Source organism: Paenibacillus sp. GM1FR (assembly GCF_002803315.1).
GTDB lineage: Bacteria > Bacillota > Bacilli > Paenibacillales > Paenibacillaceae > Paenibacillus > Paenibacillus amylolyticus.
The window spans coordinates 57672-115342 of the sequence record NZ_MKZL01000004.1 but is presented as its reverse complement, the minus strand read 5'-3'; the positions used below and the strand labels follow the sequence as shown (position 1 = coordinate 115342).

Below are 57671 nucleotides of genomic sequence, written 5' to 3'. Positions count from 1 at the left end.
GCGTCGTCCTCCCTGCGTCTCTTCCCCCCAGTAGGACTCCACATATCCACTCTTCTCCAGCCTCTTCAAACTGGAATAAAGCGTAGGTTCCTTCAATTCAAACTGCTCTCCGCTCTTACGATAGATCTCCTTAATAATGCTGTAGCCATAGTTATCTGCGGGTATAAGTACACTCAGAATGATGGGGTCAATATTGCCCCGAATCAGATCACTGTTAATCACTTGCACATCCATCTACGAGTTTCACCGACTTTCTTCCGTCCTGTGTATACTATAAGACATATTACTATGTCTGTAAAGGTAATATGCATCGTGTAGTATATCCTTAACAAGCAAAGCAACCTTTATCCCCTTATCTCCATCTGAAAGATATTGGGAGGTGATAGAATGAAATCGCTAACTAGTACAGATCAAGGAAACGAATTGATGCGGTCTATGTAGAAAAAGGCCAACTCTCCATCTGGAGAATCTGGCCTTTTTCTGTGTTTCTATCTTTTCTATACTCTTGTAAGCTCCTACTCACTCTCACCCCTATTGCTGCACTTTCTCGCGATCTTTCCCTTTATCGGATTCACCCGCGTTTTTGTTCGCGGCATCGCGATCCTGCTGCATCTCTTCCACCGTTTTCACCTTAAGACGTGCTGCACCTTCATATTCCTTTGTTGGAATAAGGTCGCCAGCAGCGAGTCTCGCTTCTGCGGCAGCGATAGCGTCACCATACTGTGGCAACCAGTGGGCCTGTGCAACCAGCATCTCGTCGACCATCTGCCAGATTTCTTTTGGATTACATACGGCACCCACGAGCGGGTCCATCATAAATGCCTGACGAAGTAATTTGTCGTCTCCGTTCACCGCGGCTTCAACCGCAAGACGTTGCACGGAAATGCTCACATTACATACCGCAGCCGGGCCAAGGGGCAGATCGCCTACATGTGGCATGGAGATGCCGTTACGATCCACATATCCCGGTGCCTCAATAATCGCATCATCCGGCAGGTTCGAGATTACTCCATGATTAACGGTATTGAAATGTCCTCGATAGACACGTCCCGTCTCCAGACCTTCAATAATGTACGAACCGTGCTCCTCGCCCCGTTTTTCCGGAATGAATTGCATCGGTTCATCCTTCATCCAGTTAGGAAAATCAGTCTCAAACCAGTTGCGCCCCTCGGTACATACCCGCAGATATCCACCCGTCTCTCCGTTGATCCAGTTGCCCAGGTCGATCCATTCGTTGATCTCTTCCGGACGTTTGCGGTACCACGGCACATATTCACTCAGATGACCATTCGATTCTGTACTGTAATATCCGAACCGGCGTAGCATATCGATCCGCACTTTCTCAGTACGGCTATACTCCGGATGTTTCTCGAAGGCTTCGAGCAGGTCACCTGTAAGGTCTTTACCTTCATGAGAAGCCTGAATATACCAGGTCTGATGGTTGATGCCGGCACAGACAATATCCACTTCACTCTTTTTCAATCCAAAAGCTTCCGCAATCTGATGATGACCATGCTGTACGCCATGACACAGTCCGATCGTCCGTACACCACCGTACTTGTTGCAAGCCCATGTCAGCATCGCCATCGGATTGGAATAGTTCAAGAGCAGCACGTCGGGTGCGCTCTGTTCACGAATATCCTTACAGATGTCCAGCATCTCGGCGATTCCCCGTTGTCCGTACATAATGCCGCCTGCACACAGCGTATCGCCGACACATTGGTCTACCCCATATTTCAGTGGAATATCCACATCGGTTGCAAATGCTTCCAGTCCCCCAACACGAATCGTACACAGTACATACTTTGCATCTTTCAACGCTTCTTTCCGATCCGTTGTTGGCTGGATCTGAATATTCAATCCATTCTCACGGATATCCCGCTGACACAGCTCAGTCACCATGTCCAGATTGTGTTGGTTAATATCGCAGAACGCAATTTCAATGTTGTTAAACTCTGGTACCGTCAGCAAATCCCTTAGCAATCCCCGTGTAAATCCGATACTTCCTGCCCCGATAAACGCCACTTTAAACGACATGTCTATGTCCTCCCCTAAATCCGAATCTTTCGCTTCGGTTAATGACCCTCTTCATGAAATCATTGTACCAACCGCAAATAGGGGAGCGTTATCAAAATCATGACCTGTTCTCAAATAGATTGTCAAAAATCCTAACTTTCATGACCTCACATTACAGTTGGCTGTAGCTGATCAGTGTGATGTTCTGAGACTTCACATATTGCCATAGATCTGCATTCATCAACAAGGCCAGATCATGCTCACGCTCATCCACCAGTGATGTAATACCGTGCAACGTTTCATCTGCATATCCCGGATGTCCGGCAATTTCCACGGTGTATTCTGTATCCTGGTACTGATCCAGCACTGCCCGGAACCACGTCTCCTCCAGGCACGGCTTGGCCAGATCGGCACATAATACATCGGTAGTCCTTATCCCGGCAGCAGCCAGACTTCCATTCAGGTCTGCGGATAACGTGTCATCTCTTCTCATGGGCACGTTGTACTCCCGAGCCAGCTCCATAACCAGATCAAGCATCACCATATCCTTGATACTAACAGCATGATGGGTATCGAGATGATTCAGCGTCAGCCCCGAGGCCAAAAGTGTCTCAATCTGTGCCTTCAGTTCGGCCCGGACCTCGGCAGGATCATAGGACGCGGGTATGAGGTTCGGCTTTCTGTAAAAGTTACCCGCTTCGTCTACAATGCTTCGGACATCCGATGCATCCAGCACAGGTGCCATGAAAGTCAGATTCAGATGAACACCCATAGTCGTTATGCCCGCTTCAAGTGCCATGGCACTGCTCTCCTCAAAATGTTCGGAATTAACCAGTGCCGAAGTATCTGTAATAAGCCCTTGCTTCATGCCATGAATGATTCCTTCGCTAACTCTCGTCGTAATACCGTAATCATCTGCGTTAACAATCAGTTTCATCCTGCTTCTCCTTCCTCTTTGCCTTATCTATGCTCGAATCGACAACAGTCTTTCTGCTGCGGCAACCGTTCCACCTGACAGCAAGGGTGTAATCACGGCAAAGTTATCTGAGTTCGTCACCACTATCGGTGTGGTCAGCTTAAATCCTTCGTTCTCGATGCTCTGCATGTCAAACTCAATCAGTACATCCCCCTGCCTGATCCGATCACCTTCCTGAACCTTTTGTGTAAAATGCTGCCCTTTTAATTTCACCGTATCCACTCCGATATGCATAAGAATTTCAACCCCCTCATCCGATGTGACAGCGATCGCATGCGCGCTTTTCATCGTCACGGCGACGATGCCGTCTACAGGGGATACCAGCACACCTTTGGATGGAATGATCGCAATCCCTTTTCCCATAGATTCGGAGGAAAATACAATATCATCTACTTCGCTAAGCGGAAGAATCGTTCCTTGCATGGGACTTGCAATAAAGCTCTCCACTGCTCCACTTGTGCCACTCCCGATGGAGCCTGCTCCGAATTTATCCATACCTGATCCCGATCCAGATTCCGATTGCTGCTTCAACTGTACATCCGGTTTATCTGTGTCGAGACCCTGCTTTTTACTCTCATAACCAAACAGCACCACGGCCAATGCTCCAGCCGCAACGGCAACCAATATTCCGATAATGTAATAGAGCATTGGGCTCTGTGCTGGCAGAGTAAAGATATTCAAGAAGAAATTGAACACAATTAATTTGACCCCCAGATACCCCATAACACCACCGCCGATCGCACCGGCTACTACCAGATAGATAAGGGTTTTCCGATAACGCAGAATGATTCCATACAGGATAGGCTCTGTAACACCCGACAGAATCGCAGACAGGAACGAGGAACCACTTAAGGCTTTGAGATCCTTGTCCTTGGTTTTCAGGAATACACCCAGACCAATGCCCATGGAAGCGGCTACCGAGGTTGCCGCGAGTGGGACGATCAGATCTCCACCTGCACTCAGATTGCTCATAATAATCGGCACGGTTGCCCAGTGTAATCCAAGCAGTACCAAAAAGGACCAGGAGCCTCCAAGAATAATTCCTGCTATGACCGAATTGCTGTTAATCAGGAAGTTAACCGCATCACCGACCCATTGACCCACATATTGCCCGAATGGACCAATCAACATGGCTGTTAGTGGTACCATAATGACGAGTGACAGGAATGGAACTGCGAACAGCTGCACATTTTTGTGCATGATTTTCTTCAAAAACTTCTCCAAAACGGCATAGATGCTAACGGCGATAAACATCGGAAAGACCGACGAAGCATAGTTCATTAACGATACGGGTATCCCGAGAAAATGAGTGGTGCTTCCTGCTGCTGTCAAAGCCGTAAAATTCGGTTCCATCAATGCGGCCCCGATCGCCGCTGCCACATAAGAATTCACATTTAGAACTTTGGCAATCGTGATGCCGAGAAGAATCGGCAGGAAATAAAAGATCGAGTTCCCCGCCGCAGCCAATATAGCGTATGTTCCACTATCCACAGCGATCCAGCCTGCTCTTTCAAGAACAATTAACAGAGCCTTAACTAGGCCTGCTCCAGCAAATACCGGGATTAATGGCGTTAAACTACCCGATATCAGGCCAAAGATGGCTGAACGGATGCTCTTTTTTTCTTTCTCTGAGCTTCCACCGGACCCTGCTCCGTCGAATTCCCCTTCGGCAACGATATGTTTGTACACCTCGGAAACATCATTACCTACAACAACCTGAAATTGCCCACCGCTTTCAACAACCTTCAGGATGCCTGCTGTGTTTTCCAATATTTCTGCATCAGCCTTTCGGTTATCGTTCAAGACAAATCTTAAACGGGTAGCGCAGTGAGTCAGCGATTGAATGTTATCCTTTCCTCCAACGCGGTCTACAATGTTTTGTGCTAATTTGAGATGATCCATGTTGTTCCCCCCATACATTTGTTTAATTTCTACAGTTCACGTCTTGACTCCATCATTTCGAATAACATATTACGATGACAAAATAAAAACCTGAACTGAAGCTCGTCTACTGACCTTAGTCAATACACAAGCCTCAGTTCAGGTTTCGCCTGCCGAACAGTCACAATCCCTTAATATATAGTTGTATCAGTATTTCTTCATTCTTCCGCCAGATCCTGCTCACGGTTCGTGACCCGGTGAATGTGGATCATGAAATAAACCATTTCCTCATTCGTTGTTTTCTTCTCGTAATTAATCTCCAGGTAGTTTCTAATCTTTCTGGCGCACGCATACGATTCGGGGTACTTGTCCTTTACATGATCATACAAAGAATCTCTCTCTTCCGGAATCAACTCATCATGTAGAATTCTGTAAGCAAAATACCGCAGATGTGTGAGGAAACGGCTATAATTAATCGAGCTTTCGTCCAGTTTAATTCCAAAATGATATTTCACAATATTCGCCAAATCATTAACAATCTTAGTCATTTGATAGGTTTGTTTCATATCCTGCCCACGCTGCTGTGCATTGACAAAATGTAGGGCAATGGAACCGGCCTCATCCTCCGGCAGTTTAACATCTGTTTTCTGTTCAATAATGTTCAGCGCATTCAGGGCAACTTCATACTCGGCTGCATAGAACTTTTTGATCTCCCACAGCAAAGCATTCTTGACAATAATGCCTTCTGGAAACCTTCTTATCGCGAAACTGATATGATCCGTCAGGGTGATGTAGATGTTATCACTGAATTTGAGGGCAAGCTGTTGTTCGGCGTATTCAATAATTTCATTTGATAACTCCAGATGTTCTGTTGGAATCTCACCAATCAGACCCATCAGTTTGTCAGATGTTGCTTTTTCAACCACAAACTTTTTCTCTACCTGCGAGAAATCAATCACATCACTGTTATGTTTGTTATACCCAATCCCTTTTCCCATCACGATCATTTCGTCCCCGTTATCATCCGTCAGTAAAATCACATTGTTATTAAAGATTTTCCTGATTTTCATCTGCATCACCCCCAACTCATCACACGCTCATCCCATTAATATTCCATTAAAACTTCAAAAAAATCTCCCATAAAAAAAACCTAAATTGAAGCAGCAACATGTACAACTCATGTCTACTACGAACAATTTAGGTATCGCCTGCCGAACAGTCACAATCCTGAATATATGAGATTAACCACTACATTATCGACGAATCTGTTACTTCTGAACAAAGGATATCATGAATACCCTTTCAGTTCAACATTTAGTTTCTACCATGCCTTGTCAGCCCCACGTGTTGCGCCTACTCCGATTCCTCCGGGTAGCTCCACTCTATTCGCTCCATGGAACCCCTGTATTGAACAGGTGTCTTACCCGTATACTTTTTGAAAAGCATATGAAAATACTGCCGACTCCCCACACCCACATAGTCTGAAATTTCGGAGATGGGAATATTGGTCTGTTGTAACAACATCTTGGCCTTCTCCATGCGAAGCATCGTCAGGTAGTCGGTCGGTGTCCGATGCGTGTGCTGACGAAAAATGCGATGTAAATAGCCTGGATGCAGATTGACTGCTGCCGCAATATCCTTCATCTGAATGTTACGATCCATATTGTGATGCATGAATTCAATGGTTCGTTTGACGTACAGTTCCGCCTGGTCTGGCGCACTCCGGCTCATTTCTCCGCGCAGACGTGCAACACGAACCAGCAACTGGATAAACAGCGTACGCACCAGCATACCCTGTTCAGGAGACGACAGATTCCGGGCTTCGCGGTGATGCAACCTTTCCTCTGGTGGAATGATCTTCATCGGCACAGTTGATCTTCCCTGCTCCAGTAGACCACGCTGATCGAGTTCCAGTACCAGACTTTTCATAATATGATACACTTCTTCCGGGTCAGGCAGTACCAGATATGGCGAAGCATTAGTGAGTAAAGCTTCGACCTCTTCCTCTTCCAGCGCAAGCTGGCGGATGGATAGCTGTCCGGGAGACGAGGTGGAGAATCCAAACTCCACATTGAGCATCCGGCAAGGGACACCATCTTCCACCAGCAAACGATGCGGGACACCTGCATCTAACATAATGAACTGCCCTTTTTTCAAAACGGTCTGCTCCGAACTCCCATCCGACATCTGCACATCCACCTGGCACATTCCTGAAATAATATACATGATCTCCGTCGAATCATGATGGTGATAGGACATACGATAGTTGTCCCATTGCTTGTAATAGTACGCGTAGAAACGCGGCCCGCAATCCTCTGTTCGCAATGCCTCCTGATACAGGCTTCCTGTCCAGTGCTTCGTAATGCTCATATCCATACCTCCATTCCTACAACGATCAATCCTAACTTTTCTCCATTGTAGCAATTCTGTAGGTTGAATATAAACTGTCTTCGTTAAAACCATCATTGCATTACTTAATTAGATAAATATATAATTAGTGTACCATCTAATCCTTTATGTAAACTGTCTATACTTAAGAAGGTTTTCACTCATGAGTACCACCTTTCAATTGGTGCGACATGGTCTCAAAGAACGACGAATCGGGGATGTCTCCCTCACTGCCCAAGGGGCTTTACAAGCCGAAACCACAGCACTTCATTTTGCCAGAGCTATCTTTCCCGTTACTAAAATCCTGACCAGCCCACTTCAACGGGCCCGAGAAACTGCAAGTATGATTGCCCGCCACACCCATTCCCATATAACCGAAGATCCTCGCCTGCGCGAACGTGCCAATTGGGGCGATTGCCCGAATCAGTCATTCGAAGAATTCATTACGATGTGGGATCGATGTACGTCTGACCCAGATTACATTCCACCCGTGGGAGACTCGGCCAAACAGGCAGGTGAACGTCTGGCTTCCCTCCTAACCGAATTGGCTAATGAAGAGCCAGAGAATAGTAACATTATTGTGGTTGCACATGGTGGACTCATTACTGATTTTCTGGTGCAAACCTTTACCGAGCGCGAGCTTAACGTCTGGCATTCCGATTTTATAGCTATGCAGAACCAATTGATCCCCGAGTGCTCCATCACCACATTGATCCATGATCAAGGTAAATACACCATTGAAGCGTTCGCTTCTACCGTGCATCTAGACTCTAACGATGTAAAAGAATGACGTAACATGGATGGCTGGGAACACACCAAGCTCTATCCTCAGATCTTCATGTAAAAAAAGCTCTGAAACCTCCATGTGACGAGACACATGGGGATTCCAGAGCTTCCAAGCTTCGATGCCAACGCTTAAAACTAACGACGCTGCGTCACGTTACAGCCTGATCATGAACACATGTTATGTTGCTATTGCTCATCCAGTCTGCTTACTTTCCGCCCTTACCTGGCGTGTAGAACTTAGGTAGCGTTACTTTGGACCAGTCCATATCCGATGCCATGTAAAAGGACGGATAGGACGGCTGATTGTATCCACTGTTCTGTCCGGCAATGCCCACACGATACATCGCATCATGCATCAGCGTGTACAACTTGCGGTCCGTTTTCTCGGTACTCAGATAGATACGAATCGCGGAACTGTCCGTGGTTCTCACCAGCATCTCTTCCCGCCAATCCCCGAAGATATCAGCCACGAGAGAAGGCGTACCTTTCGTATGATTATTAGTCAATGTGCCTGTTGCCGTCAGCAACGTGCCACGATTCCAGTCTTTGATGGTTGGTGTAACATCAATCGCACCATCTACGATCTGTGTCGTCATATCGGCAGACCAACGGATATTCATATTCGTTCCCGGCATCTGATCACTGATTTTCTCACCCTTAGCTGTCCACAAATCTACAGCCCATGTCTCCAGTCCACGGCGAGTCGGATCAACATCACCCACCATGCCGCGACCGGTATCTTTCCCCGTGTACCCACCATAGATTACTTCTCCGGTCTTCGCATCACGCAGGGAATAGCCGTATGGCGCCCACGGACCACCCTCGTGAACCATGAAAATTTCAAGTCCCGGACGATCCGGGTCGATATCTGCCACATGAAGTGCGTCCCCATGACCCAGACGGGCAATGGTTCCCGGTGCAGCACTTTCGGCAGGCATCAGGTCTGTTGAGCTGTATAGCACACTGCCGTCATGATCAATCGTGGCGGAGCCATAGATAATCTCCTGTTTGCCGTCTCCATCCACATCCGCCACACTGAAATAGTGTGCACCTTGAGTGGTGATGGAACCATACTGCGGATCTGTGCCATCCACACCATGCGGTCCGTCATTGAATGGGTTCTTCATTGGCGTCCAGCCGCTGTCCACTTTCCATTCCTTTTTCAGCTTCTTGCCGTCCCAATTGTAGGCAACCATCGTTGAACGTGTATAGTATCCGCGTGCAAAGATTGCAGACGGTTTCTTGCCGTCCAGATACGCCACGCCTGCCAGGAAACGGTCCACCCGATTCCCCGGTTCAATCCGTGCCATGGCATAATCGCCCCACATCAGACCATCATCATGACGCTCGGGTTCATATGGAATGGTCTCCAGCTCTTTGCCTGATTTACCTTCAAATACCGTAACATACTCCGGTCCATCCACAATAAAACCTTCAAACTTGCGCAGCTCATTGCGGTTACTGCGTTCTACTGCGTACACATCAATGAAGTAGTCGGCCAGACTCTCGGCATCTTGCTGAGATAATGGGTAGTTATATTTTTTCTCAATTCCAAAAGCTTCTTCCAATGTCGCAGGCCAGTTCCCCTTCACAACCTCATCGTGTTTATGCCAGTTTCTGAACATATCCACCACATGATCGTAGTAACCATCCGCACTTAAACGATAATCATCTTCGTTCGAGTACCCTGCCTTGCGATCCTGCTTCGGAAGCGTGATGTACTTCTCGGATGTTACTTTTCCTTTTTTGTTATATTTGATAATCTTCGTACCCGGAGCGGTCTTGAACATCATCTCGGCCTTGCCATCCCCGTCAAAATCGTAAACGAGCATCTGTGTATAATGAGCACCTGCACGGATATTGACCCCAAGATCGATCCGGTACAACAACTGACCGTCCAGGGTGTAAGCATCAATGTAGGTTTTACCGGTGTACCCTTTTTGCGATACGTCCTTGGCGTTGGAAGGGTCCCACTTCACGAAAAACTCATACTGGCCATCCCCGTCCACATCACCCACACTCATGTCATTGGCAGAATACGAATAAGCTTCTCCCGCAGGCGTCACGCCATCAGCGGGTTTTTGCAGTGGAATGTCCACATAGCCGTTCGCCCAAGGTTTGACGGATGCACTGCGTTTGCTCTCCTTGCCCTTCTTGTTCACCGCCGCCACTTCATAACGGGAAGACGATTTGCCCGCGGTATCTACATAGTTGGTGCTGTCGGTGACGGTAGCGATCTTTTTACCATCACGATAGACGTTAAAGTCCGTACCTGTCAGCCCTTTGTCGCTATACCCTGTGGCCTCGTCACCAAGCAATCTCCAACTGAGAAAAACACCTTCAGATGTCGATGCAGCCACCAAACCCCGATCCAGATATTCCAGTTGAATCTCTTTCACGTGACTGCCCCCCTTATGTGATTGCAGGCCAGCCTCCGTCGCCCCATTACCGTTCGAAGCTTCCGCTCCCGTAACACCAGCTGTTCCTCCAATGAGCAAAGCTACGCTGAGTGCCGAAGAGAGCACCTTGGCTGTAAGTGGCATACGAGCCTTCTTGCGACCGAATTGCCGGCCTGACACCGATCCTTTATGTACCGGCGTTGTTGTTCCTGAGTTCATCTACCTTCACGCTCCTTGAGACAGAATGGGTAACGCTTATACACATCGATGATGATTAGACGTTCGATAATTCATAGAGGCCTTCTTCGAAAGAAGGTTTCGACCCAAAATGATTACGCTTACAAAATTAAAAAAGAGAAATCAGCTTGCCCGACTACCAGAGTTCGGTCCCCCTTCCATTCTCTTTCCAATCCGAGCGAGGCGATCCCGCCCATCGGGTTCTATTATAGACATCCTGCCTGCCAGACCCTAGGCAAATATCCGTCCAAAACGATTAATAATCAGTGTTTTTAGGAGTCATTTGGGAAATCAACCCGATGACGCTTCGGTCGGAAGGGTGATTTCAGCTCACCGCCAAGTTTTTCTAACGAATCACACACACCCTATTGGGACGTTAAACTCCAACAACGAATTCTAACGAATCTCAGTAACCTTATTTGGACCAAAACGGGTCTAAACGGGGCAAAATCCACCCAAATTAACTGAATAGCGTGTCTACGATTCGTTAGAATTTTCAACTGTATCAATTCAACTAAATAGCGTGCCCTCTGTTCGTTAGAAAAGAAATAGTGCCGCCCCCTCCCCCTGATTATTTTCATAACCAGAGGACAGCCCAGCTTAATATATCCGCTCTCACATCCTAATTACGGATCTTCAAGCGATTCTAAATACATTTTCATGTGAGAACTTCAATCTAGAATGACTCTTGTAATGCATAGCAAAAAACCGCAATCCTCTAACACACAGAGGATCGCGGTTAAGACAGTTACAAATAAAGTTTAAGGCTCCATGCCCCATACCAGGTTTCCACCTTGGTAGAGTGTTACCTTGTTCCAATCCTGATAGGATGTTTTCGTTGGATCGAAGGAATAGTCATTAGTCTCGTCAAAGTTAGACCAGTCTGTTTTGTACATGCGAAGCTGGATGTCTCCAGTCTGTCCACCAGCCTGAATGCTGCCAGCGCCAGATGTGAAGCTCAGCTCAACGTACGAGTCTGTGAAGGTCCGCTGGATATTGGCTCCGCCAACTTGAGCGTAATCGATGGCAGAATCCATCGCAGCCGAGCCTTCTTTGGAGAAGTAATACCGGATCTTCAGATCACTCAGATTCACAGCAGTACTACCCAGATTTTTGATGTTGAAATACGGTTTGATCTGGCTATCTTGAGCATTGGTATCTCCAGCACGATATTGCACGACAAGATCACTCGTTGGTACAACGACACTTTGAGGTGTCGCGGAAGCTACAGCAGAATTGGCACTTTGCCCTGCTGCATTCACTGCACTTACCACATAATGATACGTTGTGCCGTTCGTCAGGGCAGTGTTGGTGTAGGACGTACCACTCACATTCGCCGCGATCGTTGTGAACGGACCTGTTGCACTCAGTGCGCGTTTCACATCATAACTTGTTGCAGCTGTAGAAGCTGTCCACGTCAGGCTCACCTGCGCATTGCCTGCAGTTGCTGTGAGAGCAGTCGGTGCAGCTGGCGCCGTAACACCTGCAACAGGTGTAGCTGTTGCTGTTGCAGAGTTAACACTTTCACCTACTGCATTTGTTGCCGTTACCACATAATAATAGGTTGTACCATTGATCAGACCGGTGTTGCTGTAAGATGTTCCACTTACATTAGCTGCAACTGTTGTGAATGGACCTGATGCACTCAGTGCCCGCTTCACACTATAACTTGTAGCCCCTGTAGAAGCAGTCCACGTCAAGGAGACCTGAGCGTTACCGGCAGAAGCTGTCAATGCTGCTGGTGCTGCCGGAGCTGTTGTTCCGCCCGGAGGATTACCTCCACCGTTACTTGCAGGAAGTACAGGGAATGCGTTTTTCACCAGTGCCACGAATTGATCATGGAACCAGTGACCCGATACCGGAGCATTAGGCAATGCACCTGTTAATACACCATCCCGAGTTGTGAAGGTTGGATCACACATCCGGTCAAAACCTTTGCCTTCGTTATTCGGAATTTCGGAGCTGGAGCCATCGGATTCACCCGGAGGTTTCACCCATACATAAGCATCCAGATGCGCTGGTCCTGGTGCAGCCTTAGGTGCTTCACCAATACCTGCACCACTGGCATTACACCAGTTCCCCCGATGCTCCCGACGATCTACACGTCCAGAATTCACATAATCGTTGATGTTGCTGCCCGTAGCAGATGCTGGACGGTCTACCCCGCCCCACCCATTCCGGCTAGTATCAATCAGGAAACCTGTGCTGCTTGGCCAGCCAGCTTGTACGAAATCAGCATACAGCGCAGCGGTGAAATCGGTTTCGTCAAAATAAGGATTCCACTCATAAAACTTGGCAGATTTAATCGGTTGTCCACCGATATTGAGATCAGGGTTAGACAGGTTCGGCTCCCCCAGCGGTGTAGTGTTTGCTGTATTTGTAATGAAGCCATCTGCACTGCTCAGACCTGCGGCTGTCCCTTGCACAACACTTGTATACAGCGCGACTGCTGCAGAACGGTTGTTATCCCATCCAAGCCAGCCGGAGTGGCCGATATCCAGATAGTTGTACACATTTGGAATGGCGTGCAGCTTGTCCAATGCATACTTCACACCCGCCTCATAGATACCTGTTGAGCTGGCTTGACCACAAGCTGGTGTACTCAGGTTGGTCACAAGGTTAGGCAGACTGTCCGGTTCAATGACAGCAATAATGCGAATATCCTGATACTTCGGATCTGCGAAGATATCTGCGAGCACATCAATATAATCCGTTTTATAGGTCTGCAGTGCCGCCTGTGTTAGTGGAAGCTCACCATTCGATGCAAGTGCATGACAATCCCGTCCGGGCAGATTGTAAATAACAAATGAAGCGGTGATCGGTGTACCCGGTTTCTTTTGAGCGAGAACGGCATCAAGATGTTGCTCTACACTTTTGCGACCAGCGTTGTCCGTACCGCCATAGATTGCAGCAATCCGGTCAACCCATACTGCGGTTGGATACGATTTGATGGTCTCCATCTTGGCCTTCAACGACGCATCGTTGGTCAGTGCAATGGATGTATCCACGAGAGCTGAATAGTCCTGATTCAGATAGGCCGTTGCCCCTACAAATGGATTATCCACATGTGCTTCAGCCGCCTGAGCCAAGCCGGGAGACAGTCCAGGGAAAATCCCCGCCGCGAGTAGCGTTGCTGCCAACATTTGCTTTACACCTTTGCGCAGGATCTTCTTACCTCTTGATTTGGTTTTCAATTTAGTCTTCATAGTTCCACCTTTCCTTTAGTTAGATTGGGTTGTACTCATGTCTGATCCTCTGTGTCATTATGATGCTTAGCACGAAGAGAACGTTCGGATGAGTTGGTTGTATCACCTCCAAAAGAAATGGTTGTATCACTGTAATCTGGAGCAAACAAATGGTGTGTGAGGGCGAATCATGTGAATGAGTATAATATGGTGGGTGTGGTTGAACGTGTGTTAGACATGAAGAAGTGTGAACAATGACTTATGGGATGTCTGAATCCTAAATTGGGTAAGCGCTTTCTTCAAACGGTTAAAAAAAAGGCCTTCGCCTATCCATCTACAAACATGATGTTCGGTGTCACCTCCTTATGTTCTGATTATACGACATGTAAATTTTACTGTAAATTGAATTATATAAATTTAATTATATTTTTTTCCATAATTCAGGCAGGAATCTGGACATCCCTTGCTCCAAAAGACACACGAGGTCCATCGTGGCAATCTGCCACAATGAACCTCGTGTTTTACAATGCCGAATTAACCGTTCGTCTAGCTAGTCATTACATATAATGTCTTGTTCTTATATTCCTACATCTAAGGCAAAACGACAATATCTCCCGGTTTCAAGCCACTAACTACTTCTGTCTTGTCCCCCGATTCCATTCCAGCCTGGATCGTCAGCGACTCGGTCTGTCCATTGCCTTTGTCTAACAGTACGTAAGGCTCGGTCTGATCCCGCATGATCGCGAGGCTGGACACTACCGTCACTTTATCCTTCCGCATTGTCTCGATATCGCCTTCCAGACTCACGCCTCCATACATTCTGGCGTCCGGCTTCAGATCAATGACCACATCAAACTGTGAAGCTTGCTTGAGGTCCGTATCGGTACTCTTGCGGGCGAATTTGGACACCTTACTCACCTTCCCGGTGAATTGCAGGTCTTTCTGCGCTGTCATTCGCACCTTAACTGGCATGCCCACCTTAAGCCTGAACATTTCTTCCTCACCAACAATCGTCATAAATTTCAGTTTGCTGATGTTTGTAATGGACCCGATCAGCTGTCCTTCCGTCACCGCACGTGTCTTGCTATCCTCTTCATTCATCTGAAATATACCGGAAGCGGAAGCATACACAACAGACTTACTTATAACTGCCTGCTTTTTCTGTATCTCCTTCTCCTTGAGGACCAACGCTTTTTGGTTCAATTCATTCGTCAGGCGTTTACCTTCCCGATCTGCAAATGCCTTCTTGCGCTCCTCTTCCGTCACGCCAAGGGTCTCACTCATATTCGCCTGATCCAGGGTAACCTGATTCATCTTGTTTTCCAGCTGAGCTTTCTCCAGATCACTCTGCAACTGTTCTACTTCCGTTTGTAACGTGGAAGTATCGAGGGTAAACAGGATATCGCCTTTGCTCACCTGCTCACCACTTTTCACGTGCCACTGCTTGATGTTGGAAGCATACGGAGCGAAGATATCCGTCTGATCGGTGTATACGGATTTCCCCTTCACCTGTATCGTTTGCGTCATCGTTTCCTGTGTCACATCAAAGGTAATCGGGGGTGGAATCTCTATAGGCGCCTCCGGTTTTGGCTTGTACTTTTCATACAGCCAGTATCCTGCACCTGCCAAAAGTACAACAGTGATGATAATTTTAATCCATTTCTTCATGTGCCCAATTTCCCTTTCGCTGATAAAATTACATTGATTTGATCACAGTTAATGCATTGGTCCGAGATGCGCTGATTGCCGGATATATACCCGATACAATGCCAACCAGAACAGCAAAAACGATGCCAAGTGGCAGAGCCGACTGCTGAATAACGACGGTCATCGGACCATTCATCTGATCTGCCATCTGACTCGCCAGCAGACTGTTCACCCCGCCGAGGGCAGCAAACGCAATCCCCACACCAGCCACGCCGCCCATTAATCCAAGCATCGCTGCTTCCGTAATAAACATCTGACGGATCTGCCACAGATTTGCGCCCAGCACCTTCATCACACCAATCTGTTTACGACGCTGATGCGTAGACATAATCATCGCTACAATAATGGATAATGAGGCCAGCAGCATGATAAAACCACCGATCCCCAATGCCGCTTTTTGGTACATCGCCAATTGACCTGCCATCGCTTCCTCTTGGAACAGATTACTCTGTGTGTTTAACGTCAGCTTTTTAATCTGTTCTTCCACCTGGGATACATAACGTTTATCCTCAACCTTGACCAGAGCTGAGTTAAGATGCTTGGCCGCACTGCTGTCGGCCTGCTGTAATCCAAGCTCATCCTGCAATGCACGAGCTGTATCGAGCGGCAGATATACTTTTTTATCGTTTTGAGCGCTCATATCATCCATGTTGGAAGGCTTCATCAGTTCGCCAGACACGCGTATAGAACCACTCATTTTGGTTTTGCTCGCATTCGCATAATCTTCATATCGGAACTGAACCAGCTGCTGAACCAACTGATCCTGCTTCGCAGACATTTCCGTAAACTGCTCCAAAAGCTCATTGTTATATGGATCAGCATTCAACTGCTCGAATAACTTCTGAGTTACTTTGGGGTCCACGAGTCCAAATGCAGCCCCATAACTGGTTACCGCCATACGACCATCCTCTGCCCCACGTCCCTCAGCATACTTGTATCCAAACCCGCCCAGGGTCTCCAGCTGGGTACCAATGACCTCAACATACGTGCTGCGACCATCCGGAAGCACCATTTCCAGCGAATCCAGCTTTAACATGGGAGCCACGGCAACCACATGGGGAAGTCTTTGGATAATCTGAATCTTTTCCAACGTCAATGCTCCCCGTTCAAACTTCGATGTCTGACCATTCCCCTTGCCGTTGCCGGTACGAATGCCCTCATTAGGCGTAATCGTAATTTCATCCATCTTGTAATTGTCGTTCAATGTTTTCTCGCTATAGGTCTGTACGGACTGCCCCACGCTAAGTGCAATGATCATGGCGGCAGAACCGATGGACAGCCCCATCATGCACAGCAGTGTGACCATTTTTCTGCGAATGATCTGTCCCCAGGCCATACGTGCTACATCCCGTATTCTCACATTTCCTCTCCTTTTGCCTCAAACTTCCCTTACAGCCTCTTCAACCAATATTCCATGTTGCAGGGTAAGCACAACTTGCATCCGCTCCGCGACCTCTGCTTCATGTGTCACAATGACAAAGGTTGTATTCATATCCCGGTTTAGCTGCTGCAAAATCGCAATGATCTCTTCCTCCGTCTCGGTATCCAAATTTCCCGTTGGCTCATCTGCAAAGATCACTGAGGGTTCGGTAATGAGCGAACGTGCAATACTGACACGTTGTTGTTGACCGCCCGACAACTGGGACGGGAACAATTTTGTTTTTTCACCCAGTCCAACCTGTTCCAGCAGCTTCAATGCTTTTGCTTTGCGTTTCGAAGGGCTTATCCCCATAAACACCAAGGGTAATTCTACATTTTCCCGGATCGTAAGATTGGACAGCAGTTCATAGGATTGAAAAATAAACCCGATATGACTGCGCCTGAACTCAGCCAGGCGATTTTCACTGAAACGTACAATATCTTGTCCCGCAATTAGAATCTTGCCCTGATCCGGTTTCATCAGCCCCGCCATCAAATTCAGCAGTGTGGATTTACCCGAACCAGAACTGCCCAACAGGGCTACCATCTTGCCTTCTCCAATCGTCAGGTTGATATCCTGAAGCACTGGCACGGTTCCCTGGCCATTGCGGAACGAGTGGGATAATTGTTCAACTTGAAGCATTGCTACATGTCTTCCCTTCTACTTGCTAAATATGTACAGAGGTTGTTACGTAAAGATTCGCGTAGCACATTCCCTCTTCATTATAGGGTGGAGATGTATCCGGGCTGGCCCGAGTTGTATCCAACTTGTAACATGTCATAACAAAAAGACCTTGTCCGCAGAGCAGCTATCGCTCCATCAGACCAAGGTCTCTAATATTCGTATGCTTTCCGCAGCTTACCAGGCTCTGAAACTAAAGCGGTACATTTCACTTTTATCCACTGAGCTGCTTACAGCAAATAATTCATCGTCATTCCATTTCAGACTGACGAAGTTATCAATATTGCGATAGATCACCGTATCCGACGAAATCTTGCTGTCATTCAGGTAGGCAACATGCAACTCATTTTTCTGATTCTGACTGTCCATCGGGAAAAAGTAAGCTATTCGGGATTCATCTGCATCCAGATCGAAGCTCCAGATCGAACCTTGTAATAACAGATCATACTGCCCCTCTGCTGCATGATACCGATACAGCCCCTGTACCTTATTCATCGTTCCCTGGATGAGCATGTCACCATTTTTCAGCAACTTGTACTGTTGAATGTCTTCCATTGCAGCATACGCCTTCACTTCATGCTCATCCTCAAGCGATACACGATAGATGGCATACTTGTCTTTCAGCATCACCAGTATATAAAACTGTTGGTGATCCTCACTGACCTGCAACACATCCATAACGATAAACGTATCACTCGAACCTTTCCCTTGTTTTGGTCCTGTGAACATGCTCATCAGCTCTTCATACGTGTAGATGACATGACTTGTCCCCTGGCTCAGATCAACTTGTTTAAATAACAGATCATCCTGACCGATGTAGGAGTCGTTTCCTACAAACACTCGATAATACGAGTTGTCGTACGGAAGCTTGCGACGTTCCCCGCTCTGTATCATATACTCATACGTTGTCTTCTGCGTCTGACCTGCCCGATACTGGGAGTAAATGATTTTCTTGTGATCCGGGCTGATCGTTACACCGTAATCCGTATTAGCCGCAATGTTTTTCACTTCCTTATCATCCAGATGCAGGAGAGACAGCTTGAGTCCTGAATAGGAAAATTCCGGTTGATTTAATATAATCGTGTTCCGGTCTACCACTTCAAAATCAAAGATCGCAAAGTCATTTGGAATCTTGGTAGCCGACTCGATCTGAATCGTACTGCTCGGTGGTGGCGCCAGACGGCTGTTGAATTGCTCACTTGGCAAAATTACTGTTCTAGGCTTGAGATTTCCGAGACTGAACAGGCTGCCAATCCCGAAAATTCCGCTGACAAATGCGATCAACAACCCTGACAGCATCAATCTATCACGGTTTTTACGCCAAAATCCAGGATGTCTCATGCGTTCATTTCCCCCGGAAGACTGATATTCACTTGTGTCCCTTCCCGCATGATGCTCTTCATCTCCACTGTTCCTCCATGACGCTCAACGATGTTCTTCACAATAGACAAACCTAGCCCGGCACTGCCTTTCTCGGCCCTGTTGATTCCTTTATCCTGGTAAAAGGGTTCAAATACATGTTGGAGCGCTTCAGCACCGATTCCTTCCCCCTGATCACGGATCACAATAGCGATAGAATCACCTAACCGGAAGGATTGTACTTCGATAATGGAGTTCACATCACTGTACTTGACCGAATTATCCAGGATATTGAGGAAGACCTCCTTCAACTTATCCCGATCTCCCTGTAAATACTGATGTTCCTCCAGCTCATAGTGAATGCCTATATTGTACTTGCCCGCCTTAATCGACATGTCCTCACAAGCTTCACGAATAATATCCGATATATTGATACGTTCGAACCGGTATGCCTGAATGACCGCAGAGGAGACCGAGACTTCCAGAATATCTGCAACCATCGTGTTGAGACGCTGGCTTTCCTTGATGATATAATTCATGCCCTTGTCAAAAAAGTCCTGGTCGGTAAATCCGTTATCCCGTAAAATCTGGGCGTATCCCAGAATCGTCGTTAAGGGTGTCTTCAATTCATGTGTCACATTGTCAAAAAAAACTTTGCTCCGCGCCTGTACTTGCTTCACTTCGTCCCGCTCTCGCTCAATCACATCAATCTGCTCCCGTACCCGATCAATCATGATGGTGAAGCTTGAAGCCAGTTCACCGATCTCATCCTTGGTTGTAATCTGAATGTCCGCATTCAGACTCCCCTGGGCCACTTCCGCAGAACGTTTCGTGAGTACACGGATAGGTTGTGTAATTTTCCGGGAAATAAAGATGGATGCGATAAATACAAATACGAAAATAACTGCTGCAAAAAACTTGATCGTATTTTGAAAACGAAGGTTGCGTTTGAACAACTCCGTATAATCCTTCTTCATCTGTATGATTCCAATCAATTGTTGATCCATCTGGAGCGGGAAGGACAGACTGGCTGTGACATGGCCCTTATCCACAACTGTGGTGTAAGCAATCCGGGAATGTATGGCTGCCTCCACATCAGGATGGTCAGACCGCTTAGCGACGTTAACCTCGCTGCCAACAGATCCGTAGGGCGAAGCATCGGGACGGTATACCGTAATCTTCCCGCCAACGGCTGAACCAATCTGCTCCGCGAGCTCGCGACTTCCGGCTTCGAGCGAGTCTCTGCTCATGCGTTTGTTATGAATCAGGAAGTACTGATTCAGCGCGATGTCCAGATTTCTTTTGGATTGCACCATATCCTCATGCACTTCCCGGTACATATTCTCCTGAGCTACCTTATTGGACAGAATCAGCAGGACGGAAAATCCGATAAATACAATGACCGAGAATAAAACCACCATTTTGAACTGGATCGTCCACTTCATGTCTGTACCTGAATATTCAGCTTGTACCCCACACCGAATACCGTTTCAATCATCGAAATGCCTTGCACACCACTATCCAGTTTCTTGCGAATCCGTTGCACATGAATGTCCACCGTTCGGGTATCCCCTGCAAAATCAAATCCCCATACCTTGTCCAGCAGTTCAGAACGTGTGTGCACCTTACGATGATGGGCCACGAGAAATAACAACAGATCATATTCTTTATTCGTGAGTCCGGCCCGTTCCCCGTCTTTCCACACTTCCCGTTCATCCTTGCGGATCTCAATATGCTTGCCTAGCCTTACCACCTCATAGGACTGATTCTCCAGTGTCTCGCTGATCAGATCAATCCGGCGAAAAATCGCCCGAATGCGCGCAACCACCTCACGGATATCAAAAGGCTTCGTGATATAGTCATCCGCCCCAAGCTCCATGCCAAGTACCTTGTCCAGCATGTCCGACTTCGCAGTGATCATGATGACAGGTATCTTGGAGTTCACAGATAGTTGCCTGCACACATCAAAACCGCTCATGTCTGGCAGCATCAGATCCAGCAAAATCAGATCCGGCTTCGAATCCCGAAGCAGATCCAGACCCTCTTTTCCCGTAGCTGCTTCCTTGATCTCAAATCCTTCCTTACGTAACGAATAGGACAAAATATCGCGAATGGACTCCTCGTCCTCAATAATTAAAATCTCTTTTTGTCTCATGATACCTTCGTAATCTCCCTGCTCTATGAATTTCATCTGCCTATATTTTGTATCCCAAGCCGTATGCTTGAATAGAGGGAAGCACGAAATGTTACAACTCCGATACAACTCTGAACCTTTTGGAAACAACCACCCGATATACTTGGATCATAAGAGACTCATACCAGACCGGACCCAAGCCTGATCTGTATCCAAGGGGGATTCACATCATATGAACAGCACACAAGTAAATGATGCTTATATCAACTATAAATCAGAAATCACGAGGTATCTATCCCATATCGTCAAACAACCGCAAGATGCAGAAGATCTGGCACAGGATTGTTTCATTCGACTAATGAACGTTACCGTGGATATCCCTGAAGATCGGCTTCTCTATTATCTCAAACGCATTGCCCGTAACCTGGCGATGGACAGTTTCCGCAGGCGGACCCGTACACTTAGACGAGACAGCCGTCTGGAGGTACCTACCCATCACGTCGATACATCCCACCTTGAAATTAGCGAAGGTGTTCATGATCTTGTTTCCCATATTAACAACACCGAACATCGTAAAATATTAGAACTTCGCCTCATCCATGGATACTCCATTAAGGAAACGGCAGAGCTGGTGAATCGCAGTGAAGGCATGATTAAATCCTCTGTCTTCCATGCCGTCAATCGAATTCGGGCCAAAGTCATCTCATAAGAGATGGCTTTTTTTATGCCGAAAGCAATATACGAGGGTAGATTGGATAAATGAAGACGGACCGAAATACCTACGGATATGTCAAAAGACCCAATTTTACAAATATCGAGTTAATTTTTACAAATTGTTATGACTATGTGAGATTTTCATGTGGTAGAATATGGACGAACTCATGAATCAACTAATATTTAGGAGGGATTTGGTTGGGTAAATTAACAGGTATGCGAGGAGTATTTTTAAAATCACTCCTGGCATTGTCCATGGCTTTGCCGCTTCAGGTCGGATTATGGAACGGAGATGCATCGGTTCATGCGGAAGGACCGACAGACCCGGCACCGTTCATCCAGGCAAAGGTTGTGAACCAAAATGCAGGTAAAAAAGTATTGTTCGACAACTCTCACGGCCAAACGGCTGGAGCTGCAGACTGGGTCATTGATGGTGGTTTCTCCGACTTCGGGAATGCACTCGCGAATGATGGTTACTATGTCAAAGAACTTCGCAAGACAACTCCATTTACCTATGATGATCTGAAAGAGTATAACGTATTCGTTATTGCAGAGCCTCAAATTCCTTTCAAAACATCCGAACAAGCAGCACTGAAACAATATGTTGAAACGGGCGGCAGCATCTTCTTCGTTGGAGATCACTATAATGCAGACCGTAATAAAAACCGATGGGATGGCTCTGAAGTCATCAATGGCTATCGTCGGGGAGCATTCGAAGATCCGGCCAAAGGTATGAGCACAGATGAGCGTAATTCTGAAGCGATGCAAAATATAACCAGCTCGGACTGGTTGTCTGATAACTTCGGCGTACGATTCCGCTATAACGCACTTGGCGATATCAACGCTAATATCGTCGTACCGTCAGATCAAGCTTTCGGCATCACAGAAGGCGTATCGGGTGTAGCCATGCACGCAGGTTCAACACTCGCAATCACCGATCCGGAAAAGGCAAAAGGTATTGTGTACTTGCCAAAAACTAACGCAAAATGGAATAACGCGGTAGACCAAGGTGTTTACAACGGTGGCGGGATCGAAGAAGGTCCTTATGTAGCCGTATCCAAGCTGGGCGCAGGTAAGGCTGCCTTCATCGGTGACTCCTCTCCAGTGGAAGATGCATCACCAAAATACTTGCGTGAAGAGACAGGCACACGCAAAACAACTTATGACGGTTTTAAAGAAGTTGATGATGCCGTGTTGCTCGTGAATACCGTGAACTGGCTTGCTACACAAGAGAACTACACGGATCTAACTCAAGTGAACGGACTCGAACTGGACACAGCTACAACGCTGTTGCCATTTGAAGAACCGGCTGCTTCCACAGAACCACAGGCTGAACCTTGGGCCGCACCTGCTGCCGGATATAAGTGGTACGATCGTTCCACGTTTAAGGCTGGTTCTTACGGTGGACCTGCATCCAGCGCGAACGCCGCTTACAGCTTCGTGAAACAGGATACCCTTCCGAATGCAGAAGACTTCCAGATTCGTGTAGTTGTGGAGAATATGGCTCCTAACACAACCGTATCCGGTTATAGTGCCGGTATCTATCTGACTGGCGGAACACAGGTCGCCATGATCCAGAATGAAAGTGGTACTTGGCCGACTTCGTACGGCTACAGCTCCACATTCAGTGTAACCTCGGACAGCCAAGGTCGCGGGATCAAAGATCTGAACGTCCGTATTAAACCGGGTACAACTGGCGCTGCGAGCTTGCGTCTGCGTCTGAACGGCAGCAACCTGATCACCAATGCCGTGACTGTTGGCAATGTGCCAGCAGAACAGCTTCCGGAAGAAGAAGGACCAATTCCAGCAGCGATCACAGTTGCTGAAGCACGTACCAAAGCTGCTGGCACTACCGTAACCATCGAAGGTGTTGTGACGACAGAGCCGGGTGCATTTGGTGGACAAGCCTTCTATCTTCAAGATGAAACTGCCGGAATCTACGTATTCCAGCATACTAGCGGCTTCCATGCAGGTGACAAGGTGAAAGTAACGGCAGCAACAACCATCTATAACAGCGAGTTCGAGCTTACCGATATCGTTGCGATTGAGAAAACAGGTACGGCTTCCGTACCTGCTCCAATCGAGGTCACTGCAATTACAGATGCGAACCAAGGTCAACTGGTTCAATTGAAAAATGTAACGATTGAGAATATCATCAGTGCTACACCCGTTGGATCTTTTGAATTCGACGCGGTAGCAGCAGATGGAACGAGCACACACATCCGTGTAGACACCCGTACAGGTGTGACGGAGACTTCCTTCCCTTATGCTGCTGGTGACAAAATCGATATCACAGGCGTTTCCGCTATTTTCAAAGATGTATATCAATTGAAACCTAGAAGTTTGAATGATTTTGTACCTGCTGAAGAGCAAGGTGGCGGCGAAGTGCCTTCCACTCCAGCTGCAGGAGCACCGGGTAAACCGGTGCTTTCTTCTGATAATGGATATACCACTGGCCTGTTCGAAGGTTCGTACAACGTAAGCATGAACCTCTGGTGGGGCGAAAATGGTTCTGAGTACAAACTGTATGAGAACGGCGTTCTGATCGATACGCAGAAGTTGACTGCGGCTTCACCATCGGCTCAGTCCTCCAAAACCGCCATTACAGGTAAAGCCAACGGCACGTATACCTACGTAGCGGAGTTGACCAATGACAAAGGCACAACACGCAGTGACGTGCTGACGGTACAAGTAACCAATGCCGCTCCAGGCAAAGCTACGTTGTCCCAAAACAACTGGGATGGTGACGGCAACTATAACGTATCCATGAACCTCTGGTGGGGTACAAACGCAACGGAATACCGTCTCTATGAGAATGATGTATTGATTGATACACAAGCGTTGAACGCGGCAACACCAGCTTCTCAAAGTGCTACAACTGAATTGTCGGGTCGCGCTAACGGAACGTATACGTACCGTGCTGAGCTGATCAACGCCGCAGGCGTAACCAGCACCGAGACGATTACGGTTCAAGTAACCAAAGCATTGCCCTTGGCTAGCTAAGTCTCAGTTAAAGAAGCCTAACGTTTAACCAAGCAACTAAAAAAACCGAAACCAACATTGCCTGATTCACAGGGCAACATGGTTTCGGTTTTTTTTTGACTGAGTACAGTTGGACATTTTCCAGAAAGCAGACATTGAACCACTGTCCAGAAAGTAGATACTGGACCTCTGACAAGAAAGTACTCACTTACACTAAGGACTCTCCTAGTCGTTTCACTTTCCTAATGCTAGCGAACCTGACAGACCTTATTCGGCCATTTTGGACAAATTTTAAAATCTAACGAACCTCAGCATCGCTATTTAACTACATTTCAGTTTCCAAAGGGTTAATTCGGGCAAAACGCAACAAATAGCGCCACTACGATTCGTTAGAATTCCAGTGATGCCTTATAAGGCAAAATAGGGACTCTCAGGTTCGTTAGCCCAGCTCCCGCAAGGTTATGCTACATTGTTTAAATTCTTTATCCCCGATGCAGAACGGGTTTATTTCAAACGTTCGGGCTCATATCCATTTCTAACAAATAGAATGCTGTTCCATACAGCAAAATAAGCGGCGACGGCGATGACACTAATGACAAAAATCAAGTTCATCTGTGTAAACGTATAACCGCTTCCCGTGAAAATGATCAGGATCACACTGAGTCCAATATTTTCTTTGTTATGTTTTTTAAACTTCTGAAAGATCATTCTGTATAATAGTAGGAGTACCATAAACCCAATCCATATATATTGAAATAATTCCATAGGTCACCTTCCTTTTGAAAACTCACTTCTTAATATGGATATCTAAGAGGAGTATTGATTAATATCCTTAATTCCCTTTATATAGAAACCTATTAATCTTACATGTAAATGGAAAATAATTCAATCATCTTTATACATATTCTTGGAATTCTCTTATTCCTCAACGGTTAGCTGAGCAACAAGAACGCACCGTTGTTTATTTGCAGACACAAAAAAAAGACTATCCCTGCCCATATTCTGGCACCGAATAGCCCTCTCTTCTTACGCTATCAACTTATCTTAATTTTTCATCTGATATATTCGTAGCACCACATTAATCCTACACCAGCTTCTTACGAATATACCCCGAGATCAAGTCAATAATCGTGATCATCACGATAATACCCAGCAGGATTATACCTACTCGCGGCCAGTTTCGGGTGCTCAATGCAAAGATCAGCGGTGTACCAATCCCCCCTGCTCCAATTACACCCAGTATAGTTGCGGAACGTACATTGATCTCAAAACGATACAATGTATAGTTCAGGAAGCCAGGCATAACCTGTGGCAGGATCGCAAACCACAACTGCTGCATACGATTGGCTCCGGAGGCGAGCAGCGCCTCAGATGGGCCATAGTCGATATTTTCAACTTCATCCGCGTACAATTTGCCTAACATGCCGATGGAGTGCAATCCAAGGGCGAGTACTCCTGCAAACGATCCGGGACCTACTGCCTTAATGAACAACAAGGCCATGATAATCTCAGGGAACGTACGGATGAAGCTAAGTACCATTTTACCTGCACCCGAGATGGAACGATGACCACTCATGTTACGGGCAGACCAGAATGCAAACGGAATACAGAGCACGGCCGAGATTACAGTACCTAGTACGGAGATTGCCAACGTGTCTAGCAGTCCGCGCAGCAAGTCTTCTCCCTCAGGCAAATATACAAACTCCCAGTCCGGTGAGAATATCCCGGCTACAATAGCCTTCATAATCTGAGCGGCGGTTTCCTTGAAACCAGTAAATGGTACACCGGCAAGCGCCCAGACATACACAAGGATCAGCAGTAACACAATGACCCAGCGAAGCGGGTTCTTCCGTGGTTTAGGCCGGATGCGGCTTGTTTCATTTTTCATCATAGCAATTTCTCCCGCAGCTTAGTACTTACATAATCAATGACCAGAACAATGACGAGGGTAAAGAGAATGATTACGCTGGTCTTGTCATACTCCAGGAATCCAAGTGTTGCCTCATAGTAGAGTCCAATTCCTCCGGCTCCCACCAGTCCCAAAATGGCAGCGGCACGTATATTAATTTCGAAGGCATACAGCACATAGGATGTGAACTGGGCAGCCAGTTGCGGCACCACGCCATATACAATGAGCTGAATCCGGTTCATACCAACAGCCGTCATCGCTTCCAGTGGCCCCTGATCAATGGTTTCCAGCGTCTCATAGGTCAACTTTGCAATCAGACCTACCGAGAACACAGCCAGTGCCAAGATTCCGGGGATTGGCCCCAAACCAAACACAGCAACGAACAAAGCAGCAAGTAGCAAATCCGGCACTGTCCGAATCAGGTTGAGCAGAAAGCGTGCCGGATAGTAGATCCAGCGACTCGGCATCAGGTTACCGGCACAGATGATCGAGATCGGAATCGCAATAATGGCACCAATAGTTGTTCCAATCAGGGCCATCCGGATCGTTTCCAGCATGCCTTGAACAATGTTATCGAAGTATGTCCAGCGTGGTGGGAACATCTCCTTCAGCAGATCCAGCATGTTGGGAAAACCTTCAAACAACTCCGTGAAGCTGGCATCCGTCTGCTTGGCACTGGCCCACAGAAGGAGCAAAATGATCACTAAGGTGAGCAAATGTTTCGTACGCCCAGGCGGTTTTGGGCGATTCACAACCTGAGCCGGGCTGGAACCAGGTTCCTTCCCCACTCCACCTGAATTCTGAAGTGGAACGTTGGACTGCCCCTTCATACCACAACTTCTTCCTGCTCATGCACAGCCTGCTTGTCCAGCAATTCGTCAGCCAGAATCGGTCTGCCGTATATTTCTGCAAAGCGCTCATCCGTTGCCTCTTCCACCGGACCGTCGAATACGACCTCACCAGCTCGCAATCCGACAATACGGGTCGCATACTCTCTCGCCAGATCAATAAAGTGAAGGTTGACGATGGTCGTAATCCCAAGGTCTTGATTGATGCGTTTCAGGTCATCCATGACTTGTTTGGTTGTAAGCGGGTCAAGTGAAGCAACCGGTTCGTCGGCCAGTATGATTTTTGCTTCCTGTGCCAGTACACGGGCAATAGCCACACGTTGTTGTTGTCCACCAGACAACTGATCTGCACGGGAATAAGCTTTCTCCGAGATATTCACACGATCCAGTGCAGTGAATGCCAGTTCAATATCCTCTTTTGGAAAACGACCCATAATGGTACGCATGGTGGAGTGATATCCAACGCGTCCAGCGAGTACGTTACGTAGTACACTAGAGCGTTTCACCAGATTGAAACTCTGGAAAATCATGCCGATGTCACGTCTGATCATGCGTAGCCGTTTGCCTTGTGCCTTCGTGATGGAACTTCCGTTAATCAGAATCTCGCCCTCACTAATGTCGTGCAGTCGGTTAATGGAGCGTAAGAGCGTTGATTTACCAGCACCGGACAGACCCACAACAGCAATGAATTCACCCTGCTCAAATTTCAGATTAATATTATCCAGGCCCTTGGTGCCGTTAGCGTAAGTTTTGGTAACGTTATGAAGCTCAATCATGACAATATCCTTCTTTCATTCATAATGATCAACCATACATGAGTCCTTGCTATAATGGCACAAGCCAGCGCAGCGTAGATCACGCTGAACTGGCCTGTCCATTGCTACGATTAAGCTGTTCCCATCCAAGAAAGCTACTACAAAGTGAACAAATCCCGAACTACTTTTAGATCAGAATTATTCACCCTTCACTTTTTCGCCATACTGACGAACGATCTCAAACTTGCTATCATCGGACTCTACATAACCTTCATGCGTATAGATTTCTTTGATGATCTGGTGACCTTCAGTATCTTTACCGATATCGATGAAGGCTTGTTTGATCTTCGCAGTCCAATCTGCATTCATGTCTGTACGAACGGCAATGGTATCGTTAGGAATAGGCTCAGTGAACGCCAGTACACGTGTATCTTCAAATACAGTCGGATAGTCTTTAGCTACCGTGTTGCGGGCATCTTGGAAAATAGCTGCTGCATCAACGTCACCGTTCAATACAGCGATAACACCTTGGTCATGACCTTTCAACGTTACAGGTGTTACATCTTTTAATGGATCAATGCCCCTGTCCAGCAACAGACCTGCTGGCCATACATAACCTGCGGAAGACGTTACGTTTTGGTAAGCGACTTTTTTACCTTTAAGGTCCTCGATGGATTGAATCGGAGAGTCTTTTTTTACAATGAACATGGATTTATAGGAATCCGCCAACTCTTCGGTTGGAGCACCTGTCTCATCATTTACACCGAAACGTTGTGCTTGCAAGATAACCTGCGCAGCGCCTTTTTCTTTAGCCAGTACATAAGCTGTCGGAGGCAAGAAACCTACGTCTACTTTGTTGGAAGCCATTGCTTCAATAATTGTGTTGTAGTCGGTGGATACGCTGACTTTTACCGGAATGCCCAGTTTGTCACCAAGCAACTTCTCCAGCGGTTTCGCTTTGGCTTCAAGCGTATCTGCGTTCTGGGAAGGAACAAATTGAACCGTCAGTTCAGTTGGCACATAACCTTCGACAGCTTTCTCTGTCTCTGCCGTAGACGTACCGGATGCATTCGAACTCGAATTATCCCCGTTAGACGAACCTGTTGTACTACTGCTAGACCCACAAGCACTCAGAAACAGAACCAAAATCAACAATGGTAAAAATAAAGCAGACTTCTTCAAACGAACACCCTCCAAAGAGTTTCTATTTTTCAGTACTTATCTACTATAGTTGCCAAATATTAGCGCGATGTGAAACGAAATTTGGAGTTTTGTAAAGTTTCCTGTCAGGCTGTCAGCGCGACTTGTATCTGTTAGAATAGGCTCATTATGGTTGAAGATATAGGAAGAACATCGGAGATAACGGCGCATACTTCGGTTCTTCAAGCTATTCATTCTTCTCCGTTTTATAGTAATTCCATATATCTGAACTTATATATTAGAGGAGATTGTAAAATGACATCCACAAACCATACGGCAAGCTTCGACATTCTGTTCACCAGTGATCTGCACGGGGCGATCCGTCCCATTCATTACAATACCAATGCCTACCGCCCGGCTGGGCTTGCCCTGCTGGCTTCCCTGATTCGTAAGGAACGTGAACGTTCACCTGAATTGATGCTGGTGGATAACGGGGATCTGCTGCAAGGATCCCCCTTGGCCTCCTATGCAGCTTCACAGGTTTCCAAAAACGAAGTTCATCCATTCATAACAGTACTGAATGAACTCGGTTATGATGCTGCGGTGATGGGCAATCATGAGTTTAACTATGGTCAGAATCTGTTGCGCGGAGCAATTGAAGCTTCCAATTTCCCTTGGCTGTCTGCCAATATTGTAAAAGATGAGCAACCAGATGTACCTGCCTTCGGTCCTCCGTATCTAATCAAAACCTTGTCTACGGGTGTCAAAGTAGCCCTCTTGGGCGCAACTACGCACTACATACCGAACTGGGAGCACCCGAAAAATATTGAGGGGTTACAGTTCCTTGATGCCTTGGAAACTATTCGTGCATGGGTTAGCTATATCCATGAGCATGAACAACCAGATGTAATGGTTGTCAGTTATCACGGCGGATTTGAGAGTGATCTGGAGACAGGCGAGCCCACCGAACGATTAACTGGGGAAAATCAAGGCTATGCCATCTGCCGAGACATCGAAGGCATCGATGTGTTGCTTACCGGACATCAGCATCGTCAGCTTACCGCTAATATTCATGGTGTAACCGTCATTCAGCCGGGCTTCAGTGGAAATGGTGCGGGGCATGTATCCCTTCAGTTGGAACAATCATCGGGCGGCAAGTGGCAGATTACAGATAAGCAGGCTCGGTTGTTACTTCTGGATGAACATCATGAGGTTGAACCTGATGCAACCGTCATGAAACTGACGGAAGAGCTGGAAACTGAGGCACAAGCATGGCTTGATCAACCCATTGGCGAGGTGGCTGGGGATTTATCCATCACCAATGCTACGGCTCTGCGACTCAAGGCACATCCATTCATTGCTTTTGTACATCAAGTGCAGATGGAAGCGACTGGAGCGCAGCTCTCCAATACCGCCATGCTGAGTGAAGAAGCTCGCGGTTTCGGGAGTCACATCACCGTTCGGGACGTGTTATCCAACTTCATCTATCCTAATACTCTTACGGTGCTGGAGTTGAGTGGTCAGGATATCCGGGAGGCACTGGAACAAACTGCACGTTACTTTGAAGTGAATGCTTCTGGTGAGGTGGCAGTCAATCCGGCTTATATGGAACCCAAACCCCAACATTATAATTACGATATGTGGGCTGGCATGGAATACGAGCTGGATATCTCCCAACCTGTTGGCAGTCGAGTTGTGAAGTTGGAACATGAAGGCAAGCCAATGGACATGAATGGCATGTACTCTGTAGTGATGAACAGCTACCGTGCTGCTGGCGGCGGGGATTATGCAATGTATCCAGGCAAAAAGGTACTGCACGAAGGTGCCACGGACATGGCCGCACTGGTGGAGGATTACATCCGCAGACACCAGCCGTTAACGGTGGAGCAGGCTAATAACTGGAAAGTTATCGGAAGTTAAATGAGAAAGAGCAGGTCCTGTGATCAGGATCTGCTCTTTTGTTTTCAACCTATTGCTTACTTGTTCTTGTTGAATTATGCCGTCCTGTCACGTCCCGTTATCCGATATATTGAAGGATTAACTGATATAACGCTATTGAAAATCCTAAGATACTCGCTTTCATTTTAGATGGATGATATCTTTCGCTACGAATCAAATAAAAGAAAACCAAAATAAACCCTGCGGGGATCCATAGCTCAAAGACACCATTTGTTGTACTTTGAGAATAAATTGGCGTAATGAACGTACTAATCAAAAAGTAAAAGAAAACCGTAAAACGTCTTGTTTCTAACTGCTTGCTCCACCTTACTAGAATGAAAATAATAATGATTGCGATAATAATAATGTGAACAGGGGGTAGAAGAATAGCAGCATTCCCAAATTTGAATTCCATTCCGCATTGCCCTCCTCTCTTCTAATGCATCACATGACTGACTACAGGCATACGTGTAAAAATTCATTCTCATGCTTCAAAACCGCTGGCAACCGTCCAAAAACGGACCTATTCCAATATATCCTTATTTTAACATACAATCACAGTTCCGTTTTCCATTTTCCTTCAAGGGAATATGCAAAAAGAGCAGAATTGAGGAGCATCGTGCCCTCATCCCTGCTCTTTTTACATACCTACAAGTTCTCTAATACATGTCCCATATTATCCAAAATGACTATTGCGCCTTTTTACGCAGCTGACTGTAATACAGCTCGCTGTAGAAACCGCCTTGTTCCAGCAATGCATCATGCGAGCCTTGCTCCAGTAGCTGCCCATCCTTCAGCACCAGAATTCGGTCTGCCTGACGGATCGTGTTCAGCCTGTGGGCAATGACAAAGCTGGTACGGCCTTGCATCAGGCGTTGCAACCCTTCCTGGATTTTAATCTCCGTAACAGTATCAATACTGCTCGTCGCTTCGTCCAGTACAAGTATGGATGGATCTGCCAAGATTGCCCGGGCAATGGCGAGTAATTGCTTCTGCCCCTGACTAATGCCGCTTCCATCGGCCTGGAGCACTTTGTCGTACCCATCCTTCATACGCACAATGAAGGAATGGGCATTCGCCAGCCGAGAGGCTGCTTCCACCTCTTCATCCGTTGCGTCCAGACGGCCAAACCGAATATTTTCCCGAATCGTACCCTGAAACAAAAATGAATCCTGTAATACAAATGCCATATGTGACCGCAGATTCTCACGCCGAATGGTGGTCATATCGCGACCATCTACCGTTAATGTGCCACCTGTTGGATCATAGAAACGGGATAACAGCTGAATTAATGTTGTTTTCCCCGCTCCGGTCGGACCGACAAGTGCAATCATCTCCCCCGGTTTGGCTTCAAAGCTGATGTCATGCAAAATGTTACGTCCTTCATCGTATCCAAAGGATACTTTGTCAAAGCGAACGGCTCCCTCTACCTTGTCCAGAGATATCGCTGCCCCTTCATCCTTCGCTTCCTCATCTTCGTCCAGCACCTCGAATACGCGCTCAGCCCCCGCAATCGCGGACAATAACGTATTCCACTGGTTCGCCAGATCATTCAGCGGACGAGTGAATTGACGGGCATATTCCACAAAGATAATAATCACCCCGACTGTAACCGAACCCTGAATCGCGAGAATACCACCAATGCCCGCCACAATCGCAAAGCTCAGGTTATTCAATCCATTCATCAGTTTCGGGATAAAACCAGAGATCGTCTGTGCCCAGAAACCGGAAATCCGGATGCGGGTATTCCGTTCCTCAAAACCGCGAATCACTCGCTCCTCTTGGGAGAATGCCTTAATGATCCGCTGCCCGGATAAAGTCTCTTCGATGTAACCGTTAAGTTCACCGAGATTGCGCTGCCGCTCCTTGAAGAGCGGTCCCGTTCTGCGCGTAATCCAACGCATGCCGATGGCCATCAGAGGCACAACGATAAAGGTAAGCAGGGTCAGTAGCGGACTGAGCCAGAGCATAACCCCAAACGTTCCGAGCAGTGTTAATACACTCGAAAAAATCTGGATCGCCGAGCTGTTCAATGTACCGCTGACATTCTCGATATCATTGGTCACCCGGCTCATAATCTCCCCCTGCTGGCGTTTACCGAAGAATGGAATCGGTAATTTGTGCAGATGGGAGAACAGATCATACCGCATGCGGAACACGGTTTCCTGTGCAATTTCGATCATCCATATATTTTGTAACCAAGATGTAAGAGAGAACAAGACATACACTGCGGTTAATCCAATCAGAAACCGAGTCCAGCTTGCCCCGGCTTCCCCCGCGATGAAATCATCCACGGCCACCCCTACCATGTAAGGGCCAAGCAAAGCGAGTGCGGAACTGGCAAACACCATCAACAGTACCATGGACAGCTTAACCTTGCGCCGTGCCAGATAGGTCCAGATACGACCTAGCGTACCTGACCAGTTCTTCGCCCGTGCCTTGGGTTTGCGACCACCGCCTGATCGTAATGTCTCCGGATCAATCGGCGGTGGCGGCTGACGGAAAGGCTCAATGAATGCTTTGAACATGCTGTGCACCCTCCCCGTATTGTGATTCATGAATTCGACGATACAGCTCTGACGATTCCATCAGGTCTTCATGTTTTCCCTGTCCAATGAGTTGTCCATCATCAAGCAGCAGAATAAGGTCCGCCGAAGTGGTTGAACTGATCTTCTGGGTGATGATAAACGTGGTACACGACAATTCCTCCAGTGCATCGAGCAGTCTGCCTTCTGTAGCTACATCCAGCGCACTTGTGCTATCGTCCAGAATCAAAATTCTTGGTCTACGTACCAGTGCTCGTGCAATGGAAAGTCGCTGTTTCTGTCCACCGGAGAGATTCACTCCCCGTTGACCCAGCAATGTATCATAACCGTTTGGTAAATTCTCAATTGTTTCATGGATCTGCGCGCGCTTTGCGGCTTCCACGATCTCATCCAAGGTAGCATCTTCCTGACCCCAGGCAATATTCTCCCGGATGGAACCGGTAAACAGGACAACCTCCTGCGGTACATAACCAATCGCACCACGCAGCATGGACAGATCCAGCTCTGATGCATCGGCACCATCAATTCGTACCTTTCCTTGATCCTCTGTGTATAACCGCGGAATAAGCTGCACCAGCGAGGATTTGCCTGAGCCTGTTGCTCCCATAATGGCAATACGCTCCCCCGCTTTTGCCGTAAATGTGATGTTATCCAGTACTGTAATTTCACTATTCGGATAACTGAAGCCTACACTGCGGAATTCAACCGCTCCCTGAACAGCGCGCTGTTTCTTCGCTGGGTATACAGATTGCGGAAAATGCGAAGATTTCATAGATCCAGCAGATGGTACAGACGCTGATACTGCCTTATGCTGTTCAGTCTCCGATGTATCCTCCGTATTAAACACTTCATTCAGCCGTTGCGCCGAAGCGCTTGCTCTGGAGAACGTCACCAGAATCCATGACAACGCAGACATGGCACCAATTGTGCGAAGCAGGTAGTTAATGACGGCGACCACTTCACCCACGGTTGCATTACCGGAGGCAATGTCGACTCGTCCAAACCATAACACGGCGATGATACAAACGTTCATCATCAGCAACATGAACGGCATCGTGGTCTCCGTCAAGCGCAGCGCGGAAATTGTGCCTTTCATCAGCTTGCCGCTGAATCCGGCAAAGCGTTCGATCTCATGGCTCATCCGTACGAAGACACGAATCAGCCGAATGCCTGTCAGATTCTCCTGGATGACTCCATTGACGGCATCCAGTCTGCGCTGCACATTGCGGAACAGCAACGCTGCCTTTTTGATCATCCACACTACAACAATGAGCAGTACAGGCACCATGACAACCAGCAGCAGACCCAACCTCGGGTTCACGATTACTGCCATAATCATGCTACCAATCACCACCAGGGGCACACGTGTCATGAATCGCAGACTCATGAAGACGGTGTCCTGAACCTGGGTCACGTCCCCCGTTAATCGGGTAATCAGGGACGACGTCGCGAACCGGTTAAAGACGGCATAAGAGAACGTTTGCACTTTCTCATACAACTTCTCCCGCAGATCGTATCCGAACCCCAGACTTGCATGGGATGCAAAGAACGAACTCGCAATTCCGGCAGCAAAAGCCACAACAGCACTGCCAACCAGCACACCGCCCCACAACCAGACGACAGAAAGGTCTCCCTGCTGAATCCCGTTATCAATGATCTTGGAGATCAGATAAGGCTGAGCCAGCTCCACCGCAAGCTCAATTAACATCATGACCAGGGCTGCAATCGCGGCAACTCGGTACTTCTTCAAGTAGTACAACAGCTTGATCATAAGCATTCCTCCGGCTCGGAGCACCCTAAACCGATAACACGTTCCAGCTCAGAGCCTCCATTAGACATGTTGTTTTCTCCACAGCGTCCAATATGTAATCATTTCTATGTACACATATGGTTATTATAGCGTATTTTACAATGCCGCTTCTATTCTTATTACCCTACTTTTCCCAATACAATAAACTTCTCATCATTTTGGCAATAAAAAAAGGAAGGTCTCCCTTCCTCACACTAGTTAAAACTTAAAATTCGCCCGCTCTACCAGGCATATCTTAGATTGAAAAGAAATGCATGCCTTAAATTCAATTCATCTGCCTAACTTTGCAGAAATATAGTTATCTGTTTACATACCAAGCGAGATGTTCACTACCATCTTCTACGTCCACGATCACCCCTATTATGATCATTCAACTCACCAAGACGATCGTATGTCTCCTTATATATCCGAATCACGGCCTGAACTTTGATAAAATCAGCATCTTCCGGTCCAAGCCCCTCCATAAACATTCTCTGAATGATCTGTTGGAAGAATTGCACTCTGGCCTCAATCTGTTCTTGCTCAAACTGTAATATGTCTTCGAAACTGTGGTTCCCTATGTAATCCATCAACTCATCATCAGGACTGGAATAATCTGCGTTTCTCCGATCTGCTACCCATTCATCCGGCTCATTGGACTGGAGGTTAACACTGGTGCGTAATTGGGATAAGATGATTTTCTCTTTAGCCAACATGACATGAAAATCTTTGTTACGGAGCAGCTCCGATACAATCAGACTGCACATTTCACGGTTTTGGATCAGTATGCCGTCAAAAGGATGCAGCGTCCACTCCCCGTTTGCATAATACAGGTTAAAGTTAAAGAACTCACTGCCATATTTGTATTGAATATTAATCTTGGTCTCATCAATAATCTCGAATGAAAAGTCCAGCATGTTCAGCAAGCTCCTTCGTATAACCCCAGATTTTACCTTCATTCTATCAAATAAATGAAACAAAGAGACGCACTCGGCGTCCCTCGTAGAAAATAAAACCATGTAGCAATCTCGATACGATATGCAGCGAGTCCTACCCTAATCCAGGAAAGATCCTAATGCACTGGAATCCGGTTTGTTTTTCTCCGGAATGGCAGCAGCCTTCGGCCCTTCCAGACCCAGTCGATCGCTCATTTTAGCGTTAAGTGTTGTCATCTTGTTGGTATAGTCATTACAGCTCTCGATGATCCGGCGATTGGACTGCTCGGACAGATCCAGTGCAGACATCAGATCACCCATCGCTTGATTGACCGCTTCAAGGGACATCGCAGGTTTGGACAACAGTTCATTTGTTTTCTCTGTTGTTGTCTTCAACAATCTGGCGTTCTCCTTGAATTGATCTTCAATCGTCTTATTCGTAGCTTCCACAGCAGAAATGACCTTCTCCTGATCATTAAGAGCCATCGCAATCATGGCCGAAACGGTGATCAGATTCGCTGTTTTATCAATGGCATTATTAACGGAATCAATCAGCTTGTCATTGTTATCATTAATGATGTCGGTAGCTGCGATTGCCTGATTGTACAGCATGATCATCTCTGTCATGGATTGGGTACGTGTTACCACTTTGCGCAACCCACGCTCCAGATGTGCTTTACGATTCTCGTTCTCAGGCTTGGCAATCTCGGTTTCGAACAATGCTTTCAATTGATTACCAAAAGAGATTTTGGTCTGCAGATTGTAGATCTCCTGAATGGAAGAACGTTTCAATTGACGCATGTTCACGATGCTTTCTTCCAGGTTGTCCTTGCCGTCCCGCAACCCGTTAATGATAGCATCAATGTTCGTACGAACGGATTGATAACGGTATACGTAGTTTTTCAACGGGCTTTTACGTAACAACTTCCCGACAAAACTCACATTTTTACTCTGCTGCAAACTCTCACATTCATCACGGAGCTTCAGGATCATGTTTGATACCTCTGCCCGATTCCCGGACATCAGTTCATTGACTGGACGATCAAGCAACTTGAGAGTCTGCCCTGCTCTCTCTTGTGTTTTCACGCCCAACTTGCCGATATCATCCATTAAGGTATCCAGATGAGCCGGATCACTTTGGGACACTTTCTGAATAAGCTGTGTTGCTTCCTGGTTAATCCGTTGCTCATCTTCCTGCTTCAACTGAGCCCATTCCGTTGCCATGCCAATCCCTCCTATAATTCAGAGCTGTTATACCGTTGATGTATTAGTTCCGCTTTGTTCTGGAGCTCCATTAAGTCTTTATGTTCAATCGTTGATACAATATCCGATATCTTGGAATCCACGTCTCGAAGACCATTCAGCAGCATACGCCGATTATTACGTTTGGCTTCTCCACTTAAACGTAAAAATGGATTAATAAAACCGTTCAGGTCTTTCAAAATCAGTCTGCGCACCGTATGGTTAATATCCCCGTTGTTTAACTCCTGAAGGGAAGGGATCACACGCTGCAAACGGGCAAACAACGCCAATGATTTCTCCACGATCTCATTATCCAGCTCGTTCTTCTGACCTTCGGAGATGATCATATCCTCCAGAACTTCCAGGTATTCAATCACTGGATCAAATACAGGATCTGGTTCGGTCCGGGAAGGCTTCGCTTGTTCTGTGCCCGCATGCTGTGCGGGAGTGGAGCTCGGTTGGGGCTCTGCCAGAGAAGCTTCTCGTGCCCCTGTTGGCACTGTGCTCGGTGCTTGTCCACCATTCAAGCGGGATGGTTCATTTCCGATATCTGTAATGGGTACAGGGGCTGATGACGAACCCTGGACCTGTGTACGTGGCGTGGAACGTGAAGGAATCAATCCTCCGACCACAGTTGCCAGTGCCGGAATTGCCCACGTGATGACATCCGGTAGAAAGGGACTCGTGATCGCCGCGAGACCATAACCAACCAATGCGCCTATACCTATCTTCGTTTTCCGTAACATTACTTGTCCTCCTGCCTTAACAACACATACAGTGCATATTCAAAAAGTCTGATTTTCAGTACCGAGAAGATGGACTTTTTGAATAACCTCTCATCCGTATTGTAAAAAAACCATCCAGAAGGTGTCAATGTTGAGGGAAATTCTCAGCTAGACGTGGTGTACTCCGCTTACCTTCTGAACGTCGATTATAAATGGCTGTTCGATATGACTTCCCAGTATGCCAAACTTCGGATGAAGTGGTCCAATATCATGGCCAAGTGCAGACTTGACCGCCAGATACGGGAAGTTCACGCCCGACAGACAAGACATGTGCAACCCACCCGACATACGCGGATTAATCTCCAGTAGCTTCGGTGTATCCTTGCGATATTTCATCTGTATATTAAAATTATAAGGAATCTGATATACCTCTGCCACATTGCGGGCAATCGCCAGCAATTCCTCGTTTTCTTCAAGCAAGCGCAAACGTCCTCTTTCTTTTCTACGCGGGATAGCCGTTATAAGTTTCCCATTGCGATCCGAAAGACAATCAATGCTGTATTCATATCCTTCCAGTACCTCCATCACCATGACATTTTGAAAGGACGGAGCAGAAGAGAACGCACGCAGGGCATCTTCATACGAAATGGAGTTAAGCGCGTATCCGAACAACTCCTGCAACGGATCACGTTCATTATTAATCACTCGGAATCCCATACCACCCTCACCATTACATGGTTTGAAGCATACATCGTGTCCACGTGCACGTAGCGCCTCATAGGCTTGCTGGAATTGTGCAGCATTACTAACCGTGAAATAATCCGGAATCTCCATAATGCCTTTCTCACGCACTGATTCATAGAAACGGTCTTTCTCCATCAATTGTTCCAGCAATTCCGTGTCCGAGCATACGATAACTCTTGTACCTATCTCTTCGAACAGGGAGATATGTCTGCTGATGTCCAGCATGTTCCAGCGTGGAATAAACACATCAATCTGATGACGACGGCAAAAGTCGAGGCAAAAATCAACATACTCCCGGCCCGTTAGACGCGGTTCAACTTCTGCAACATCACAGCCCTGTAATGCCATATGTCCCGGATCAGGATGAGTACCGTAGATCTCAAATTCCATACCGTCCTCATTGTCCCGAATCGCATTCATATAATGGTACGTTACAGAGAACCAACGGTTGAAGTAAATCTTCATTTTTTTCATTTATACGGTCTCCCTTATCTCGGCATGGTCTATCTGGGTCTGTTGATCGTTATGAATACGGTGAACGTAATCGAGAATCTCATCTGCTGCAAAAGCACCGAATTGTTCCGTAAATTGATACGGCACCAGCTCAGGTCCACGCTGTCTCTCCACATGTAATTCTCCGTGGGACGGAGCAATGGCATGCTGCGCAAAATCCAGCAAACAACGATCCAGCAAGGAATCACCCGAAGCAATCACAGGCACATCGCCAATACGTTGCCTAATATGCTCCACTGCAGCTCGTTTGTTCACGGCCGAAGGCACCAGATAGAGCTTCCGCCCCTGAATCGAACTCTCCCATCCCAGCGTCTCTAACACCCGAATCTTGTCCGCAATGCGCTCCATAGGAAGCTTGTCACGTTCGATTAGCAATGCAAAGAACAGCTCATCACACAATCGCTGATTAATTACCCACTCCGGGCTCAGCACATCGTCAAATAAATTCAGGATCTCTTCGGGAGTAGCTGCCTGCTGACGAAGCAAAGAACGAATATGCAGGTTCCATTCATCGTCTACCTGACCGTCAACAATAATGTTGCCACCATTACTCGTTACCGCATACTTCGGAATACATTCGCTCTGAAAAATGTGAATGCGCCGATACTGCTCAACTGTACGTGTAGTCACAGGCATGAATACAATGTCTTGTGGCAAAGACTGCAACCGCTCCAGTGCATATGCTGACATAAAAGCGGACAACTTGCCGTTAATCCACTCTGCGGGAACAAGTCCCGGTGTATCTTCGGGAATACGGAGCGCACGACGGGAGTACACCAGCGTCTGGTCCAGATCACTTGCGTAGATCATCATTCTCCTCCACCTCCCAGGGATTGAATAATGCCGCAACAGGAATAGGTTAGTCCCGGATATACCTCAACCGGCACATTTCTGTCTCTGGCGAGCATCATGATATGTTGCAAATCCGGATTATCAAGTCGATCGACAAGAATTTTCCAGGGGATCCGTCGCAATAACACTCGGGTTGTTTCTCCGATTCCAGGTTTGATTAGATTGATGTTCGCAATACCAAAGGATTGCTGGATGGACTCGATATCCTGCCAGCCTTTCCAGGTGATTTCCGAAGTACTGGTAGCATTGTCGTCCGAGCGAATCTCCACTTGTTCCATCATCTGCGGAAAATGCTGAGCGATGGTATCCACATACTGGATCGACACATCCGCAGAGGACCATTCACGATACCATTTGGCCCCGTGAAAATCTGCCGGTCCAATCAGATCATCGCGAAGTACTGTACGGCTCACCAGTCCCGATACCGTGGAATTCAGACAAGCACTAGGAATAAGATAATCTTCCCTTGTCCCAAAGGTGCCTGAGCATTGCCCCGGATCGGCCAACACGGCAAGATCATCATCGAGACTTATGCCATAAGTCCGTTCCATTTGGTCACAGGATTCTTTCAGCACTTTGCGAATAGCCCCTTTGCCTGTCCAACCGTCTACAAACTGAATAGCTGTTTCCAGACCATGCTGCTGTAAAATATATAAAATTGCGTTCTCGTCCATACCCTTGCCACGGATAATAGAAATACTATAATGCGGAATCGTCACTTTGTATTTCAATTCAATATAACGTTTGATCAGGATGCCCACAGGTGTTCCGGCTCGAGCCAGAGATACCAGCACCAGATTCAGTCCCCTGCGCTCTACAATCTTCTCAGCCACGATGGCGGTATGACGTGCGATTCTTGCAGCGGATTGTTCCAGCGTCTGATGGAACAGCTCGATGTATTCTGCTGTAGGCTGATATTCCACGGGCAACATCTCCGAATAATGAACCCCGGATTGGATCGCCTGCTCCCGTTCACCCGTTCCCTTTTCCAGATCCACATGGCTGATATCCTTCAGTAGGAAAACAACGTCCGATGCAGCATAACTGCCCATCGGTTCGGGAGACGGAATCTCACGTTGTCTGATTAGCTCCAGTGTAGTTAAGTTCATTGCTCGTTGTCCCCTGTCTTCTCTGGCAAGCCGCAATATACGATATGAATGCGTCCGCATCCCAACTGCTCCAGTACCTTCACCATCGGTTCCATTCGTTCTTCGGACATCTGTCTCTCCAGCAGAACAAAAATCTCGTCATACTGTCCCGGGGCGATGTTATAGATAAAGTTACGAACGGATGCGTCTTCCGGTGAGGCATATCCGGCACCACTACGAACAGCATATTCTGGAGCCGGATGTGTATGGATTGGACTGCGGGTAGTGGATTGATACAACACGCCTTCTCCCATCTCGGCAGCAATACGCATCGGAATGTACATGAACTCCCCTGTTCCCATCACCAATGTCCGTTCTCCCGTACGCTGCGACCGAAGTCGTTCTGCAATCCGGCTAATCTCCTCACGTAATACCCCATTATGTCGGGATTGCATACCAAACCTCCCCGTATGCTGAACATAGCTCGCTGTGCTACGTTTACCTTCACCATCCTCCGAAGTGGCATGAAGCTGATGGAAGGCATCTGCAACGGTAGAGGTTTGAAGCGTTACGGCAGGACGGGATAGCTGCTCATCTTGCTGTGTTGCTTCCAACTTTGGAGTACCCACTACTTCAATACGGCCCTTCAACAGGCTTAACGGTGTAATAGTAATTCCAAGTTCAGCTTCCAGCTCGGCAAATCGATTCTCGTCCGCTTCCGTACGCCAGTCTAACAGCGAAGCAATCACATATTGCTTCCTAGGATATCTGGCCTGAATATCCCGAATGATATTCAACGTCGTTTTGCCCGTCGTAATCTCGTCGTCCACCAGAACAATCGGACCCTCTCCTGCAAAGGCTTCATGATCCAACGCGTAACAACGATGAGCCATCGCATGGGAATGTTCTTCTTCAAATTGAATATCTGGATGCATCGCTGGAACATATTCGCGAGTGGTGTGAATATAGGAGGCTTGATCAGCAAACATCTCGTACATGCTGTGACCCAGCGCTGTCGCTGTCTCGGCAAAACCAACAAAACGAATCGTTTCCGGCAAACTCAAGCTTTCTTGCAACAACATGTTGTACACTTGCAGGGCTTGTTGGGGATCAATCAGCCCCTCGACCATTTCCCGTTTCCACTCGGTGATCTGAACTTTCGTCTCTTCCGTCTTTTCAGTCAGGTGCTCATATAACAGAACAGCCAATGCCGCGCCACTCAGAAGCGAGGTATACGGGTTAACCGGGATGTGCTTGCCCAGCAGTTTGCTTACAAACAGAAATGAACGTTTCTTATTGATGCGTGCAGCCATGGAAAATAGAGATTCTAGTGGAAGTTGCAACGGGTTATGTGTAACCTGAACGTTGAGACTGAATTGATCAAGAATTGGGAACGTAGTTATGTTGTTGTTCGTGCTTGGGCAAGAGCCCGACAAAATGCTGCTGTTCATGTAACACCCCATATATTTGTGATCGGATTAGAATTCGATTCGCCCAGCTCAAGTGTGGTTTAATCTCATTCATTTTGTTATAGTAATTACTTTTGAACACACCCAGACTACCGTCATTACGGGCGATGATGTCTTGGGCATCGGAATATTCCTCATGTGTAACAACGTACATCGCTTGTACGGGCTTAATATGAGAAGGATGAATGATCGTTTTGCCTACAATTCCATTTTCCTTGTCCATCATGACTTCACGCATCAATCCATCCATTGTGTTCGTAATATATTTCATTCTCAGATGCAGCCCTGACTTGCCCAGGGTTTCTTCGAATGGAGTCTGTCGTAATTGAGGTTTGAACACACGCTCCCGCTGACTGAAATATTCCCAGACAGGACCTGAGATCACATACGGCTTGTCCATTCGTCCAAACAGATTGATAATATCCGAGATGCAGTCACGGATCGTGGCGATATCGTATATGGTCAATTCCGGGCTTCGGCGTAGTCCAAACAGGCTGGAGAAATCGGTCGCACCAATGCGTACATTGAGCACATATTCAACATTTTCATCAAGGATGTTTCGAAGGCCCAGTAAGGTCTCCCAACGTGTCTCCCGATATATAATTGAAGCCGTTTCCAATATAGGCATTCCATAGAGAACAGGATAATGTTCCGGTTTCCGTTGATTATAACTGCGGATCTGGTCGAAATAGGCTCTTCCATTGCCCACACAAAACTTGGGCAATGCCACGCCTGTCAGCATGGACACCAATTCTCCCAACGTATCAATAAGACGTTCCAACTGTTGTGGTGAACGTACACGAGCAAACAGAAGAGGCATTTGATCCTGACTCAACATGCCTGTCTCCATATAAGTCATCAGTTGAGTTAGATGCTGTACCAGACACTGCTCGGCAAACTCTACTTGGTCGTCACCCACAGCGTCCTCCAGATCAATAATAATGGTCGTCAGACCTTCATGTTTACCATTCATAATGTCGTCCGCGATATGTGTGCGCGTCGCGGGCATATATAAAGCAGCCCCAACAGCATATGCCAGTAGATCTTTGGAAGTCCGGTGATTGAACGAGACGGGTGAAGAGAAAAATAAAGTATCTTCTTCTTCCAGACTCAAAAAGTTAAAATATTTCAGGGTTGTCTCCTCCTCGCACCTTTGGCAATAGCCAATCTGCAATAGTTGATTCCAGCTGTCGGGGCATAAAAACCAATCCCTCCTAGTCTGGAGGGATTGATGGTCTATTATCGAGGATAACGTTGGTCAACAGTATCCTTGCAATGGCGCTGACCGATACAGCGTTTATATATTGATTAAATTCAAATGATTACTTTCTTCCCGCAACCCACTGCATTCCCCAATCATGAGCCTCGTCCAACGCCTGATGGCCATTATAGAACTGCACGATTCGTTCAATACTGAATGTCTCATTGTTCACATTGCGTAACATCGCGATGCCACACATGCCAAGCGGGCTCCCGTATTCATTCATTCGGACAATGATATCCGGGCCATCCTTCTGCTGAATGGTTACCACACCGTCTACTTGAGACCAGTTGGCCACACCACCATAAATATAGGTGAATACCAAGATGCGCTCAATTTCCGAGATACGGGCACCATTAATCCGCAGATTCTCTCCCGTCTTAACCGATCCCGTCCGGTCATCCCCATCCAGTGCAATATAAGGGAAACGATTCAGTGAACCAAACGTTTGTCCCAATGCCTGAATCACATCTCGTGTACCATCCTTCATCTCGAACAGGCAACCCAAGTCCAGATCCACACTCTTGCTACGACCAAACAACCCTTTGCTACCCTGTTGATTCCAGTTCAGGTTAATCAGGATTTCACCAAGTCCCCCCGCATTTTTCTTGAGGTTAATGGTGTCGCCCTTCTTCTTCAATTCAATTTTGCTGAAATTGATCGAATTCACAGGAGCAGGCGTCGGTTCTGGTGCGGGCGCCGGGGGTGGTGGAGTCGGTACAGCTGTCGGAGGAACGGTTGAAGTCGTTGGTGCAGGGTCCGATCCACCATCCACATCCACACCAAAGTTAGCGCAGAGTGCATTCAATCCGCCTGCAAAACCCGATCCTATCGCATTGAACTTCCATTCTCCGTTATGACGATACAATTCACCGATGACAATCGCGGTCTCCACTGTAAAACCGCTTCCCAGATCATATCTCATTACTTCCTGACCTGTAGCTGCATTGGCAAACCGTAGAAAACCATGTTGAACCTGTCCAAAATGATGGCGTCGTGCTTCACCGTCATGAATCGTCAGGCTGAAGGCGATTTTCTCAATTCGGGCAGGGATTTTGCCAAGATCAATGGCGAATTGTTTCTTCTCGCCACCAACCTGTCCACCATCCATGTACGTGATGAACGAGGTAGAGGGCTGATTATAAAAGATAAAATCCTCATCTCCAGCCACTTTATTGTCTGAACCCAGAAGGAATGCTGATGTGTCCAGCTCTACACCCGAGGCTGCCTCCCAACCAATGCCTACCGTTAGACGGGACAAGCCCGGATTGGTTTTGGTCAGATCACTCTTCTGGCCTTTCACGACAGAAATCGCCATAGCAGAATCACCTTTCTATGCCAAGTTATGTTATTGTGCATCCAGCCCGTAATTTTTGCATAAAGCAGATAGTCCACCAGTGAAGCCGCTGCCTACCGCCTGGAATTTCCAGTCCGCACCTGCACGGTAAAACTCACAGAATACCACAGCTGTTTCGGTAGAGTAGTCTTCTCCGAGGTCGAAACGAAGCACTTCCCGATCACTTGCAGCATCTACAACACGAACAAAAGCATTGGAGACTTGTCCAAAATTCTGCCCTCGTCCATCTCCATCATAGATGGTTACGGTAATACCGATCCGGTGAATGTGCGCAGGGATTTTACTGAAATCAACAACAACTTGCTCATCATCGCCGTCACCCTCACCCGTACGGTTATCACCAGTATGTGTTACTGAACCCGCACCGCCGCTTGGATTGTTGTAAAAAACAAAGTCATCCGTACCTTTGGCTTTTCCATCTTCGTACAACAAAAAAGCCGAAGCGTCCAGGTCAAAGTCGACTCCACCACTATATTTGTTTGTATCCCAACCCAAACCAACCACCACACGGGTAAGGCCCGGATTCGTCTTAGTCAGGTCAATACGTTGTCCTTTGGCAAGACTGATCGTCATTTGTTTTTCCACCTTTCCAAATATGTGATTAAATGAAAAGGAGAACCGTCCAGGAGACGGTTCTTCCCATCCTGTAAGTCGTACTGTACGTCCTATTGCAAACCGTAGTCGCGTGTCAATCCAACCAATCCATCCTGGTAACCACTACCGATGGCACTGAACTTCCACTCACCGCTATGACGATACAATTCACCAACAACTACACCTGTTTCGATGGAGAAGTCTTCTCCCAGGTCGAAACGAATCAGTTCTTCGCTGTTTGCTTCGTTAACGATTCGCACATAAGCACGGGAGACTTGTCCGAAGTTCTGGCTACGTTCTGTAGCTTCGTAGATTGTAATGGAGAATGCAATTTTCTCTACATTTGCGGGTACGTTAGGCAGGTCGATATTGATCTGCTCATCATCACCATCGCCATCTCCTGTACGGTTGTCACCGGTGTGAACAACAGAACCATTTTCATTTTGTGGATTGTTGAAGAAGATGAAGTTTTTCTCGCCTTCTACTTTACCGTTTGCATTGGCACAGAATACCGATACATCCAGGTCAAAGTCTTTTCCCCCATCATACTTATTGGTATCCCAGCCCAAGCCTACTGTGATTTTTGTCAAACCTGGGTTCGTTTTAGTCAGATCGATTTTTTGACCTTTAGAGAGATTAATTGCCATCGTATGATCATCCTCGCTTATTTAAGTGTATTGTAGTTATCGTGACATATGAATATCAGGATTATTGTCGATTTAGGTTAAATCTTGTACTTAGGAGTACCTGCGAGCGAGTTCGTTGATATGTACCGCATGGGAACCCTCTCCAATTGCCGAGAATTTCCATTCGCCTCCATGACGATACAATTCACCACAGATCAACGCCGTTGAACCTGTGTAGTTTTCGGATAGATTGAACTTCACGAGCTCACTGGAATTTTTACCATCCAGAATACGAATATAAGCCTTCTCAATCATGCCAAAATCTTGCTTGCGATTGACACAATCGTAGATATTAACAACGATTAATACTTTATGAACATCAGCAGGAATACGGGACAGATCCATTTTGATCTGTTCGTCGTCACCGTCTCCCTGTCCTGTTAGATTGTCACCTGAATGGATAACCGAACGACATGCACTTTGCTTGTTGTGGAAGCAAACCAGGTTGGAGTCCTTGACCAACTTGCCTTCCTCATTCAACATGATCGCCGATGCATCACAATCGATATCCGCTTGTTTTTTTCTTCCAAAGAAACCTTTGGCAGTTACCGGGTCCCAACCGAGACCAGCAATCACCTCAGTAAGTCCTGCATTGCCTTTGGTTAAATCAATCTTTTGTCCTTTGACCAAATTAATGCTTGCCACTGATTTTCACCTCCCTTCATATGTAAAATAGCTACTTAGAGATTGAATTCACTCGGGTTCAGTCCAAGTACGATGCATATCTCGGCAACGACTCTTTTCTCCTGATCATCAAAGTTGCCGTCAGCTGAACCAATCGCACTGCATACACCCACAATAACGCGTCCTACATCCGGCTTGGCTTTGAATTTCCCAATGGCTTTCAGCGCTTCCTGCTTCCCGATCTCTGGAGAGAACTCAAAGTTCGCGACATAATGATTAAAGCGTGTAATCACTTCAGCCATATCAAATACTTTCAATTCCTGACTCAGGTTGATATAACCGGCCATCTTGTTCTTTTCCGCTTCGTCAATGGAACCATCTGCAAAAGCAACCAGTGCACAACCTGCAACCACGGCATCCATAAAATCTTTATTTTTAAACTTTTTGACTTGCTCTTCAAGTCCTTGTTTTGTTGAATTTAACCAGCTTTTAAATGAACTCATACTCAACCTCCAATAGTTTCAACCTGATGTTCCGTACATTCTTTTCAAGATTTTTCAGTAACTTTCATGTCTACATCATGTTGAATATAAGTTAAATTATTCCTTAACTATACTCTGAAATACGGCAATATTCTACATTAAAAAACAATTAATACCTTATGATACGCATCGTTCTGGATATAGTTTCAAGCAAGATGCGAGAACTTTCTATTCACTTCATTTTTCAGGTAAAAATCCCCCTATTTGAAGCCCAAACACAAAAAGGCTCTGATCAGGGGATCAGAGCACTTATTTCTACCAACACCAAAATTATAAATCTTATGAATGATTTGAATCCATGAATTTATTCCGATTTTTCAAAATCAGCCTGTTGTTGTTCATAGATTTCATAGAAGTCGTCCCAGACTAGTACATTATCCTTTTCCTTGCCCCACCAGTCTTTGTACCATGCTTCAATCTCCGGGCCCCCGCCTTGCTCCCACTTCTGCTGTGCTTCCGTTGCAGCCTGTTCGACTGTATATTTGCTTCCGCCAATGATGGAACGGGTAAAGATATCGTTGATCGCTGTTGTCACATTGGTCAACTTCACCTGAAGCTCCTTGGGTAGCTGCGGCATATGTTCTGAATGGGTAACACCCTCTCCTACCGGAAGATCCGTCATGTATACCTCACGCGCTTCCTTGAATAGTCGAAGTCCTTCCTTCTGCGACGGGATCTCTTCGCTGAATAGCATTTCTGTGTACCCGCATTTGCCTTCCTCCAGACGGCTGTACAACATGGCGTAATCGCCTGCCCAGCTGATCTCCTGCTTGTATTTCTCCTGATCCGAGATGCGCGGACAGCCTTGATCGTTCAGCGTATAATGCGTGTTTTCAAATCCATTTTTGAAAGTTCGACCTGACTCTATTTTGGTCAGAAAATCGATATATTGCATAACTGCTTCCGGATTTTTGGCTCGTGCATTCACAGCTGCAGTCATCTGAACCGGGTTATTCCACACCATCGTGTGCTGTCCTACGGACGTGGTTGGCAGAGCGATGACCTTTAATTTGGCTTCAGGAACATTCTGCATCAGTGTATCCAGTTCCTTCGCTGCAAACCCGGTATAATCCGAAGTCATGGCTGCGTACATACCGATTTTGCCATTCAGGAAATCCTGCTTCGCCTTGGCCCCATCCTTGTCGGTCAATAAGTCCTTATCCACCACTCCTGCTTCATATAATGCACGTTTGAATGCCGTGGCTTCTTTCATGTTGTTGGGACCAACCACCATCTCCCCGTCCTCCACATTCACCCAGTTGGCGTTGTACATATAGCGGAACAGACCCGCTGTATCACCGAACTGGAATCCACCGATGCCGTATGTATCCTTAGCTCCGTTTCCATCGGGATCATTCTCCGTGAAGGCCTTGGCTACCGCCAGCATCTCTTCCTCATTGGTCGGTACCTCCAGATTCAACTTTTCCAGCCAGTCTTCCCGAATGAAAAAGCTCGTTAGTGGAAACACCTCGTTCATACGTCCCACTTCATAGAGCTTACCATCGCTTTTGATGCCGGCCTTCTTGAGCTGGGGATATTTCTCCATCAAGGCTTTGTATTCCACACTCGAGTTCTCGATTAACTCATCCAGTGGCATCAGCTGTTTTTGATTAAACAGAGTGTTACGGATGGGCGTACCGAATTCAAAAATGATATCCGGTGCACTGCCAGAAGCGAATAATACGTTAAGTTTCGACTGAGATTCCCAGCGGGGAACTGCTGTATATTTTACATTAGCCGGGCCATTCTCGTTAATCCACTTGGACCACATATTATCTTCGATCGTACCCATGCCGCTTGGGACCGCGCCCCGATCATAGATCGTTGACGTAATGTTCCCCCTGTTGCCTTCGCCTTCCGCCTGTTCGCTACCGTTACCTCCTGTACATCCCGCCAGCAAACCACCGATCAAGCCCAGAACGAGACCCGACTTCATCCATGCCTTCATCGTTAACGCCATAGATAAGACCCTCTTTCTCTCCTGTAATATGAACCCATGCGGGTTAACCCACAGCCTGCTTTAACCTTTAATTGATCCAAGCATGACCCCTTTAACGAAGTACTTCTGCAAGAACGGATACACTGCCAAAATGGGTATGACCATCACAATGACAGCTGCTGCCCGGATGCCTTCCGGGGTCAGATTCGATATCATCGTTGGATCGGTAAAATCCTGTACATTCAGATTGGACATAATCATATTTTGGACAAGCACGGTCATGTTGTATTTGGACGTATCATTGATATAAATCATCACACTCATGAACGAATTCCAGTAACCCACGCCGTAAAAGAGAGCAATAGTCGCCAGCAAAGGTTTGGATAATGGCAACACGATTCGGAACAAAAGCCCCAGTTCACCACAACCATCGATGCGCGCAGCCTCGTCCACTTCCCCCGGCAGATTTTCAAAATAAGATCGCATAATCAGCATGTTGTACGTGCTCACCAGACCCGGTAGCCAAAGCGCGCCGTAACTGTTCACAAGACCGAGATTTTGCACGACCAAATAAGTCGGGATGAGTCCACCGTTAAAAATCATCGTGAACACCATCGCCATCGTAAAGAAGCGCCGGTGATAAAAATGTCTACGTGACAGCGGATATGCCGCCATAATCGTCACCGCCATACTGAGCCCTGTACCGATCAATGTGATCTCCACACTGTTCCAGAATGCATTCAGAATCGGCGTTCCCGTAATTAGGCTGTGATAGGAGAACCAGGTGAAATCGACGGGCCATAACCCCACTTGACCTGAAACTACCGCTCTCGCATCACTAAATGACAAAGCAACAATGTTGAGTAAGGGCAGGATACAGCTGACGGCAACCAATGACAACAATACATAATTGATTAGATAAAAGACTTTTTCTCCTTTGGTTTTTCTCATGCTGTTCTCCCTCCCTACCACAAACCTTCGTTAAATCGCCGCGCGATATAATTGGCACTAAAAATGAGGATAAATGCCACCAGTGATTCGAACAATCCCATCGCCGTTGTGAGGCTGAACTGTGCTCCCTGAAGACCGGTGCGGTAGATATACGTACTGATTACATCTGCTATCTCATTGACATTGGAATTCTGAAGCATATACACCTGGTCGAATCCGACCTCCATCACCCGCCCCATCGACAGAATCAGCAGGAGAATAATGGTGGAGCGTATACCCGGAAGGGTGACATGCCAGATCTGGCGCATTTTGCTGGCCCCATCCATCTGTGCAGCCTCGTATTGACTCGGATCAATGGTCGTTAGTGCCGCGAGAAAAATGATGGCATTAAAGCCCATGTCCTTCCAGATCCCTGAGCCAACAAACACCGCTACCCACGAACCCTTGTTGTACATGAACGGATAAGGCGCTCCCGTCCAGGCCTCGACCCAGCGGTTGACGATCCCATTTTCCAAAGAGAAAACCGTCATGATCATCATCGCAATGATGACCCAGGAAAAGAAGTGTGGCATATAGACCACCGTCTGCACCGTTCGCTTAAAGGCCATGTTTCGCACTTCATTCAGCATAATGGCCAGAATGATCGGAATGGGAAACCCGATAATGATGCTTAACAGACTGAGGAACAAGGTGTTGCGAATAATCTCCACCGTGCGCGGATCACTGAACAGCGTCTGAAAATGCTGAAAGCCCACCCATGGACTGTTCCACAGCCCATCATAGAAGTTGTAATCCTTAAAGGCCATGACCAGCCCTCCGATGGGTGCATAACGAAAGGTCAGGTAGAACATAATCACCGGAACAAACATCAAGATTAACGGTATATTCATCTTGAATCGTCGAAGCCGCTGCTGCCGAATCCGCTGCTTCATTTCACTGTCCGGCGGTTGTAATCCTGACGGCGGACCTGCGGTCAGTTCCCCCTTCACATCCATCACTCCTCTCTGCTGTTGATGTACTATAGTTGTATTTTAGATAAAAATGTAAGCGTAAACATTTGTTATTTAACGATCCTTTTATAATTTTCTACGCAAAAACAACCCCACATGGTGGGGTTGAACTTGGAAACGAACAGATATTAAGAGGAGGTTTCTCTATAATTGTGACCCTGCAGCAGTTCAAGGGGGATTGTTACCGGGCACTTCACTTGGCTACTTGCTTGCGATATTCGCGAGGCGATACCCCCGTCATCTGTTTGAATACAGTTGTAAAATAACTGGAGTTATCGAACCCGGTCAATTCCGCGATATCTGCCATGCTCTGCCGAGTGCTGTGCAGCAGCAGCTTCGCCTTATCAATTCGGCGCTTGCTGACATATTGGCTGAAGCCTTGTCCTGTCTCTTTTTTGAACAAATGGCTCAAGTAGTTGGGTGTCACATGAACATGGGCAGCCACGGCCTGCAACGTGCAGGTGCTGGAATAGTTCATTTCAATATACTGTATAACTCGTGTAACGACATGATCCTGCTGTTCCTGAGTTAGCCGCATCAGCATATCCACCCACTCTTCGCTCTTGCAACGGGCCCAAGCGATGACTTCAGGTATGGTATGAATCCAGAGCAGTGGATCTGGGGCAGTTGAGTCCATACCACCGGATTCCTGAGGCTGAAGCTGTTGTACCATTAAGTCCATCATGACCTTCATAAGCATATGAATCTCCGCTTTGCCTTGTGACAAGCTCATCCCGGACGCTTCTTCTAGCAACATCTCGATCCGATTCATTATCGATCCGAATTGATGGTGGAGCAGCAACAAAGTCAGTTCCTCTCGCAGTCTCTCGGTACGGTCCACCTGGCTGTATTGTTCCCTGATCCGAATGTCGGACTGTTTTCGGCGATATCGTTCATGTGCCTTTTGTAACACCTGGCATGCTTCATCGAGCGAGAACGGCTTTAACAAAAATTCAATTGCCCCATACCGGATGGCACGCTGTGCATATTCGAACTCACGATAACCTGTCAAAATGATAATCATAATGTCCAGTCCACTCTCGTGTATACGTTCGGCCAAATCTAGACCATCCATCACAGGCATGTTGATGTCCGTAATGATCAGATCAGGTGTGCAGCTGTGTACAGCCTGTATCGCTTCTTCTCCATCGGCCGCTTCCCCAACGACCTCCCAACCGAGGGGGTTATTGCGAACCAGATGAATCAGACCCTGACGAAATAATGCTTCATCATCCACTACGAGCATACGTCCATTCAACAGAACCTACTCCTCTCAGTCACCTGAATTTCCCGGCATGAGTCCTCACCGATCTGATAAGGCAAACGAAGACGTACTAGCGTACCCTCCCCCACAGTCGACTCGATCTGTACACCGTAGGGTTCACCGTGAATCAACTCAATTCTTCGAAGTACACTCCGCATGCCAATGTGCTGACGTTCCTCATCTGCATGTGCCACTGGCGTCATAATGCGTTCAATGACCGATGCGTGCATACCGCAGCCGTTATCTGAAATTTCAATGATGAGCAGATCCGGCTCTCCTTCATGCCCGTTTTGCCGCGAGCCACGAATCTCCAGATGGCGGTTGTTCCTTTTGTCCGAGAAGGCATGAACAAAAACATTCTCCACGATGGGCTGAAGCAACAGTCGGATCACCTGACAGCGAAGCAATTCAGCAGAAACGGCAATTTCAATCGACAAGGCTTCCTGATACCGGGCCTGCTGAATCTGCAGGTAGTGATCTATTTGCTTCATCTCATCCTGCACGGTCGTTAGTCGCTGCACGGGTTCCAGCGTATACTGCAGCATCTCGGACAAGGCAGTGACCAGGCGAGCCGATTTCTCATCACCAAGCATATAGAACTTCCAGAAAAACATGCTCAGCGTGTTATACAGAAAATGGGGATTCAGCTGGGCCTGAATAGCTTTGAGTTCAGCTTCTTTTTCACTGAGTTCGCGCTCGTACACTTCATGTATAAGCGTATCAATCCGGGAAGCCATTGCATTGAATCGTTCACCGATGAAACCCAGCTCATCCCGTGTCTCGATCCGTACCCGTGTATCGAACTGTCCATCACGCACTCTTTTCATCGCGTTGACAAGACTCGCAAGTGGACGCAACAGTCTGCCGCTAATTACGGTAATGATGAACCAGGAGCATAATATGCTGGCTACCGCAGAGAACACAGCAACTTTTACAATAATCTTTCCCTTGTTCTGAATCTGAGCCAGTGAGACCTTGCTGACCAGGGTGAAGCCCGCTTTGTCTGACGTTTGCTTCGTATACAATTGGGTTGTTCCCTGCTCGTCCCTGATCTCCGTCGCCCCTAGGCTTAGCTCGGTAAGTGGTGGTGGATCCGCATCCTGATTATGAAAGGCATATAGAAGCTCACCATCTGCGTCAAACAAGTAGACAGCAACTTCCTCATTCAGTCGCAGATCTTTGAGATACGATTCGAACAACGAGGTGTTAAACAGAATTAGCATGACGCCATAGGTCTCCAGATCAACAGACCGCATTAATCGTCCCGCCAGAATCCAATTGGATTGTTCCTCCTGCAAGAAGGCATCCGGCCCCAAACGATTCCAACCATATTCGCCGCCCGTTCCTTCCAGTCTATGAACCATCTCTGCCAGATAGGAAGGATCCATCTGTTGAAATGAGCCAGCAAAGGCGCCGAGATTAAATATGTTATCCTTCAGGTCATATATGCGGAGCCCCATGATCTCCGGTGCATCCAGCCTTACCTGATACAACTGATCATCCAGTTCATCTTCCAGCTTCATCTGATCATAGGACGAGATGCCAGAGGTCTGTGCTTTGATGGCATTTTTTACGGAGGGATTCAGTGTGATATAATCGGTGACTTTATACATGTCGTGTACCCTGGAATCCAGACGTGCAAGAATCTGCTCTGCGGTAAGACTATACTGGCGACTGACCTCTTCATTGAACAGGTCGATATGGATGCGATAGGTGATCAACCCTGTGATTCCGGAGATTAAGACCGTTGCGGTAGATAAAAACAAGATTAGCTTCGTTTTAAATTTAAAGCGTTTACAAAAGTTCATCCACCACATCTTTCACACACCTCACCTATATTCCGTACATGTCTTACTCCTAAAAACATATCATAGACCTATTGGAAAAAACCAGAAAAACCCTGACCCCGCTTCAAGCGGTAGTCAGAGTTTGAAGGCATGTGATCCAGACATGTTACCGGGATGATCCAGATTAACTCTGGATCACGGCATTTTTATTCCCCGTAAATCTCTTTGATCCGTTCTTCTTCATTGGTAGACAACAGAACATTAAGCAACCCCATGGCATTATTGGCATCGGTTCTCGTCGTCTTGTACATCTCGGCAAACGCCGCTTCATCCTGCTCCGGGTCCATCGCAGCAAGCTTGCCCCACGACGTGCGGGCTTTGTCGTATAGCGTACTCAACGTGAAGTCACGCGGATGCTGTGCAACAGGTGCCATGGATTCAAATTTCGCTGTGACCCTGAAGAAATCCATCGAATCCTGGAACGATGTGCTGCTATAATCCTTATTTTTCATCGCATCCTCAGTAATTAGCAGACCTTCACGGGCGATAAACAGTGTTTTCACCATGGCACGCTCCAGATTGGTTGCTTCTTCCCAAGTTATATAAGATTCATCAGGTGCTTGTACGGTTGTGAAAAATGGAAAGGCATCATCAATTAACCGCTGCGAATCGGAATGAATTGGAACCTCTGCATTCATGTCCACAACGGCATCACTATAGTTGGCCACATTAATATTTTTGGAACCTTCCTCACTGACTCGACGCACCGGATGATCCGTAAGCGGGATACGGATATAACCGAGTTTATCCGCATACTCCTGCTTCAACTCTTCCAGTGTGGAGTCCTTTCCAATCTTGCCGTCGTCAGTTGAAGAAGATTCGTCTGTAGTTGAACCTGTCTCCTCACTCCCCTTCGAACCGGTTGCTGCGGTTTCTGTTACAGCAGCATTCGAGCTGCTTGTTTCTGATGAAGCAACTTCTGTACCGGAAGTAGACTCCGGCGATGACGTCTCTTTCACTCCGCCACCACAAGCTGTCAGAATCGCTGCCAAACCGAACATGACCGTGAACGTCTTTATCGTATAATTCCATTTCATCGTATAATCTTCCCCTTATCGTATGTATATTCCTGAGAACCATTAACCTTTGCTCCAAGACTTGAACACTTACTTACAAAAATATCCTTTCATATAACATGCTTGATTCACACAATTGGACATGGTCTACATTCTATCATAAGTTAAAAACCGGTTGTATACGACGATATACCTGTGTCTAAAGCCTTTTACTAGGCGCGCATTAACTACCACCGCAACACAAAAACACTGCCGTCCGTATGGACAACAGTGTTCGTGAAGCGTAATTATTTGATACCTTTAGCCTTCTCCATATGCTCTGACCGAATCTGAGGATCGGTGGAATTGACCGAAGATAACAGAGCGTAGATCGCCTGGATATCCTTCTCTTGAAATACGGTTTCGGGAACCTCTGTCTCAAGTCGTTCTGTCTTGCGTTGAATCGTTTCCACCAATTCATGATCATAGATGATTAGTTCATCCGAATTCACATATCTCACAGCAGGATCAACACTGATGCGGCAACGGTTGGTGAAAGTCACCATGGAGACAAGGCGTACTCTTTTGTAGTCTCCGAGGTGTGCATGGATGGCTTCCACATGTGCGCGATGCTGCATGAGTGGATTGTACATTTTGACCCGACTGCTGCTGACCGACCAATTGGCCTCTCTTCTTCCGCCGCGAATCTCACCTGTTGTCAGATTTCGGGTTTCGATCACAAAGATTGCCCGAGGACCGATCACGACATGATCAATCTGAGAATAACCGGAGCGTGACTTCGGATTGGTAACGAGCAGGTCGTTCAGCACTTTATATTGACTTGGAAGACCTATCAGCTGATCTGCTGTACTAGGCTCCTCCGGCTGGCGTGTCCAATCCCCTTCCGCCTTTTTCTTGCGCTTACTACGGACCATACGCGGGGGAATGGTTGTCGTTGATGGTAACGCTGAAGCGGAGGCTGTAATCTGGTTCGCAAGCTCTGGTTGTGTCTTGAACAGAGACAGGATTTTCTTGAACATGGGCAAGCTCCGTTCTATTATAGTGTGGGTTACGGGTGACCATTACAGGAGGAATAACATCCTTTGACACATTCATTATGTAAACTTCTATTACTTATGTCGGATAAAGCGGGGTAAAAATAAAGGGAAAACGATCAAAATCTCTCCAATACGCAAAGTACATATGAACATTTAACCAATTTCGTGACTTTAGACGCATAAAC

Annotated in this window: 46 protein-coding genes (1 of these 46 only partly in view); 4 read left to right on the top strand and 42 right to left on the bottom strand. The window is 47.0% G+C overall.

What is annotated here, in order from left to right:
* The 6 genes from PAEAM_RS03015 to PAEAM_RS02990 all read right to left on the bottom strand — a co-directional run.
* Positions 1 to 234 carry the 5' portion of a PadR family transcriptional regulator gene (locus PAEAM_RS03015; RefSeq protein ID WP_076253369.1) on the bottom strand. 126 nt of this gene lie to the left of the window's left edge, so the window shows 234 of its 360 coding nt (coding positions 1-234); its start codon is at positions 232 to 234; its stop codon lies beyond the left edge, outside the window.
* 297 nt (positions 235 to 531) lie between these two features.
* A complete protein-coding gene (gene melA / locus PAEAM_RS03010; RefSeq protein ID WP_100526588.1) occupies positions 532 to 2037 on the bottom strand; it encodes an alpha-glucosidase/alpha-galactosidase in 1506 nt (501 codons plus the stop codon).
* Positions 2038 to 2188: 151 nt separating this feature from the next.
* Positions 2189 to 2953: a ChbG/HpnK family deacetylase gene (locus PAEAM_RS03005; protein WP_100526587.1), complete on the bottom strand. Its 765-nt coding sequence runs from the start codon at positions 2951 to 2953 to the stop codon at positions 2189 to 2191.
* 27 nt (positions 2954 to 2980) lie between these two features.
* Positions 2981 to 4894, bottom strand: coding sequence for a beta-glucoside-specific PTS transporter subunit IIABC (locus PAEAM_RS03000; protein ID WP_100526586.1), 1914 nt, complete (start codon positions 4892 to 4894; stop codon positions 2981 to 2983).
* Positions 4895 to 5091: 197 nt separating this feature from the next.
* Positions 5092 to 5943 carry a BglG family transcription antiterminator LicT gene (licT, locus tag PAEAM_RS02995; RefSeq protein WP_100526585.1) on the bottom strand — a complete coding sequence of 284 codons (852 nt, stop codon included), beginning with the start codon at positions 5941 to 5943 and terminating at the stop codon, positions 5092 to 5094.
* A 283-nt stretch (positions 5944 to 6226) separates the two neighbouring features.
* Complete coding sequence (locus tag PAEAM_RS02990; RefSeq protein ID WP_100526584.1) at positions 6227 to 7243, bottom strand: AraC family transcriptional regulator; 1017 nt, start codon at positions 7241 to 7243, stop codon at positions 6227 to 6229.
* Positions 7244 to 7424: 181 nt separating this feature from the next.
* Between PAEAM_RS02990 and PAEAM_RS02985 the strand changes: the two genes are divergently transcribed.
* On the top strand, positions 7425 to 8051 hold the full coding sequence (locus PAEAM_RS02985) for a histidine phosphatase family protein (RefSeq protein WP_100526583.1): 627 nt from the start codon (positions 7425 to 7427) through the stop codon (positions 8049 to 8051).
* 202 nt (positions 8052 to 8253) lie between these two features.
* Here PAEAM_RS02985 and PAEAM_RS02980 read toward each other — a convergent pair whose 3' ends face one another.
* The 8 genes from PAEAM_RS02980 to PAEAM_RS02945 form a co-directional block, all read right to left on the bottom strand.
* Positions 8254 to 10590: a rhamnogalacturonan lyase gene (locus tag PAEAM_RS02980; RefSeq protein ID WP_100526605.1), complete on the bottom strand. Its 2337-nt coding sequence runs from the start codon at positions 10588 to 10590 to the stop codon at positions 8254 to 8256.
* 854 nt (positions 10591 to 11444) lie between these two features.
* Positions 11445 to 13889, bottom strand: a complete 2445-nt coding sequence (locus PAEAM_RS02975; protein WP_207765548.1) for a glycoside hydrolase family 6 protein — start codon at positions 13887 to 13889, stop codon at positions 11445 to 11447.
* Between the two features lie 570 nt (positions 13890 to 14459).
* Complete coding sequence (locus tag PAEAM_RS02970; RefSeq protein WP_100526582.1) at positions 14460 to 15536, bottom strand: efflux RND transporter periplasmic adaptor subunit; 1077 nt, start codon at positions 15534 to 15536, stop codon at positions 14460 to 14462.
* A gap of 28 nt (positions 15537 to 15564) precedes the next feature.
* The gene (locus tag PAEAM_RS02965) at positions 15565 to 16935 is read right to left on the bottom strand and encodes an ABC transporter permease (RefSeq protein WP_100526581.1); all 1371 of its coding nucleotides are present in this window, start codon (positions 16933 to 16935) and stop codon (positions 15565 to 15567) included.
* 18 nt (positions 16936 to 16953) lie between these two features.
* Positions 16954 to 17637 carry an ABC transporter ATP-binding protein gene (locus PAEAM_RS02960; protein WP_100526580.1) on the bottom strand — a complete coding sequence of 228 codons (684 nt, stop codon included), beginning with the start codon at positions 17635 to 17637 and terminating at the stop codon, positions 16954 to 16956.
* A 216-nt stretch (positions 17638 to 17853) separates the two neighbouring features.
* Complete coding sequence (locus PAEAM_RS02955) at positions 17854 to 19017, bottom strand: hypothetical protein (RefSeq protein ID WP_100526579.1); 1164 nt, start codon at positions 19015 to 19017, stop codon at positions 17854 to 17856.
* The gene (locus PAEAM_RS02950; protein WP_100526578.1) at positions 19014 to 20480 is read right to left on the bottom strand and encodes a sensor histidine kinase; all 1467 of its coding nucleotides are present in this window, start codon (positions 20478 to 20480) and stop codon (positions 19014 to 19016) included. Before PAEAM_RS02950 ends, PAEAM_RS02955 begins: the two co-directional genes overlap by 4 nt.
* Positions 20477 to 21190, bottom strand: a complete 714-nt coding sequence (locus PAEAM_RS02945; protein WP_100526577.1) for a response regulator transcription factor — start codon at positions 21188 to 21190, stop codon at positions 20477 to 20479. Before PAEAM_RS02945 ends, PAEAM_RS02950 begins: the two co-directional genes overlap by 4 nt.
* Before the next feature lie 211 nt (positions 21191 to 21401).
* On the opposite strand from PAEAM_RS02945, the gene PAEAM_RS02940 reads away from it, so the two are divergent.
* Together PAEAM_RS02940 and PAEAM_RS02935 are read left to right on the top strand one after the other, a co-directional pair.
* Positions 21402 to 21878 carry an RNA polymerase sigma factor gene (locus tag PAEAM_RS02940; RefSeq protein ID WP_100526576.1) on the top strand — a complete coding sequence of 159 codons (477 nt, stop codon included), beginning with the start codon at positions 21402 to 21404 and terminating at the stop codon, positions 21876 to 21878.
* 221 nt (positions 21879 to 22099) lie between these two features.
* Entirely contained in the window at positions 22100 to 24886 is a 2787-nt protein-coding gene (locus PAEAM_RS02935) for a DUF5689 domain-containing protein (RefSeq protein ID WP_481856103.1), read from the top strand.
* 483 nt (positions 24887 to 25369) lie between these two features.
* On the opposite strand, the gene PAEAM_RS02930 is transcribed toward PAEAM_RS02935, so the two are convergent.
* From PAEAM_RS02930 to PAEAM_RS02910, 5 genes are all read right to left on the bottom strand, one after another.
* Positions 25370 to 25630, bottom strand: a complete 261-nt coding sequence (locus PAEAM_RS02930; protein ID WP_100526574.1) for a hypothetical protein — start codon at positions 25628 to 25630, stop codon at positions 25370 to 25372.
* Positions 25631 to 25949: 319 nt separating this feature from the next.
* Positions 25950 to 26756, bottom strand: a complete 807-nt coding sequence (phnE, locus tag PAEAM_RS02925; protein ID WP_100526573.1) for a phosphonate ABC transporter, permease protein PhnE — start codon at positions 26754 to 26756, stop codon at positions 25950 to 25952.
* Entirely contained in the window at positions 26753 to 27604 is an 852-nt protein-coding gene (phnE, locus tag PAEAM_RS02920; RefSeq protein WP_100526572.1) for a phosphonate ABC transporter, permease protein PhnE, read from the bottom strand. Before phnE (PAEAM_RS02920) ends, phnE (PAEAM_RS02925) begins: the two co-directional genes overlap by 4 nt.
* Positions 27601 to 28398 (bottom strand): phosphonate ABC transporter ATP-binding protein, encoded by a 798-nt coding sequence (gene phnC / locus PAEAM_RS02915; protein ID WP_017690382.1) that lies wholly within the window; start codon positions 28396 to 28398, stop codon positions 27601 to 27603. Before phnC ends, phnE (PAEAM_RS02920) begins: the two co-directional genes overlap by 4 nt.
* A 177-nt stretch (positions 28399 to 28575) precedes the next feature.
* Positions 28576 to 29574: a phosphate/phosphite/phosphonate ABC transporter substrate-binding protein gene (locus tag PAEAM_RS02910; RefSeq protein WP_481856102.1), complete on the bottom strand. Its 999-nt coding sequence runs from the start codon at positions 29572 to 29574 to the stop codon at positions 28576 to 28578.
* A gap of 258 nt (positions 29575 to 29832) precedes the next feature.
* Between PAEAM_RS02910 and PAEAM_RS02905 the strand changes: the two genes are divergently transcribed.
* On the top strand, positions 29833 to 31437 hold the full coding sequence (locus PAEAM_RS02905; protein WP_100526570.1) for a bifunctional metallophosphatase/5'-nucleotidase: 1605 nt from the start codon (positions 29833 to 29835) through the stop codon (positions 31435 to 31437).
* A gap of 97 nt (positions 31438 to 31534) precedes the next feature.
* Here the strand turns inward: PAEAM_RS02905 and PAEAM_RS02900 are convergent, their stop codons facing one another.
* The 23 genes from PAEAM_RS02900 to PAEAM_RS02790 all read right to left on the bottom strand — a co-directional run bounded on the left by PAEAM_RS02900 (position 31535) and on the right by PAEAM_RS02790 (position 57468).
* Positions 31535 to 31870: a hypothetical protein gene (locus tag PAEAM_RS02900; protein WP_100526569.1), complete on the bottom strand. Its 336-nt coding sequence runs from the start codon at positions 31868 to 31870 to the stop codon at positions 31535 to 31537.
* A 274-nt stretch (positions 31871 to 32144) separates the two neighbouring features.
* A complete protein-coding gene (locus tag PAEAM_RS02895; protein WP_100526568.1) occupies positions 32145 to 33983 on the bottom strand; it encodes an ABC transporter ATP-binding protein in 1839 nt (612 codons plus the stop codon).
* Positions 33964 to 35772 carry an ABC transporter ATP-binding protein gene (locus tag PAEAM_RS02890; RefSeq protein WP_100526567.1) on the bottom strand — a complete coding sequence of 603 codons (1809 nt, stop codon included), beginning with the start codon at positions 35770 to 35772 and terminating at the stop codon, positions 33964 to 33966. The genes PAEAM_RS02895 and PAEAM_RS02890 overlap by 20 nt, the downstream gene beginning before the upstream one ends.
* A 368-nt stretch (positions 35773 to 36140) precedes the next feature.
* Positions 36141 to 36707, bottom strand: coding sequence for a hypothetical protein (locus PAEAM_RS02885; RefSeq protein WP_100526566.1), 567 nt, complete (start codon positions 36705 to 36707; stop codon positions 36141 to 36143).
* Positions 36708 to 36845: 138 nt separating this feature from the next.
* Positions 36846 to 37949, bottom strand: coding sequence for a toxic anion resistance protein (locus tag PAEAM_RS02880; protein ID WP_036606281.1), 1104 nt, complete (start codon positions 37947 to 37949; stop codon positions 36846 to 36848).
* A gap of 11 nt (positions 37950 to 37960) precedes the next feature.
* A complete protein-coding gene (locus tag PAEAM_RS02875) occupies positions 37961 to 38713 on the bottom strand; it encodes a hypothetical protein (protein WP_100526565.1) in 753 nt (250 codons plus the stop codon).
* Between the two features lie 147 nt (positions 38714 to 38860).
* Entirely contained in the window at positions 38861 to 39910 is a 1050-nt protein-coding gene (locus PAEAM_RS02870) for an ATP-grasp domain-containing protein (protein WP_100526564.1), read from the bottom strand.
* Entirely contained in the window at positions 39911 to 40759 is an 849-nt protein-coding gene (locus PAEAM_RS02865) for an HAD family hydrolase (RefSeq protein WP_100526603.1), read from the bottom strand. It abuts the gene before it with no gap.
* On the bottom strand, positions 40759 to 41910 hold the full coding sequence (locus tag PAEAM_RS02860; RefSeq protein ID WP_100526563.1) for a cysteine protease StiP family protein: 1152 nt from the start codon (positions 41908 to 41910) through the stop codon (positions 40759 to 40761). Before PAEAM_RS02860 ends, PAEAM_RS02865 begins: the two co-directional genes overlap by 1 nt.
* Positions 41907 to 43340 (bottom strand): phosphoribosyltransferase family protein, encoded by a 1434-nt coding sequence (locus tag PAEAM_RS02855; protein ID WP_100526562.1) that lies wholly within the window; start codon positions 43338 to 43340, stop codon positions 41907 to 41909. Before PAEAM_RS02855 ends, PAEAM_RS02860 begins: the two co-directional genes overlap by 4 nt.
* The gene (locus PAEAM_RS02850; RefSeq protein ID WP_243391248.1) at positions 43270 to 44472 is read right to left on the bottom strand and encodes an HpcH/HpaI aldolase/citrate lyase family protein; all 1203 of its coding nucleotides are present in this window, start codon (positions 44470 to 44472) and stop codon (positions 43270 to 43272) included. Before PAEAM_RS02850 ends, PAEAM_RS02855 begins: the two co-directional genes overlap by 71 nt.
* Before the next feature lie 208 nt (positions 44473 to 44680).
* A complete protein-coding gene (locus PAEAM_RS02845; RefSeq protein ID WP_076253392.1) occupies positions 44681 to 45937 on the bottom strand; it encodes a TerD family protein in 1257 nt (418 codons plus the stop codon).
* Between the two features lie 30 nt (positions 45938 to 45967).
* The gene (locus PAEAM_RS02840) at positions 45968 to 46549 is read right to left on the bottom strand and encodes a TerD family protein (protein WP_036606267.1); all 582 of its coding nucleotides are present in this window, start codon (positions 46547 to 46549) and stop codon (positions 45968 to 45970) included.
* 92 nt (positions 46550 to 46641) lie between these two features.
* The gene (locus PAEAM_RS02835) at positions 46642 to 47217 is read right to left on the bottom strand and encodes a TerD family protein (protein ID WP_036606264.1); all 576 of its coding nucleotides are present in this window, start codon (positions 47215 to 47217) and stop codon (positions 46642 to 46644) included.
* A 90-nt stretch (positions 47218 to 47307) separates the two neighbouring features.
* Positions 47308 to 47901: a TerD family protein gene (locus PAEAM_RS02830; RefSeq protein ID WP_036672556.1), complete on the bottom strand. Its 594-nt coding sequence runs from the start codon at positions 47899 to 47901 to the stop codon at positions 47308 to 47310.
* 35 nt (positions 47902 to 47936) lie between these two features.
* Positions 47937 to 48383, bottom strand: a complete 447-nt coding sequence (locus PAEAM_RS02825; protein WP_036606259.1) for a tellurite resistance TerB family protein — start codon at positions 48381 to 48383, stop codon at positions 47937 to 47939.
* A 343-nt stretch (positions 48384 to 48726) separates the two neighbouring features.
* The gene (locus PAEAM_RS02820; RefSeq protein WP_100526561.1) at positions 48727 to 50382 is read right to left on the bottom strand and encodes an extracellular solute-binding protein; all 1656 of its coding nucleotides are present in this window, start codon (positions 50380 to 50382) and stop codon (positions 48727 to 48729) included.
* Between the two features lie 60 nt (positions 50383 to 50442).
* Positions 50443 to 51312, bottom strand: coding sequence for a carbohydrate ABC transporter permease (locus tag PAEAM_RS02815; protein WP_036606256.1), 870 nt, complete (start codon positions 51310 to 51312; stop codon positions 50443 to 50445).
* Positions 51313 to 51326: 14 nt separating this feature from the next.
* Positions 51327 to 52244: an ABC transporter permease gene (locus PAEAM_RS02810; protein WP_243391250.1), complete on the bottom strand. Its 918-nt coding sequence runs from the start codon at positions 52242 to 52244 to the stop codon at positions 51327 to 51329.
* A gap of 271 nt (positions 52245 to 52515) precedes the next feature.
* Positions 52516 to 53580 carry a response regulator transcription factor gene (locus tag PAEAM_RS02805; RefSeq protein WP_100526560.1) on the bottom strand — a complete coding sequence of 355 codons (1065 nt, stop codon included), beginning with the start codon at positions 53578 to 53580 and terminating at the stop codon, positions 52516 to 52518.
* Positions 53577 to 55352 (bottom strand): cache domain-containing sensor histidine kinase, encoded by a 1776-nt coding sequence (locus PAEAM_RS02800; RefSeq protein ID WP_165789812.1) that lies wholly within the window; start codon positions 55350 to 55352, stop codon positions 53577 to 53579. The genes PAEAM_RS02805 and PAEAM_RS02800 overlap by 4 nt, the downstream gene beginning before the upstream one ends.
* 227 nt (positions 55353 to 55579) lie before the next feature.
* Complete coding sequence (locus PAEAM_RS02795; RefSeq protein ID WP_100526558.1) at positions 55580 to 56470, bottom strand: hypothetical protein; 891 nt, start codon at positions 56468 to 56470, stop codon at positions 55580 to 55582.
* Between the two features lie 266 nt (positions 56471 to 56736).
* Positions 56737 to 57468 carry a nuclease-related domain-containing protein gene (locus PAEAM_RS02790; RefSeq protein WP_017690394.1) on the bottom strand — a complete coding sequence of 244 codons (732 nt, stop codon included), beginning with the start codon at positions 57466 to 57468 and terminating at the stop codon, positions 56737 to 56739.
* Positions 57469 to 57671: the final 203 nt, after the last annotated feature.

Bases quoted from the DNA above. Each gene is read 5' to 3' on its own strand.
- melA (WP_100526588.1), bottom strand. From the start codon at position 2,037: ATGTCGTTTAAAGTGGCGTTTATCGGGGCAGGAAGTATCGGATTTACA.
- PAEAM_RS03005 (WP_100526587.1), bottom strand. From the start codon at position 2,953: ATGAAACTGATTGTTAACGCAGATGATTACGGTATTACGACGAGAGTT.
- PAEAM_RS03000 (WP_100526586.1), bottom strand. From the start codon at position 4,894: ATGGATCATCTCAAATTAGCACAAAACATTGTAGACCGCGTTGGAGGA.
- licT (WP_100526585.1), bottom strand. From the start codon at position 5,943: ATGAAAATCAGGAAAATCTTTAATAACAATGTGATTTTACTGACGGAT.
- PAEAM_RS02990 (WP_100526584.1), bottom strand. From the start codon at position 7,243: ATGAGCATTACGAAGCACTGGACAGGAAGCCTGTATCAGGAGGCATTG.
- PAEAM_RS02985 (WP_100526583.1), top strand. From the start codon at position 7,425: ATGAGTACCACCTTTCAATTGGTGCGACATGGTCTCAAAGAACGACGA.
- PAEAM_RS02980 (WP_100526605.1), bottom strand. From the start codon at position 10,590: ATGCCACTTACAGCCAAGGTGCTCTCTTCGGCACTCAGCGTAGCTTTG.
- PAEAM_RS02975 (WP_207765548.1), bottom strand. From the start codon at position 13,889: ATGAAGACTAAATTGAAAACCAAATCAAGAGGTAAGAAGATCCTGCGC.
- PAEAM_RS02970 (WP_100526582.1), bottom strand. From the start codon at position 15,536: ATGAAGAAATGGATTAAAATTATCATCACTGTTGTACTTTTGGCAGGT.
- PAEAM_RS02960 (WP_100526580.1), bottom strand. From the start codon at position 17,637: ATGCTTCAAGTTGAACAATTATCCCACTCGTTCCGCAATGGCCAGGGA.
- PAEAM_RS02955 (WP_100526579.1), bottom strand. From the start codon at position 19,017: ATGAGACATCCTGGATTTTGGCGTAAAAACCGTGATAGATTGATGCTG.
- PAEAM_RS02950 (WP_100526578.1), bottom strand. From the start codon at position 20,480: ATGAAGTGGACGATCCAGTTCAAAATGGTGGTTTTATTCTCGGTCATT.
- PAEAM_RS02945 (WP_100526577.1), bottom strand. From the start codon at position 21,190: ATGAGACAAAAAGAGATTTTAATTATTGAGGACGAGGAGTCCATTCGC.
- PAEAM_RS02940 (WP_100526576.1), top strand. From the start codon at position 21,402: ATGAACAGCACACAAGTAAATGATGCTTATATCAACTATAAATCAGAA.
- PAEAM_RS02935 (WP_481856103.1), top strand. From the start codon at position 22,100: ATGCGAGGAGTATTTTTAAAATCACTCCTGGCATTGTCCATGGCTTTG.
- PAEAM_RS02930 (WP_100526574.1), bottom strand. From the start codon at position 25,630: ATGGAATTATTTCAATATATATGGATTGGGTTTATGGTACTCCTACTA.
- phnE (WP_100526573.1), bottom strand. From the start codon at position 26,756: ATGATGAAAAATGAAACAAGCCGCATCCGGCCTAAACCACGGAAGAAC.
- phnE (WP_100526572.1), bottom strand. From the start codon at position 27,604: ATGAAGGGGCAGTCCAACGTTCCACTTCAGAATTCAGGTGGAGTGGGG.
- phnC (WP_017690382.1), bottom strand. From the start codon at position 28,398: ATGATTGAGCTTCATAACGTTACCAAAACTTACGCTAACGGCACCAAG.
- PAEAM_RS02905 (WP_100526570.1), top strand. From the start codon at position 29,833: ATGACATCCACAAACCATACGGCAAGCTTCGACATTCTGTTCACCAGT.
- PAEAM_RS02900 (WP_100526569.1), bottom strand. From the start codon at position 31,870: ATGGAATTCAAATTTGGGAATGCTGCTATTCTTCTACCCCCTGTTCAC.
- PAEAM_RS02895 (WP_100526568.1), bottom strand. From the start codon at position 33,983: ATGTTCAAAGCATTCATTGAGCCTTTCCGTCAGCCGCCACCGCCGATT.
- PAEAM_RS02890 (WP_100526567.1), bottom strand. From the start codon at position 35,772: ATGATCAAGCTGTTGTACTACTTGAAGAAGTACCGAGTTGCCGCGATT.
- PAEAM_RS02885 (WP_100526566.1), bottom strand. From the start codon at position 36,707: ATGCTGGACTTTTCATTCGAGATTATTGATGAGACCAAGATTAATATT.
- PAEAM_RS02880 (WP_036606281.1), bottom strand. From the start codon at position 37,949: ATGGCAACGGAATGGGCTCAGTTGAAGCAGGAAGATGAGCAACGGATT.
- PAEAM_RS02875 (WP_100526565.1), bottom strand. From the start codon at position 38,713: ATGTTACGGAAAACGAAGATAGGTATAGGCGCATTGGTTGGTTATGGT.
- PAEAM_RS02870 (WP_100526564.1), bottom strand. From the start codon at position 39,910: ATGAAAAAAATGAAGATTTACTTCAACCGTTGGTTCTCTGTAACGTAC.
- PAEAM_RS02865 (WP_100526603.1), bottom strand. From the start codon at position 40,759: ATGATCTACGCAAGTGATCTGGACCAGACGCTGGTGTACTCCCGTCGT.
- PAEAM_RS02860 (WP_100526563.1), bottom strand. From the start codon at position 41,910: ATGAACTTAACTACACTGGAGCTAATCAGACAACGTGAGATTCCGTCT.
- PAEAM_RS02855 (WP_100526562.1), bottom strand. From the start codon at position 43,340: ATGAACAGCAGCATTTTGTCGGGCTCTTGCCCAAGCACGAACAACAAC.
- PAEAM_RS02845 (WP_076253392.1), bottom strand. From the start codon at position 45,937: ATGGCGATTTCTGTCGTGAAAGGCCAGAAGAGTGATCTGACCAAAACC.
- PAEAM_RS02840 (WP_036606267.1), bottom strand. From the start codon at position 46,549: ATGACGATCAGTCTTGCCAAAGGACAACGTATTGACCTGACTAAGACG.
- PAEAM_RS02835 (WP_036606264.1), bottom strand. From the start codon at position 47,217: ATGGCAATTAATCTCTCTAAAGGTCAAAAAATCGATCTGACTAAAACG.
- PAEAM_RS02825 (WP_036606259.1), bottom strand. From the start codon at position 48,383: ATGAGTTCATTTAAAAGCTGGTTAAATTCAACAAAACAAGGACTTGAA.
- PAEAM_RS02820 (WP_100526561.1), bottom strand. From the start codon at position 50,382: ATGGCGTTAACGATGAAGGCATGGATGAAGTCGGGTCTCGTTCTGGGC.
- PAEAM_RS02815 (WP_036606256.1), bottom strand. From the start codon at position 51,312: ATGAGAAAAACCAAAGGAGAAAAAGTCTTTTATCTAATCAATTATGTA.
- PAEAM_RS02810 (WP_243391250.1), bottom strand. From the start codon at position 52,244: ATGAAGCAGCGGATTCGGCAGCAGCGGCTTCGACGATTCAAGATGAAT.
- PAEAM_RS02795 (WP_100526558.1), bottom strand. From the start codon at position 56,470: ATGAAATGGAATTATACGATAAAGACGTTCACGGTCATGTTCGGTTTG.
- PAEAM_RS02790 (WP_017690394.1), bottom strand. From the start codon at position 57,468: ATGTTCAAGAAAATCCTGTCTCTGTTCAAGACACAACCAGAGCTTGCG.